The organism is Dictyobacter vulcani, from assembly GCF_008974265.1.
In the GTDB taxonomy this organism is placed as follows: domain Bacteria; phylum Chloroflexota; class Ktedonobacteria; order Ktedonobacterales; family Ktedonobacteraceae; genus Dictyobacter; species Dictyobacter vulcani.
Genome location: NZ_BKZW01000002.1, coordinates 1,153,432 through 1,211,102 on the forward strand (window position 1 = coordinate 1,153,432; position 57,671 = coordinate 1,211,102).

Sequence of the window (57,671 nt, forward strand, 5' to 3'; positions counted from 1 at the left end):
GCGCAGTCAAGAGGACTGCCGCTATGGCGGCGGGTATGGAGATATTGCAAGATGGCGTCTACTGCGGCATGGACGCCGCCTGTCTCTGCGATGGTGCGTTGCATCTGGCGCGTGCGCATGCGGATCTCTGGCTGGTGCGCGATAGTGTTCACGGCTTCCCGTAAACTTTCTGCGGTCACATTTTCTGGCTCTAGTTCCATTCCCAGTCCAAGTTCGACCACTCTTCTGGCTGTTAGCTCATGTTCTTGTATGCGCGGGATAATAATCAAAGGGACCCCATAGGAGAGGGCTTCCATGGTACTATTCATGCCGCCATGGCTGATAAAGATGCTGGTTCGGGATAGTATATCCAGTTGTGGTACGTAGGGCCGGATGATGAAGTTTTCGGGTATGGGCTCTAGTTCGGCCGGTGTCACATGTGTTCCGATGGACATCACAACCTGCCAGGGGGTATTCGCGAAGGCCTTGAGACATGTCTGATAGAAATCTGGTTGCTGATTAAACGAGGTGCCGAGCGAGATGTAGAGGATAGGATGATTGCCCAGTCGCTCTAGCGCAAAGCCACTATTGTCATGACGTGGGAGGATGCAAGGTCCGACAAATTTGAACCGATTATCAAAGGTATTCCCTGCATATTGAAAGGCACGTGGCATGGTAACAAGGGTAAGAGGCTCTGCATGTGAAAAGATATCAGTAAAATCAAAAGTGGGAATATGATATTCCCGACATAATGAGTGCAGCTGTCGATTCAGACTGTCCTGGCGTTGTTTCACTCGTTCTGCTTCCAGGGGATTAACCGCTGGCAGGAGTGGTGAGAACAGATGGAAATACTGGTTGGTCGCATAGCTGGACCGCACACTGATCGCGGGAACGTGTAAAATTTGTGCTAACATGCGCCCCCAGAGGGCTGATTGGCCATAAATGATGCCATCCGGGCGCCATCCTTGTAGATCATTGAGTATTTGTGGCAGTATGGCTCGACTCTCATGGAGCATACTTTCACTGAGCATGAGGAAGCGCTCGGTGCTGCTCTTTGAGCTCATCGCAGTGATTATAGCGCTAAAATCCAGATTGGAGGTATAGCTTCTGAATAGCGCTCCAGTGGCTTCAATTGGCCGCTGAAATTCTCGGGTCAAATAATAGGTGACATACTCGCCACGTGTGATGAGTCCCTGGACGATTGCCAGTGTCGGGTTGACATTTCCCGACTGTGGAATGTTAAAACACAGATATGTTGACATCGAAAGGACTCCTTCCGTCTGGTCAGCTCACTTGTGATTTTTGTTAAGTTGTCATACAAGGAGTATATCAACACATCATGTGTCCGCTCTTCACTGCTTGTTTCCTCTATCTTAGAGAAATAGCACATTATCTGAGTGCTGTCAATGTAACTGACTCAACTATATCTTTTTCAAGCTACATCTTTGCCTGGATGCCACGCCTGCTTTTCTCTATCTAGAAGAGCATGAAATTTGCACAAAAAAAGCAGGAAGCCAGGTAAACTTCCTGCCTGATAGACGTGTGCTGTTATTTTTGATTTACGGGCGTCCTTGGAGCTTCGCTCGCAACTGTCGGGGCGGGTTTGCGGCGCTGGCCAATGCCGACGCCAACTCCCAGGCCGACGAGCAGAGCGATCAAGCCTGTGACGATGGGAATCCAGTTCGCAGGGGCGTTGTCGGTGGCCTGCGCTGCCGGGGTTGGGGCAGGTTTGGGGACAGCCGTGGGCTGGGCCTGGGTTGTTGTACTGCTGCTGGTGCCTGTACCCACGGTAAAGACAAAAGCACCCTGGTCAGGATCATTATCAGCGGCTGAAGTTGTCGTCCAGCGCACAATATAGACGCCATTCTTTTCTGGTTGAATATCGACTGACATCTTCTCAGGATTATTCAGATCGACTTTGGCGTCGCCCTGGCTGATCAGTTCTCCGCTGGGTCCGTAGACCAGTAGATTGCTGTTGGCCGCTCCTGGCTTCATATTTTCTGCGGTGGTCACGGTGATTTTCTTTGGTGACACTTTGAGTGTGGAATTTGCTGCAGGATCTGATGAAACCACTTTCGCATGCATTGGTGCTGCCAATGCTGTCCCGATCAAGGTAAAAAATAATCCAATGCTTACCACTGATATGCACATCAGCCGTAGTTGTGAGGAGTGTAAACGCATAATTGCTTTGTAGACCTTCCTTTTTATGAGTAAAATGGATTGAAACAGCATCGTTAGAACTGCTCCGTTCAGCCATAAGTTATCTAATATGAGCATAAAACTTCTGGTATGATCTGTCCATAGGGAATTTTCCCTAAGCCATACCCTAAGAGTTCCTCTCTCTTTATACTATACCAAAGGAACAATGCTATTTTTTCACGAAGGAACTTAAAATATATCTATCAATTTTAGGAGTAATATTTTCTATGAAACGTATAAATGGTACCTGTTTTCGTAGCTTTTTTTGTCTTGTTCTGCTGCTGCTCCTCTCGGCCTGTGGTAGCACTTCTCAGCAGCAGGTGCATATGAATGAGACTAATTTTGTCCAGAAATCGATTACGATCCATAAGGGCGAAAGCGTGACGCTGATAAATGATAGCTCAGCAATTCATGTGATTGCCAATGGTAGCTGGCGGGATGGGATGCAACTTCCCAATACTGAGAAGGGCGCTCCCCAGGTCAATGTGGATGTTAATGGTAATGTCAGCCAGGATATTGGCCCATTCAACACTGTCGGTACCTTTCATCTGTATTGCACGATCCATCCTGATATGAATCTGACGGTCATTGTTCAATAAACAAAAAAAGTCAGCCGTGACCTCTATCGGCCTCGACTGACTTTCCCTTGTGGCTTCCTAATATAGAGAGGAGAAGAGCGCATGTGCTTCAATCGTGGTTTGGCTTCACTCATACGCTTGAGTGGCGTTCACGATTGTTGTGCATAGCATGCTATGTGTGGTTGCGGGTAAACGGTGTCCACGCTGAAAACAGAAAAGCTGCTAATAGAAGAGATTGTTTTTAAGCTGGCGCTTCCTTTCGCCAATTATTAATGGTAGAAGTGTAAAAGCATATATGGTAAGGCATTTGTTTAAGACTATAGCGCCATTGATTCTCTACTAGCAATGGCTCTAGTACTTTGTCAAACTTTGTGTGATGAGTTGTGCGCCCGCTACGCGGGCGGGAGGGGGTATTCCGGGGCACAGCCCCCGATCCCCCAGTCAAGGGGCTCGCCGCTTGATCATGCCCCCGGCATGCTCGCTTGCATCCCCGCCGCCCCATCACATGATGTCTGACAGACTACTAGTACTTTGTCAAACTTTGTGTGATGAGTTGTGCGCCCGCTATGCGGGCGGGCGGGGGAGGTGTCGGGGGCACAAGCCCCCGATCCCCCAGTCAAGGGGCTCGCCGCTTGATCATGCCCCCGGCATGCTCGCTTGCATCCCCGCCGCCCCATCACATGATGTCTGACAGACTACTAGCAGGAATGTAAGAGTATAGAAGAGCTTGTGTGACTTCTGCTTTACTATCTCTTACACTACTATACATCGCCATAAGTGTTGTGGAAGTTTAGCTGATTTTATAGGAAATGTTATCATTGGCTGGCTGCATTGAATAAAAAGTATCTACCGATCCTCTCCATTTAATACGGGTAGACAAATGGCGCTCTCTTTTATAGAGGAGGATAATAACAGAATAGAGGAAAAGTTACTACAGGAGTTTTTTCCTGGCAAGAAACGCTTTTCCTGTTTGGAACGTGTTGATGGAGTGGGTAGAAGCAGGCGCCAGATTCGTATGGACCACTTTACGAACGCATTAGCCGCTCGCTCGCGGCGTTCACGATGACTTTTTGCATGGTTTACACACCAGGAAGGATAAGTAGCTTTATGGCATTTGAACTTCCAGCACTTCCGTATGATTATCGTCAGTTCCGTGAGCGCTGAGCGGCTGTACACATTGCTTCTCCCTCAATCGTGTTTGCTACAGCACCGGATTGAGGTTTGAATCCCATCAAAGTAGAAATACTATCTCTCCTGTCATGCATGGGTGAAAATAGAAAGGACTGGTTGGTATGCAGAATAGTGAATCAGAGCAGCCTGAGATAAATGATGAGCAGGTTGATACCCGATGGAGGAGATTGAGCTGGATACAGTTGGAGAGCAGCTGGCGGTTGAGCAGAAAAAGTCGGCTGAATATCTGGACCTCTTGCAGCGGACACAGGCCGATTTTATTAACTTTAAACGTCGAGCACGACAAGAACAGACTGAGACGCGCAGCAGTGCACAGGCTGCTTTGCTTGAACAGTTGTTGCCTGTCTTAGATGATCTGGGACGTGTGTTGACCTCAGCTCCTCCTGAACTGTCTGATCACCCCTGGGCCCAGGGGGTAACATTATCCGCCCGCCAGTTAAGCAATACACTTGAACAATTGGGATTGCAAACGCTCGGTGTGCCTGGTGAGTCGTTTGATCCTTATAAGCATGAAGCCATGATGCAGATGGCAAGCAATGACTTCCCGCCGGGACAATTGCCCAGGTAGTGCGGCCAGGCTATGTCATGGGAGAGCGTGTAGTACGTCCGGCCCAGGTCATCGTATCTACTGGTCCAGAGCAGGTAGAAGAGTCCTGATCGTGTCCTGTGTCGATGTGTATAATGAGGCATAAGATCTATCATTCGCTGAGAAATATTCTAGCGCGTTGCTTGTATGGTGGTGATCATTTGTAGAACTGCGCCACGCATGTGGCTGCAGTTTCTCTGTGTGTGCGAAGGGAGCAAGATGTTATGGCAAAAGTGCTTGGTATAGATCTAGGAACAACCAACTCGGCCGCGGCGGTGATTGAGGGCGGCGAACCCACGATGCTTGAAAATAGCGAAGGATCTCGTTTGACTCCTTCGGTAGTCGCTATCACCAAGAGTGGCGAGCGTCTGGTTGGTCAGGTGGCTAAACGCCAGGCGGTGACGAATCCTGAAAATACCGTTTTCTCGGTAAAGCGTTTGATGGGTCGTAAATTTGATGATCCAGAGGTTCAGCGCTCACTGAAAGAGATGCCATATAAGATTACGCGGGCCTCGAACGGTGATGTGCGGATCATGCTGGCGGGTCGGGAATATAGTCCGCCTGAAATCTCGGCTATGATTCTACAGAAGCTGCGCACGGATGCAGAGAATAAGCTGGGTGAGAAGATTACTCAGGCCGTGATTACTGTTCCTGCCTACTTCAATGATACCCAGCGTCAGGCGACGAAAGATGCTGGCACGATTGCTGGACTTGAGGTGCTCCGTATTATCAATGAGCCGACTGCCGCTTCACTGGCGTATGGGCTGGATAAGAAGAAGGATGAAACGATCGCGGTCTATGATCTGGGTGGGGGGACCTTCGATATCTCTATCCTGCAACTGGGCGAAGGTGTCTTTGAGGTCAAGTCGACCAATGGTGATACCCATCTGGGCGGCGATGATTTTGACCAGCATATCATCAACTGGCTGGCCGATGAATTCAAGCGTGAGCAGGGGATCGATCTCCGCAATGATCGCATGGCTTTGCAACGTTTGAAAGAGGCGGCCGAGCGAGCCAAGATCGAGCTTTCTACTGTTCAGCAGACTGAGATTAATCTGCCTTTTATTACCGCCGATAGCAGTGGTCCCAAGCACCTCGTAATTACTTTGACACGTCCAAAGTTAGAGCAACTGGTCGGTGATCTGATTGAGCGTACCCGTGAGCCAGTGATGAAGGCATTGCAAGACGCAGGTGTTGAGGCCAACAAGATCGATGAAGTTGTGCTGGTGGGTGGACAGACGCGTATGCCAGCTGTGATAGAGCTGGTCAAGAAAATCTTCGGTAAGGATCCACATAAGGGTGTCAATCCAGATGAAGTTGTAGCAATTGGTGCCGCTATCCAGGCCGGTGTGTTGCAGGGGATGTCAAAGATGTCCTGCTCCTGGATGTCACGCCGTTGTCGCTGGGTGTTGAGACGCTTGGTGGGATGATGACGCCTTTGATCGAGCGCAATACGACAATTCCGGCCCGCAAGAGCGAGATGTTCAGTACGGCTGAAGACAGTCAGCCAGCCGTAGATATCCATGTCCTGCAGGGTGAGCGTAAGTTCGCCCGTGATAATAAGAGTCTGGGTCATTTCCGGCTGGAAGGGATTGCGCCCGCTCCACGTGGGTTACCGCAGATTGAAGTGATCTTTGATATCGACGCCAATGGTATTCTCAATGTCACGGCCCGTGATAAGGCGACGGGCAAAGAGCAAAAGATTACGATTACGGCCTCCAGTGGCCTCTCGAAAGGTGATGTCGAGCGCATGGTGCGTGAGGCACAGGAGCATGCGCAGGAAGATCAGCAGCGCAAAGAAGAGATTGAGCAGCGTAACCGCGCGGATACCGTGGCATATCAGGCCGAGCGAACGTTGCGCGATGTGGGCGATAAACTCTCTCCTGACTTGCGTAGCGAGATCGAGAACAAGGTGAAAAGTGTGCGCGACGCGCTTGCCAGCAATGATCAGGGGCGTATCGTGATGAATACCCAGGATCTAGAATTGACGTTACAGCGCGTTGGCCAGGAAGTTTATAGCCAGCCGGGCGCAACCAGCGCCGCTCCTGGACCCGATGGATCAACTCCTTCCGGCACATCATCCACCTCGGAGGGTGATTCCGGGACCATTGAAGGTGAGTTCCGTGAGGTGTAGGCAGAAAGTGATTATGTGATGGCCGTAGATTATAAGGATTATTACAAGATCTTAGGGGTTAGCAAGGATGCTGACCAGAAGGAGATCCAACGCGCCTTCCGCCGGCTGGCTCGCCAGCATCATCCGGATGTTAATCCGGGCAATAAAGATGCTGAAAACAAGTTCAAGGAGATCAATGAGGCGAACGAGGTTCTCTCGGATCCTGAGAAGCGTAAGAAGTATAATGAGATGAGCGATTACTATCAGCGCTATGGTGCCTGGCCTGGTGCCGGTCAACCTGCGGGCGCGGGGGCTGGTGGACGCGGAGCAGGCGGTTTTGCTGGTGGTAATTATCACTATCAGACCATGAGTGAGGAAGATCTGGGGGATTTGTTTGGGGGTGCCTCACCATTTTCAGATTTCTTTGAAACGTATTTTCATTCCGCCTCTTCAGGTCCTGGTACGCGGAGTACTCATGCGCGGGGGCCCCGCATCGCGCGCCTCGCAGTATGGCTGGACAGGATATTGAGGCTGATGTGGAGGTTTCTTTGCGTGAGGCCTATCAGGGGAGCCAGCGCGTGCTTGAACTGGCTGAGCCAGATGGAAGTACGCGTCGCCTTGAGGTGAAGATTCCTGCCGGCGTGGATGAGGGAGCTCGTATCCGTATCTCGGGACAAGGTATGGCAGGCAATCCACGCGGCAATCTCTATCTGCGCGTCCACCTGCTTGCTGATCCTCAGTTTACCCGTGACGGCACCACCCTGCGTACAACGGTCCACGCTCCCCTGACCACCGTCATGCTCGGTGGTGAGGTACCTGTCCCTTTGCCGGATGGTCGCCGCTTGATGCTACGTGTGCCCGCCGGAACCAACGATGGGCGCTCTCTGCGCCTGCGCGGCCAGGGAATGCCACAAACAGGCCATCCCGACACACGCGGCGATCTCTATGCCGAGATCCATGTAGATCTGCCGACGCACCTTACAGAAGAACAGCGCCGCCTGTTTGAAGCCTTTGCCCAATCGCTTGGTTCGACTGTTTAAATAGTAGAAGGGAGAGCAGCCCGATGTCTGAACCATCTTCAACCCGCATCACCAGGATTATCTTGCGAAGCCAGCAAGAATCCTATACATATAGCGAACAGGAGATCCTGGAATACAGTCATATGGAACAACCATTTGTGCTGCACTTATTTGAAGCTGGCCTGATTGGTCGTCATGATAGTGCAAGTCAGGAGCATCATTATAGTGAAAATGATCTGCTCCTGTTACGCCGTGCCCAACGACTACAGCGCGACCTGGATATCAATCCCGAAGGCATTGAAGTCATCCTGCGCCTGCTGGCCCACATCGAAGACCTGCAACGTACCCTCTCCCATTACACCGATGCGTAAAGCCAGTTTGCAACTCCACTCTACAGATAACGTTGTGCGGCTGTAGCTGCACGCCGCACATACTTTACACATTCCAATTTAGTTCCACATGCGCCAAAGGGCGAATGAAATGATCCTGTGCTTTTTGGCGTATAGCTATATATTTTCATGTATTTCTGCTAAAATGAGAAACTAAAATAAAATTGTTATTATATATTTATAAAGGAGTACCACGTGGCTGATTTTACTGACCAGCAGTTTGGCAACTATCGTTTGCTCCATTCGCTTGGAGTTGGAGGCGCAGGGGAGGTCTATCTAGGGGAACATGTGCGCCTGGGAGAGAAGGCGGCACTAAAGATTTTGTATATGCGTCTGGCGGCTGAGGATCATAATCTTTTCTTGCAGGAGGCCAGGACTGTAGCGGATCTGCGCCACCCGCATATTGTGCGTGTCCTGGATTTTGATATTCAGCGTGGCCAGCCATTTCTGGTGTTGGATTATATACCGCAGGGGTCGCTGGCACAACGATATCCAAGGGATAGCCAGGTGCGCTTGCCGTTGGCGCAGGTCGCAAACTATGTGACTCAGGTCGCCAGTGCCCTGCAATATGCTCATGATCGTCACATCATTCATCGTGATATCAAACCTGCTAATATATTAATTGGTGAACAGGATCAATTGTTGGTAAGCGATTTTAGTCTTGCTACGATTGCCCATGGTAGCGCCTCGACGCAGGAGCAGACCTCTCTGGGGACATTGGCCTATATGGCGCCTGAACAGCTTCAGGGTCTGCCTGGTCCCGCTAGCGATCAGTATTCTCTGGCCGTGACTGCATATCTATGGTTGACTGGTGGCTTGCCTTTTCAAGGCTCTCTGACTGAAATTATTGCCCAGCATCTATCGGCTCCGGTGCCCTTACTGCGCCCGCAGGTGCCTGAATTATCGGACGAGGCAGAGCGTGTGTTAATGACGGCGCTGGCGAAAAATCCTGCTGAGCGTTTTGATAGTGTGCAGGCGTTTGCCGCTGCTTTTGCGCAGGCGTGTCAGCTGGAACAAAAGCAGGCTCCCGCCTCCCAACCTGACATTATTGCTACACCTGCTCCAGGGCAGGCTCCCAATGCTAGCCAGAATAATCCTGTTCCGCAGGCTACTATGCAGAATAATCCTATGTCCGTACCATTGGCGCCATTGACTGCTGTACCGCAGGGACCAGCTCAAACAACTGGCAGGGGCCTGGTTACTCCCCTGTCTGCTCTTGGTAGCACACTGATCTGTGCTATTTTATTACTCGTGGGCCATGCTCTGATGGGTTATGTGACAACGGAGATATATTTTGTGTTCAATGTCTTCTATTGTCTCGTGCTTGGCTGGAGTGTTGCCAGAAGGGCGGCGAAATTCAGAATTTTCTTATTGCTCTGCTTGCTTGGTAATCTTTTCCTGTTTGCTGCTAATTTTTACGCCATAAAAGCTAATGGATATTGGTATACAAATAATGCTGATTATCTGTATAGAACACCATTCATCATGATTTGCATCGCGATAATCGCAGGTAGCCTCAGCTATCTGGCGATTTTGAAATATGTTGACTCCCTTCAACTGCAAAGAGTAGGGGTCACAGATAAGGTCAGTAAACTGGCCACCCAACAACAAATGGGGCGCTTTATTAACAGTTTTGGCACCAGCAAAAGGTTGAAAATAGAGACTTCTGGTATTAGTGTTAGCCTATTTATTGGTCTGGGTCTGCTACTAGTTGTGTTTTTGTCGCGTTTTTTGATCAACTATCTATTTATTCTGCTGGTGCTGGCATGTATATATATATTCAGGGATATGCTTAGCAAGCGACCAACAGAAAAAATCTATCTTTATGCTGATGGGTTAATAATTCCAACTACGGGAGGCCTGCTGGCGGTGCACTGGCATGAAATCTCTCATCTAGCGTTTCCGAATATCCTGATCAGTCGTACGGGAACGCAGATCACGTTGCCTGAGGTCACTGAAGACTTCCAGCAATTACATACCACTATCCAGCAGCATGTGATGCGTCCGCAGGTGCCGTCCCAGCCTTAGTATTCGTGCAATACGATTATAGTTTGGACTAAATAAATTTAAGCTGTGTAGAAATACATTTAATATGTTACAATATTAAATGTATTTCTATGGATGAATGGAAGGTAAGATTTATTATCCTGGGATTTTTTACCTACCCTTGTTTGTATGCTGCTGGCCTGGATTACTGTGGCATATCTTAATATAGAGGGTCGCCAGCTGATGAGAAGAGCCAGCAATTAATTCAAGCGACCACGCTAATAAATAATCCAGATGGACCATGACAGTTTGCCGTTGAGCAAACTGTCATGCTGTGGTTAGATGATAAATTATCCTATATATGGGGAAGGCGTTCACCTCTCACTTTTGACCAATCACACAATGAATACGCCATTTTTCGTGATAGCCATCGGGCTGTTGGAGTTCTTTTATGCGTTCTAGCACTTCGGGTCGGAATTGTTTGAGCATCTCGGCTGGCATGTTTTCCAGTGGATAGCGCTCACCATGGGTCCATTTGGCTTTCCACCACTCTTCTTCATCGGCGTAGATAAATTCGGCCTCTTCTATTGTACTGTGGATATCGCTGAAGCCTGCTTGTTTTAGCAAGTCTGTGAATGCAGCCACATCCAGAAGCGGCTGTGCGCCGGTGGCGAGCGGAGGGAGGGGAAGTTGATACTGCTCATAATATGTCCCGATCAGTTCATTGTACCAGCGCCATCTGGCATCTCCACTAGCTGGTAATGTAACTGTGAGGGTTCCCTGTGGCTTTAATACTCTACAGAAGCCGTTGAGTGTTTGCTGGAGCTGAGGGAAAAAGAAGATGGCAAAGTTGCAGAGAACATGATCGAAACTGTTATCAGCAAACGTCAACTGCTCAGCATCCATCAGCTGCATTGAGACATTTAGTAAGCCACGTTGCTCAATCAGCGTTTGAGTCTCCTGAACCATGGCCGGCGCTATATCGATGCCGACCACCTCTCCTGTGGATCCTACTTTGTCTGCGGCTGCAAACAGATTTGCACCCCTTCCAGCCGCTACATCCAGTACTCTTGAACCTGGCAAAATAGCAGTTCGCTCAACGATGCGTTGGCCAAATGTTGTAAAGACGGTTGGTCCAATCTGATCGTACGTAGTGGCGATCCGACTATAAAATGCCGCTACCCTTGCCTTGGGATCATTTTCGTCTGCATTCATTTCGGTGACTTTCCTCGCGCAACGCTTGAAGTTTTCATGGCTGCACAATAAGTAGAACATGGCTGGTTGCGTTCAATGAGTAGGAACCTGTTCAGTATACGTTCTAGCCTGGAAAACGGTTTTGCTTGTGTCTCAGGAAAAAGAATCTGTGGCTGCTCTAAATGGATAGGTAGAAGCATTTATGTGTGAAATAATTGCATCCAGGTTGGTTTCGAAAGGGATTATCGTGGTAGAATCCCTTTCGATCAGCTTTTTTTAGAGGACTGTGTGCTCTAATCTGTCAAATTCGGCCTGGAATTCAGTTAACAGTGCTTGCTTGTGCTCGGGAGGCAGGAAGCTATGGCGAATGCCGTTTAATAGCAGTTCGTTGATGCTGGTCAGATCAAGCTGGAAGGCACTATGGAGCAGGCCGATCTCGTTATTCAGCGTGGTATTGAAGAGGGGAGGATCGTCGGTGTTGATGGTCAGTGGAATACCGGCCGCCAGCAGTTTGGGCAAGGGATGATGTTGATAATCAGGATACACGCCCAGGCAGATATTGCTGGTCGGACTGACCTCCAGGGGAATCTGATGCTCGGCGAGATAGGCAATCAGGGCGGGATCTTCAATTGAGCGTACGCCATGGCCAATGCGCTCGGCTCCCAGGGCTCGGATTGCTCCCCAGACGCTTTCAGGTCCGACTACTTCACCGGCGTGCGGCACACTATGCAGGCCAGCGGCTCGGGCCTGATCAAACCAGGGCTCAAACCATTCCGGTGGAAATCCGACCTCGGTACCACCTAAGCCAAGTCCAACAACGCCATCTTGCATGCCCTCTAGCGCGACTTTGAGCGTATGGTCCGCCCGTTTGGAGATGCCATAGCCCTCGGCGGCATCGCGCACGATATCAAAAATCCAATTGATCTCAACGCCAAAATCCTGGCGGGCACGCTCACGACCCTGGAGCAGGCCACCGAAATGGGTATCGAAAGGAATGCCTTTGCGCAAGCTGTGAAAGCATTCTGAGTAGGTCACTTCAGCGTAGCGCACATGCTGCTGGGCCATGGCTTCAGCAAATTCATAGACAATCAACTCATAGTCTTCTCGTGTTTTTAAGCAGTGCGAGACAAGGGTAAAGATATCAACAAAGTGAGGAAAGTCCCGATAGGCAAACCAGCGCTGTGCCTCCTCCATGGTCTGGACCGGAAGCTCTACCTTGTTCCGGCGGGCCAATGTTAATAGTGTTTCTGGACGAATGGTTCCTTCCAGATGCACATGTAGTTCAGCCTTGGGGGCAGCCTGTAGATATTGTTCAATAGACATCAGTATTTTTGCATGCTCCTGTCAATCTTTGCTTATCAGTATAGCAGCAGTTGAGTTTGTATGGCTATGGATTATATTAGCCTGATAGTCACATAATATTTATCAGGTAGACAACCAAAATATACTAAATGGTCCCGCTCCCTTGACAAGTATTGTTAAGCAAATGTAAAACATTAGTAAGAGTATTTCTCCTCAGTATGAATTCTGAACAAGTCACTGATGACCTCACAGCTCTTCATTCATAATTCCTTGGTTTAGCACTAAACTTATAATTTCAATCATGTGAACGTAGTTACTTTTGAAAAAGCTATGTTTAAGCATGGCTTTTGGCGGTAGGTGGTGGGGGATAAAATCTGCATGTCTGCGCAACGGGAAAAGCTCGTTGCCGCGCTAAAAAACCTTTAAAAGGGAATAATTGCACATATCAATATGTTATCAAAATTATAGATAGGAGTGGTGAGAATGCGACCGTTAATTGGTGTACCGTGTCGAACAGGGGTGCGTGGAGAAAATGCTGAAAAGCCTGTCTACTACAGTAATAAATCTTATATTCATGCGGTTGAGAGTGCAGGTGGGGTACCAGTTATTATTCCAATTTTGAATGATCATGAAATCCTCCGTTCTTTACTTGGCCGTTTAGATGGTTTACTGCTTTCAGGTGGCATTGACGTACACCCCAATATGTATAAAGAAGAAGCAGCCGTTGATCTGGGTGAGACCGATCCAGAGCTGGATAAATTAGAGTTGTACCTGGCTCGTTGGGCCTGGCAAGAAGATATGCCCACGCTGGGTATTTGCCGTGGTATGCAACTGATGAATATCTCGCTGGGTGGAAACCTCTACCAGGACCTGGATACAGGTTATGAGGGTGATTTACTCAAACATGCGAACTGGCATTTGCCGCGCAACGAGATTATCCATAGCGTTACTATTGCGCCAGATAGCCGCATGCGGCAGATACTGGGCGTAGATAAGATCCTCGTCAATAGTTTGCACCATCAGGCGATCAAGCAGCCTGGTAAAGGTGTGGTGACCAGTGGTCTGGCTGAAGATGGGATTGTGGAGTTGATAGAGATTCCTGAGCGCAGCTTTATGCTGGGTACACAATGTCATCCAGAAGAGCTCTACGCCGACAATCCAGTCTGGTCCCGCCTGTTCCGCTCGTTTGTTGACGCCAGCGCCAACAAGACGCAGCAGCAACCAGCGATCCGACCATCCGCGATGCCTGTCAGCGCTTAATACTACTGCTATGCAGATGGTAATAGAGAAAGGCTCTATTTTCTCTCCTTGAAAATCAAGCGGGGAAAGTAGAGCCTTTAGTATTGTGGTTTCCTGTATAACAAAGATGGCCGTGGATACTTTCACTTGAAAGTCCACGGCCATCTTTGTATCAATCTTGATCGCTACTACTGCCATAAGTTGTTAGGGGGACAATAGCTTTGTGAATACAGTGGAGCAGGCATAGTGGCTTTAACGTAACCTTTGTCAAAGATTTCGTTATACATCTTCCAGATGTTGGGGCCAACGGCGTAAGCACCTTCACCGCCGTTTTCGCGCATGGCCACAATCGTCAAAGCAGGCATCTGATCCGCATTATGCAAGGTAAATGGTGCCTGTGTGATCATCCAGCCATGAGGGTCTTTGCCACCACCAAGTTCAGCGGTTCCGGTTTTTCCGGCAACCGATGACTGATAGCCAAAATTCTGACTGACATGCCAGCCACTACCACAGGTCGTTACGGCGGCCATTGCCTGCCGTACCTGATAGGCTGTATCCTTACTGACGACTGTGTTTAGCTCCTCGGGGCAATCGTCTGCAAGGGATTTTTGTCTTTATCAGTAATTTTGGAGACTACCATTGGACGCATCAACACGCCATTATTGGCGACCGTGTTATCGACCATCGACATTTGTAGTGGTGTCATATCGTCCACACCCTGTCCAAAGGCGTTAGTGGCCAGTTGGAGCTGGCTTAGTGGCGTTCCATCGGCATTCTCTACTTTACTTACGGTTGTTGGCAAGTCAAAACGATCATCCTGACCAATGTAGAGCTTTTTGGCGTATTCAAGCCATTTGTCCAGGCCAGTTTGAACACCTAACTGAGCAAACACAATATTGTCGGAATTAGCATAGGCATATTCTGTAGTAATGGGGAAGTGCTTTGTATACCCTTGCTCTATTCCTAGATTATTTCCAATAATTTCACGGCCCTGATAGAAAAGTGGACCAGCAGCACTTTTTTTATCCCAGGGATGATCCAGGGTTGTTGTCCCGGAATCAAGGGCGGCCATTAAGGTCATCGTCTTAAAGGTTGAACCTGGTGAGTAACGTGATTTTAATGGTCGGACCAGTAGTGGATAGTTGGGATCTTTATCTAACTGGTTAAAGTAGGTATAATCCCCGGCTCCCAGGGTCTGCACCAGTTTATTGGGATCATAACCTGGAGAGCTGACCATGGCCAGCAATGCTCCTGTATGCGGATCGGTGATGATGACCGAACCCTTATTTGATGGTTTGGCGAGTCCGGCTGAAAAGAACTGCTGGTAGAAGGAATCTGTCTCTGGATTATACTCGTTAAACTTTTCGACGGCGATCTTCTGGATGCGTTCATCAATGGTCAGGTAGATGTCATTGCCGACCGGTGATTTATGCAGCGCTTTGTTGACTTCGTTATCCAGTGCCGTGCGACCGCTGTTGCCGGTCAGTTCAGCATTATATTCACCTTCGATACCCGGGATAAACACACCAGGCGCGTAGTAGCCAATGACAGCGGCCAGAGAGGGATCAGTATAGCGACGGATATATCCTCCGCAGGCGTTGTTATCTGGAACTGATTCTGCCAGCAGGATTCCGTTACGATCGAAGATACGTCCACGCATGGGCGAGTTTTCGCGCAGGCAACGCCGTGGATTGTGGATGGTTGCTGAGACATTATCCGCTTTTACTACTTGCCAATACACCAATCCACCACTTAAACCCACGAATAATATCACAAATATATAAGTTAATTTTCGTATGCTGTTACTAATATTCATGAAGGCACCCTTTTTTTGTCCTGATACCTGCAGTACGTGCAATATATAGATGATCTTTATCAGTTTACCATCCACACACTGTCTCTGCAAGCATAGAGCTGAATAGCCGCCCAGTTTTCCTATTTTTCCATACAATCATCCCTCGCTAAGAATAATACGCGAGAACCAGTAATAATTGGGATACTATTAGCGTCTACAAATAGGTGTACGTTTAACATTTGCCAGAAGTTATCTTTTACGCTCCTGGTACCAGAACATAAGTATTTTTATGATGCTGTAAACACTCAATTGAGTTCAAGAAAGGTAGATAGGTCAGCATGACCGTTACCCAATTACCCTCCAGTTTCGATATTCTTTTGTTGGAAGTAGATTTTCCCGCGAGTCTTCCTCAACTCGTCTTTGATTATTGGACGCAACCAGCCTTACTTCAGCAGTGGTGGCCGCAAGCAGCCGAACTTGTGAGAAAAGTCGGAAGCGCTTACCACCTGAGTTGGCCACAAATGAACTGGCATCTACGCGGACACTACACTACTTTTGAACTTGCAAAGCAGCTTGTTTTTACCTGGCGCTGGGATCATGAAGAGCCCGAGGAAGTCGGGCGCGAAGTCAAACTTGTCTTTGAGCCCCTGGAAACCATCGGAACGCGCCTCCACCTCTCTCATGGACCCTATAATGATACTCCTGAGGATCAAGAGCTACGCATTGAACACCATCTCGCTGGCTGGCAACACTTCCTTCCGCGTCTCCAACAACTGCTGGCACTATCTGTGTAAAAGGAGCAAGCAACCCAGCGTAGCGAGGGATGTCGTGTGTGGCGTTGCTTGCTCGTACGCCGAGAGGTTGCAGTGCTCGTCGCCAATACGTTTCGTTGAAGGAGAGAACCTCAACGGTATGGCGTGGCGTCGTGTACGTGGAGAGGGCGCCACACGCGGAGGCCGCACTGCTGCGTTTGCGCAGGCCAGCGTGCACGAACGACGCGCAGTGCTGTGGCGCCTACAGGGATCGTGGGTGCCGTGGCCTGCTCACACAGCAACGTGGTGGGTGAGCGCGTGGATCCTCCCCGTACCTTCTCGAAGAGGATCACGAAACAGGATCCGTCTCGGTGTAGGCGCCACAGGCATGCGATGCTCGTTGAGCCCCTCGCTCCATGATCACGCCGCATGCTGGCCTCCGCGTGTGGCGCCCTCTCCACGTATGATTCGCTGCTTTTCTCCACCATGGTTTTTAAGGTCACAAAAGCGCTTCAACGAAACGTATTGGCGACCAGCGCTGCCGGTACGGCAGAATGTTTGCTCTGATCATTTGAGGTTGGGTAGGCGCAGGCGGTATAGCCAATCCTGTTCGCCCTGGTGATATGCATACAGGTAACTGGTATGTTGAGCTGTGCTCATTAGCTGTGTGTTCCAGCATAGGGCGGCGCAACTTTCGTCGGTGGTATGCTCTAATGGCTTTGAGAGCACACTCCAGCGTGCGGTGCCGGGATTCCAGATCCAGAGCCATACATTTTTTGTTGATTGTCGGGTTCCGGTTGGAACTGGCAAGCCAACGTTCGGATCAACGCCAAAGGCGAGCATCTGACCTGTGTCGGTGACGCCCAATACCTGAAGTAAACCCGATTTTTTCTGATTGGTGCCTGCTACTGGTAGCCCTGGGATGCCTGACCATTGTTGTCCATTGGCACTTTGTACGATCTGTAGCTGGTAGAGGTTGGATGGTAGTTGTTCATAGGCCAGGGCATAGAAAGGCGTGGCGGTGGATGGCCAGGATGGGCTTTGTTGCAGATACGCCTGGACCTGCGGGGGTACTGTTTTTCCTTGTTGCCAGGAGTGACCACTATCGTTACTGGTCCATAAGGTTGATGACGCATGCTTGTTAGTAGAAACAGGCTGGACTAAGATTGCCAGGTTTTCACCCTGACCAATTATGGGTGCGAAAAACATGCTACTTGTGCCAAATGCTGTATCGGCGCGCGTCCATGATTGCCCATTGTCGTCCGAGCGTTCCAGCATGGCACGTTGCGGCGAGTTTTGGCCACCACCATAGCTGTACCATAAATAGATATGTTGCATATGGAGGCTGACGCTGGCTTCTTGCTGATTGATCACGCTGGCTGGCACGCTATGGGTTATATGTTGCCAGCTTGTGCCGCCATTATTGCTGAGATAGAGGTGAAGCTGGTTATTGCCAGTGGTCTGTACTGCCAGGGCGATCCGTTGTGGTTGTGCCCGATCAATTGAAAGCGAGCAGGTGGTACCGCTTAATCCTCCTGGCAATACTACCTGTGCCCAATGCTGTCCATTATCGTGGGTCTGCCAGAATTCAAGCTGGCTTGATTGTGAAGATAGACAGATAAAAATAGTCTGAGGATTAGCCGGTGAAACCGCATAAGCCTCTAAGTGAGCCCCTTTGACTGGGAGGGCTAGCGCTTCCCAGGTGTTGGTCATGGCAATCCGGGCCGGGTGGCTGACAGGTTGGGCCTGCTGGCTCGGTGTCTCTGCATCAGCCTTAGATGCGCTACAGCCAACCAGGAGGATTGCCATCAGCAGCACCAGTGCACCCGTGAGCCGACCAGGCTGTTGCTTTAGCATCGTATACACGTGAGAACTCCATTCTTGCCGAGTGTTTCATCCGTGAATTCGCATCATTGCATTAACTTGTTTTATTGAGGTCTTCATATTAATTATAATGAAAAAGCGGTAACCGAGTAAATAGTGGGAAGGTGATCAGCGATGAGTTGCCAGTGCGTGGCGTTATCGGATGACGCAAAGAGCTGTCCACTCCTGGTGCCAACATAGACGCCGCAAGGATCCGTGTTGTCGGTGCACATGCCATGGCGCAGGACTTTCAAGCGACCTGCAGGTCCTGCAGGTAGGCCTGCGGTGCAGGCCTGCCAGTTGTCGCCAGCGTTTTCACTGCGGTAGACGGTGAATTGTTCACCGTTCGGATAACGGTCTTCTGCATTGACCACGATGGTGAAAAGTGTGTCTGGATGATTGGTATCCATGGCGAGCGGAAAGCCAAAGGTAGTGGGTAGCCCATTGTTGATACTCTTCCAGCTATTACCAGCATCCAGGCTACGAAAGAGGCCACAGCGGCTCTGTTGATAGAGTGTCTCTGGTTGTCGGGTATGTTGTAGCAAGCGGTGGGTACTGGTGCATACTTCTGTCCAACCAGCGGGATCCGGCTGGGAGAGCTGGTTGATGGTCTGCCAGGAGCTGCCATAATCTTCGCTGCGTACGGTGCCCGCGCCCGAGATACCCAGCCACATCCGTTCGGGGCGCGTTGGATCGGCAACGATGCTATGGATGCAGGTCCCGACCGAGCCATTTTCCCAGTGATCCCGTTGTCCCTGTTGCCATAGCTGCGTATTCAACTCCCAGCTCTGGCCGCGATCGTGGGTGGTCCAGAGATTGGCTGGACCTGTTCCTGCATAGAGCGTCTGGCGATCATTACTACGTCCTGGTTGAATATGCCAGATCTCTTTGTAGATGCTTTTGTCTTCAGGTGAAAATTGTGGACCGTGTTTCGGCTCCTGCCAGCTCTCGCCAAAGTCATCACTATAACGCAGGCAACCCTCCTGGTTGGCACGATTATCGGCTGCAAAGAGGCGGTGGTGGTTGCGTGGATCACAGACGGCGTAGAAAACGTGTGTATCAGGACCGTGCAGGCTGGTTTTTTCTACTGTCCAGTGTTCACGATCGCGGGATGTAACGCGGAATAGACCCTGACTGGTGCCTACCAGTAGTAGAATGGTGCCTGAAGGATAGTGAACCGTATTCATATGCCAACTTGCCTCCTATATGCAGTTTTCACAGCTCTGTCTGGTGCTTATTCGCCGTGTGGAAGTTTTTGTGGGCGTGCAAAACGCCGGTAGAGAAAATAGCCGGTCGGGACTATGAGCATCACGGCCAGTAGTCCATAAGATATGATCGTTGCGAGTATGCCTGAAAACGTGGCTTCCTGTGGATGAATTGGCGCCAGCGGCGGATATAGTCCTGTAATAATAAAATGCGGACTGCCGCCAACGTGTATGCTGGTGACTTGTTGTTTGCCAGGAATATCGAGCATCACGACCTGACCATTGTTCAGCGCTACAAAGCCAAGCTGTCCATCGTTGGTGATAGCGACCGAGTTTGGGACGGCATCAAAATGCAACGTACGCTGTGGCTCATGGATCCGAGAGTATCCTACCGCTACTGGTGCCAGGACGGTGAGTTGTTGATGCCTGCTATCGGGTACATAGATTTCTCCGGTCGCTTCATCAAAGTCCATTGGACCATAGTTGCCGCCAGAGAGCAGGTGCATGGTCTGGTATGTATGCAAGTCGATGGCCGAGATTGCTCCTCCTTTCGTGGTCACATAGGCTGTCTTGCCTGGTGGAATGGCAATGGTCTGTGCTTGATCAGCTGGCAGCGTGACCACCTTGCTTGTCTTGCCCGTATGTGTATTAAAGATCGCGATCCCTCTGGACGTGGTGGCCCAGAGCTGTGTTTCCTGTCCATCGGCGAGATTGGTCTGCGCAAAGGCCAGAGCCAGACCATTCACTGGCGCTGGAGCTTGAAACGTACGTTTGAGCTGGCAATTGGTCGTCTCTAGCGCGGTAATTCGCTTGTCCATGTTGCCAGCGGTATAAAGTGTTGCCGTGATGACATCCAGGGCCAGAAATTCAGGCCGCCCGGGCAGGTCCAGCATACAGATTGTGTTGCCAGTGCTGGCTGCCAGCATCGCGATCTGTCCCGCTTGTGGTCTGGTAACATAGAGATAACGACCATCTGGACTCAGCAAGACTGCGTGTGGATCACCTGTGATCGCGAAATTTTTACTGACATTCTTCTGAAAGACATCAATCACGCTGATGCCTCCGGCAGAGCCCGCAACATAAGCCAGATTGGGAGCACCGCCATCAGCCTGTGTTGTTCTGCTTAACTGAAAAGACAGCAGGAAAATAATCAGCATCCACGCGCCTACCCATGCCAGTCCTTTTCCTTTCATCTTTTCAGATAAGCAGAGCCAGAATCCTTTATTGTCATGTAATTTCATACAGTAATCTCTTCCATATACTAAGCAGAATGAGCATAAAAGCACATTTTTCTTTAGTATAGGCCGAGATCCCAACTGTTCTACATGTATACATATATTTGTTTTTAAGCTAGCGTGCCGGCGTGCTACCAGTTTACTTTATGCTCAGTGAGCATCCTGGTAGCTAGCAGACAGGCTATTAATCCAGTTCGAGGGCGGCGTAGCTGGCGGCTACGATATCCTCAACGCTGATGCCGACTTGTTGATAGAGATCATTGAGACTGCCTGATTGTCCAAACTCATCTACTCCCAGTGGGATACAGGGAGTTCCATAGATGCTACTGATAAAGGCCAGGCTATGGGCCGAGGCATCCTGGATGGTTATCAGAGGGATATGGCGTTCAGCTTTGGGAAACAGGGTGTGCAGATGCGCGGTTTCCGTTGGCGCTGGTTGTCCCCGACGTTGAGCGTTGCGCAATGCGGTCAGCATGGAAAACACACGTTTGGGACTGGTCAGGTGGATGACGTTGGCGGCGATGCCTTCGCGGGCCAGCCGTTGTGCGGCTAGCAGGGCTTCGGGGACCATCGCCCCCGTGGCAATGACCTGGACCATTTCGTTGTCCTGCGCGTCAGGTACCAGTTCGTGTCCTTCCAGTAAGCGATATCCTCCATCCAATACCTGCTGACGCAGGGTCTCTTTGCCTAGTCTGGCCAGAGCGGGTTCGAGCAGTTTTTGCTCAATTTTCTTGGTGGATAGCCGCAGGTACGTAGAGCGTCCCTCGCTACGATCGCAGCACTCACGCAATGCCGCCAGCAGGATCCATTCGACCTCGCAGGCGAAGGCGGGCTCATAATAATGCAGCTCCGGTAACTCGATGCCCAGTGAGGCCGTGACCGTGGATTGATGGGCGCCCCCTTCGCTACTGAGGCTCACACCCGCTGGAGTGCCGGCGAAGATCATCTTCGAGTGATTGTAGAGTCCATAGATTAATGCATCCAGGCCACGACACACAAACGGATCATAGACGGTTCCGATAGGGAAGAGGAGCTGGCCTGAATGTTCGTAGCTCAGACCCAACTGACCGAGCAGCATAAACAGGTTCATCTCTGAGATACCGAGTTCAATATGCTGGCCAGATGGATTGGGCTGCCAGCGCAGGGCACGTTGCATATCTTCCTGATAGTCAGGATGTTGTGTGGGTGAGAACACGCCAGTTTTATTGACCCAGGCGCTCAGGTGGGTTGAGATTGCTACATCCGGTGCGGTGGTGACAATCCGTTCGCCAACACCAGCCAGTCCCACCAGTTGGGGCAAGACACGTCCCAGCGCTTCCTGCGTTGAAGTTTTACCCGGGAAAGAGAGATCCAGGCTGGTTGGAATGGCATCGGGAGTGATCAGCGGGGCAGCCTGCAATTGGTCGCGGCGCAATAGCTCTGACCTCTGACGGCACCAGCGACCTTCTGCTGTCTGGGGCGCAAATGCCTCCCACTCCTGTCCAGATGCAATCCCTAAATCTTCCTGGAACTGTCGCACCTGTTCGCTACTCAAGTGCATCGAGTGGTTCATAGAATCACCCGCGAAGGGGAGTCCCCAGCCTTTAATGGTATAGGCAAAGAGGACGGTTGGTGCATCCTGACACTGGTCCGCTTGCTCAAAGGCCTGAAGCAGCGTATTCAAATCATGTCCGCCCAGATTAGCCAGCAGGCCATGCAAATTCTCATCTGGCGTGTCGTTCAAAGCCTTCGCAATCTCAGGGTTTTCTGGACCATTGAGGCCGGTAGGATGCGTCAGGCGGACACGAATGTCCGCTCCCGGGCGGCGCAGCAGGCTTTGATATTCTTCGTTGCTCATCTCATCGATGCGCTGGCGCAGGGCTTCTCCACCTGGTTGGGCAAAGACTTTTTGTAGCTGCCGTCCATATTTTGCCTCCAGCGTTTGCCAGCCTGCGGCCGCGAAGAGCTGTTTAATCTGCGTGGTATGGACGCCTGATACGATGCGATCCAGGCTCTGACGATTCAGATCCACAATCAGCAGGACATTACCTGCGCCCTGGATTGTTTCATCAATGATGGCTTCCCAGATACTTCCTTCATCTAACTCGGCATCTCCGATGATGGCCACAAAGCGCTGTGGTGTAACGTTCTGGAAATGCTTCTGAGCGTAGCGCTGGGCTACGGCCGCGAATGCCGGCGCAACTGCCCCCAGGCCGACTGAACCTGTACTGAAGTCAACTGGATCAGGGTCTTTAGTGCGACTTGGATAGGCTTGTAAGCCCTTGTAGGCGCGTAAGGTCGGTAAATAGCTTTTGTCCAGATTCCCCAGTAAGTATTGGATTGCATGATAAGCTGGCGAAGCGTGTGGTTTGACACTGACCTGATCCTCCGCATTTAAATAATGAAAGTAGAGGGCCGTCAAAATGGTCACCATTGATGCTGATGAAGCCTGATGCCCACCAACTTTCAAGTCATCTGGATTGGGACGAATTGCATTGGCATGATGAATCATCCAGGTTGAGAGCCAGAGCACGCGTTGTTGAATTGTGTCCAACACGTGATATTCATCAGCTTGAAGGATCGCTCGCTGTTGCTCCATTGCAGCAGTTGTTGCAACTGTTGGGGCTAGCGGCTTATGTTTTTTTTTCGTGCTGCCATTCGTTGCAGCGTTAGAGACCTCTCTCTGCATATAAGCCATCCTTGTATCTATCTATTAAATTAACACTACTCGTAACAACATGCTTACTAAAGTGCAGTTTACCATTTCGTATCCATCTCGTCACCATGGTATTCCCGGTTTCCTCCTGGTATATGCCGCCGCTGGCAGTCTGGTGGGTTTTGTTTAACACATTGATTATACCAAATTCGCCGATAGTTGTTGTGAGGTTCTTGTGAGGAAATGGGGATGAATCAGTTTTTTGGGTTTCCTCTGCCAGAGGGGGTGTGTATAGTAATGGTGGTTTTGCGCATCACTTACGCCTGCTTGAAGCTGGTGCAGGGAGCGCAGGACTGGTAAACGACCGGCCTGGCTGGTTGACCGGTCTCAGCAACTGGCGGAACTTTGAAGTGGGTTGGTGTGAGCCAGAAACGGAGACCGAGCAACTCGCGCAGGTCCGGGCGTCGTCAATTTGCTTAAGTCACTAGCATCTAAGCGTTTTCTTCGGGACTGGCAGGCGTCTCAAGCGCTTGCTTTTCCGGAGTGAAGGCAAAAGTTTCTTGCTGCCGTCGTTCCGCTCGACCCCAGAGATAAAAAATGATCGTCAGCAGGATAATTGCTCCCAGGGCGATTAACTGGGTGCTCTCATAGGTCAGGCGTGATACGCCCGCGCTTTTAATGGCGTCATCGGTGGGAAAGAGGAGGAAGTAGCTGACGATGATGGTATAAAACATCGCGAGTATGCTGACGATCCAGGCACCAGGCATTCCTCCGGGCACACGATAGGGCCTGACTGCCTCTGGCTGCTTGTAGCGCAGAAACAGCAGATTGGGGAAGATGAATAGGTAGGCCATAGTGTTGACCGAGACGGTGAAGCCGAGCACCAGTGTAAAGAGTGATTGCAGGGTGCCAGCACCAAAGTTGTTGATCAGTACCGCCAGGACCATGGCGCAGGTGGCGATGATGCCGCTGACAATGATCGCGGTGTTGGGTGTGTTTGTGCGTGGATTGAAGCGAGCCAGACTCTGGGGAGCCACATGGTCCTTCGCGGCAACGGCATAGGCCCGGTTGGCGCTGACCATCCAGGTTGAGCCGCTGGCACCCAGGGCGACAATCAAGAGTGGAACCAGTAACCAGCGCAAGAGCATGGCCACAGGACCGGGCAGGATAATCGTCACGTTAGCAATCGCTTCGAGCAGGCCGCTACTGCCCGTGATCTGAGCTTTATTGAGGGCAAAAATTGTGACGACAATCGGAATTACATAGGCCAGAAAAGCCAGGCCACCCGTCAGGAACATTGAGCGCGGCACGGTGCGTTGGGGATCATCCACCTCGTCGCCCACATTGACCTGGACCTCGAAACCTTGCCATTTAAAAATCATAACCGGGATAATTCCGCTGACAATAATACCCAGCGAGCTTGATGGTAGCAGGTCGTGTACACTCATATGGACGCCATTGGCGTGGCCGGCCGAAAAAAAGATCAGCGCCAGTACGACAAAGAGTCCAATCAACAGGAGCTTGGCGGCCGCTCCAGTGGTCGAGATGCGCTTGCTGAGTGAGATAGGGAGTAACGCGGATCCCATAATACTCCAGATGAAGACTGCGGCAATCGCGATCGTGATCCAGACATCGGCGGTTTTGTTGCCGCCAAACAGATAGTCGGTTCGTCCAAACCAGAGTACTTTGATGGAGGTAATAATCGTGACAAACATCGTGCCACCAATCCAGAGTGGATTAGCAATCCAATAAAGCATGGCGGCAATGGCGGCATAGAAACGGCCGGCACTCATTTTTCCCCATTCATAGACGCCACCGGCGCGAGGGAAGGTGCTTCCGAGTTCTGCCATCAATAATTGATAAGGAATAAAAAAAGTCAGACCTACCAGGAGAATCCAGAATAAGGCCTGTCCTCCATAGGAGGCGGCTGCGCCCAGTGTATCGAGGCCCAGTGCGCCAGCGATAGTATAGAAAACCAGGTCTCGTACATTCAAACGAGAGCGTGTCGGTTTGCGTTTGTTGGGGGTTGAGAATGATGCCGAATCATTCATGGGTAGATAATGCTCTCTTTCATGGGTATGGTAAAAATTGGTGCTATATATGGTACAGATTGTTATGTTGTCTTTAACAGCAAGGAGGCAGAGAATATTCCGTCGTCCTCTGGCGGCTCTGAACAAAAAAAAGTAGCGACAGGAGTTCTCCCGCCGCTACGATGTTCTATAGATGATCAGGCGCCGTCTGGATTGCCGAATATCACATCATCAACAAAAAAGGACGTTGGTAGATACTGATCGGTTGTTCCTACAAAGAAGAGTGTAACTTGTTGTCCCCGGTAGTTAGCCAGAGTACTGGTTACATCGAAGTTATATTGTACCCAACCGTCTGCATTGATATTGCATTTGGTTGAAAGGACTTTAATCACAGTACCACTCTTCGTACGTAGTGAGGCCGAGAAATTGTCGTAGCAACGTCTGCTATCATGCTGACTGGTTATGATCCTTAACCAGTAGCTTAGCACGAGGCTTGAGCTATTATTAGGTATCGTAACAGTTTGATAGATGGCATCGGCACAATTATTATGCCCACAGAGAAACGCGCCCAGGCGACCAGTATGTGGAAGTGTGCCATCTACAATCTCATAGCCAGCTTTCGAGCTTTCAGTCCACCCTGTACTTCCCTGCTCAAAGTTCCCATTAATGAGCAGATTGTTCCCAGGTGTTGGTGTAACTGGCGTCGCTGTAGGTACAGCGGTCGGTGTAGGTGTAATGGTTGGAGTTCTGGTAGGAGTCGGAGTGGCGGTTGGAACAGGTGTTGGGGTTGTGGTTGGTTGAGGCGTTGGCGTGCCTGATGTGCCTCCGGCCAGAGCCTGAGCAAGGACTGTGGCATTGGGTGAGCCGATGCCAGTGGCCAGATCATAGTTAGCACTGGCCTGGTAATACAGGTTATTGCCGGTGGTAACATCATGGAATGGGCTATATGGCTGTGCACCGTTGTAGACATTATACAAAGGCACGTGAGCGTTGCCTAACACTGGCTTGCCCTGAGCTGCCAGGGATTGGTTGATATCGGTCGCAATGCCTGCCCAGAGGGGAGCTGCCGCGCTGGTTCCGCCGACTGATAACCAGCCTCCACAGTTGGCGGCACTGGTAGTACAATAGATGGAATAGCCTGTAGCTGGATCTGCATCAGCTGAGACATCTGGCACCATGCGATGGGCATTGGTCAAATTAGTACCTGTCTGGTAACTCGGTTTGGTGAAGTATGAACTGACACCACCACCACCGCCAGATCCATTGCTAGAATTACCCCAGGCAGCTTCACTAGAGTAGACGCCACCTGTATTGATCGTCAAATGCGTACCACCAACGCCGACCACATACGGATCACCTGCTGGTGAGTCGACGGCCAGGGAATTGCTATTACCGGAACAATCATAAGCCCCTGAATCACCAGTAGCGGCAAAAGTGGCCTGACCCTGTGCGGCACCTTGCGTAAAGATATTATTGAGGGCACCCAATTCCGCGTTACCCGAAGCCGCTTCGCAGAGGCCCCAACTGGTCGAGGTGACTTTGGCGATATTATCGGTCACAATCTTATTATATGCATCATTGACGCCCTGCGTGGAATTGGGAGCGATATAAATCTTCTGGTTAGCATTTGGTGCAAGCGCTGAGACGACTTCCATATCTAATACAACCTCAATCGCGCCAGCACCGGGTGTATTTGTCGCGCCATCAACCAGCACATTCGAGTATTTAGGCGCTCCCAGATTGTAGTTATTGAGATATGTATTGACATCTGAGGGAGTATACCCATCCAGTTCAAAAATGGCCACCGTCTGACCGGTGCCATTGTAGCCGGCGTTGATTAGTCCAGACACGCCATAGGCGGTACGGAGCTCGTTTGGATTGTATCCACCTCCAGGACCTACGAGTGGCCTGGCGTTTTTGTTGATGTGATGGTGAGGCTCAATCGGAATATCGTCCAGCCCACCGATATTTTGGATAAAAGGACTGACATTAGCGGGTACTGCTGGCTCATTGACAGGGGCGTAGACTGTATTATTTTTGTAGTTATAGTCATAGATCACCGTATTAAAGGCCAGGTTTACCTGTCCGACGTTACCAGCCGCATTAATGAATAATCGGTTGGGAGTGACTGATTCAACTGTGAGTCTCTGACTCTTCAGAAAATTCTCTACCTCTGTCACCATCTCTGGAGTGGGACCAAAACGGGCGGCGAATTCCTGTGGTGTCAGGAAATGTTGATATTGTGGAGAGTGGGGATTATTTTGCTGCTCAATCAGCTGTGTCAGGGCATCTTTGTTGTGGAGTTTGAGGCCAATTGAAAGCTGGAGTACGTTGTTGGCAGCGGTTGCATGTAAAGGAATCGCATGGGCCAGAGCTGGAATCACATGGCCTGGTACAAGGTTAGTCGCCTGCACATGTTTGCTAGCAGCAAGGGAGGGGGTGGTTCTGCTAAGCGCGGTCGATGTCATGAGTGCAAAAATGATCATTACGATCGTTAGAGCGAATTGAAGACTCCATCTCTGATGTAGTGTTTTTTTCAAAGGTACCTCCAAGAGAATCAATGGATGAAAAAGTAAGAAACAGCGCAGTAGCGCTTAAGATCCTTGCTACATCCCTGTAATTTGAAGGTCAATGGGTCTTCTAGTACTTTGTCAAACTTCGTGTGATGGGTTGTGCGCCCGCGTAGCGGGCGGGATGGGGAGATGCCGGGGGCACAGCCCCCGATCCCCCAGTCAAGGGGATCGCCGCTTGATCATGCCCCCGGCATGCTCGCTTGCAATCCCCGCCTCCCTATCGAATGATGTCTGACAGACTTCTAGTGATCGTCCCTGGACGCTATAAGCGCAATTGCGTTTTTTTGAGGATCACTATGTCTTTTGCCGTAAAATAATACTGCAATTGTTATAGTGACATTGTCCTGATTCAATTTTACAGCAGCTAAAAATACTTTAAATCAATAATACTCTGATATAACTACTTTAAAACTTTTACGAATTTTAACAGTTAAATGACGTTATATACGTATATATTGCCTATGCTTGTGTTTATACTACTTGCTTATTTCATACAGAGATAGTATCGAGTGCGATTGATACTGTGAAATCTGGACATAAAAATGCTGTGCATGGTGTTATCTAAATATTCAGATAACACCATGCACAGCATTTTGCGCTGATATTTATACCTGTAGGTAGAGGACTTTAGGTTAAGTATGTGATGAGGTGTAACCTTACCACATACTTAACCTAAAGTCCAAAAAAATCAGTCGTTACGCTATTTATAAAGCATGTACGGGCTGGCGTACTTTATGGAGTTCAGCAAATTCTCTGGCCAGTTGCAGATACAATCGTTCCCATTGATCAAGGACTTTGTTGCGATCATGAGCGGCAACAATATTCAAACTTTCCGCGCCCATGCTTGCTTGCAGGTTTTTATCTTGTAAAATGAGATCCATCTGGAATGCCATCTCTTCGCTGTTGCCTGGCTGGAAGAGGAAGCCATTCTGCTGATGATGGACAAGTTCGGGTAGTGCATAGGCATTCGCAGCGACGATGGGGAGTCCACAGGCCATGGCCTCCATCATCGCCAGACTTTGGAGATCGGCTTCTGAAGGTATTACAAAGAGCTGTGCTGAATGTCGTAATGAAAGCAGATCACTGTCGCGTACAAAGCCCAGGAAGCTCACGCGATCCTGAATCTGAAGCCGCTCAACCTGAGCGCGCAGGGCGGCTTCAGCGGGTCCGGAGCTAATCAGGGCCAGATGTGCAGGTGTATGCATCCTGGCCATTGCATCTAACAGGACATCAATGCGCTTCTCGTCGCTTAAGCGATTGACATGGATAATCAGTGGACGATCCTCAGGCAGCCCCAGACGGCGGACAACCTCTGGTTCCGCTGGTCTCTGCGCATAGTAGCTCAGGTCGATGCCATTTGAGATCACTCCCGATGGCACGTGCAGCCCATGATCCGTAAGTAGATTTAAAGCGGTCTGCGTTGGTGACGTCACATATTTGCAGCGATTATAGAAATAGACCAGATATGAGTAGGTAAGTGAGCTAAGCGTCTTGCCAAGCACAGGATCGGTTAAGAGCGAGCGGCTAAGCATATTGCTGGGGAGATAATGGTTGGTAGCCACCAGCGGTTTATGCAAACTGGGGCGAGAATCTGTGCAATGTTGCCTAAAACAATTGGTGAATGGATGTGGATAATGTCTGGATCGCTTTGCCTCACTAATTTATGGATCGGTGCAAATGGAAGCAGGGGAATACGCAGATCCTTATAGGTTGGCCATTCAAACGAAGAAAAGCGGGACACATGGACACCATCTTCCATACGCTGTGTGTCGCGGGTACTATAGCTGGGTGCGACTACCCACACCTGATGGCCGCGGTTCACAAAATCGACAGCCAGACCATGGGTCACATTCGGCACTCCGCCTACCATGGGAGGATATTGATCGGTGACGATCATGATGCGCATATTTTTTTGCTCACTTTCCGTGGCTTATCTGTTCATTGTTATCCAGTATTCATAGCGTTTCAAAGCAAGTGGTAGTTATTATAGAACGGGTCAAGAGGTTAAACAAAACTCATTTATTGCGATGAAATTAAGGTCGCTTTGCCGGTTTGAAGTACTTTATGGCAGGTGCTGGTACATTTGTTCCTGATCGTGTTATACTCGTTTCAGCTGATTTGAAAGGTAGCGGGTGGTAAGAACATCCTTGCAGATAGGGCAGGGGAACGCTTCAGCAACACATGTGTTATACTCAGATAACCAAAAGCGTTGAACCCTGGATCGTGTGAAAAGGAAGAGCATATGTCTGAGTCAGGACAAGAGCAGAAGATGGGTAGTAAATTTTTTCTGAGCATGCAGAATCCCAGACAGCGAAAAATCTTCTACTGGATCTGGCATGGCTTGATTGCCTGTGGCATTCTGTTGCTGATTCTATGCTGGCAGTCAGCGTTACCGGTAATTGGCTGTTCTGGTGATTTTGCGCTGATGATGGAAAAAATCGAGATTCTGCTTTTTATCCTGCTCCTGACCAGCCCACTTACCCGTACGTTACGCCAGCGCCTGTTCCCGAAAACCTCTCCCCCCGGGATGTAGCGGTCTATAGATAAACGAATTTTTTTGCTGACTTTATAAAGCTAAAGGCTTGCTTCAGGTCAATCAATGCCAGCAAAAAGCAGGTTAAGATTTTCCAAAGCGTAAGAGCGAAGCAATTTTTTGTCCTACCCAGCGAGCAGCGCCAGTTGGTGCACCTATCCGTTCACCAGAGAATGTCGACGGTACGAAAGAATGATGTTGTGACAGTTCCTGCTGACGATTTTTTTTGTGTTTCTGCTGACGTTTGTTATTTTTGCGTGCTGTTTTTCTGCTACTCGATTTAGACATCGGTGTGTCCTTTCTATGCTCGCGAACGGCTTTGTATACGTTGAGGTAGGAGAAAACCTGTGACAAAGGTGCAACCTGCCAGCAACAAGATCCAGGGCTGGCTACCAAGTGTAGGGAGGATACGGCTCAGCAAGAGGATCGCGCCAATAAGGATGGCACCTACTACTATGAGCAAGCCGCTGGTGGTGATTGTTTCCTTGAGGGATTCACCCGGCAGCTTGTTGGCGATTATTCTGCTTAAAGTATTCAGGGTCGCTACTTTCGCTGGATAGTTGAGTGCGTTGATGTTATCGAGTAAGCGTGCCCGCTCGGCTGCTGAGCGTGTCTTGCCCACAAACTGGGCCAGGGATTGAAAAAAGGCGAAGACCGCGAAGGCAAAGAAACCTACCAGGTAGCTGATAATCCCAAACATGACGGGTATGACCGCCTGGGAATTGACCTGTCCTACAAACAACAATAAGAGCAGCATGAGCACCACCCCTACCATCGCGAGTATCCACCAGATGGTTCCAGCTATGACATGTTTCAAGAAGACATGCACAAAGATTGAGAGAAATCGATCCTTAAAGAAGTGTAATCCTGCCTTGCCAAGCACCTCGGCTTTATCGCGATGGGACAAGGTGCGGGACGCGCGGAGCAGCAGTCCTATCTGCTCGCGGGCTGAAAGGGTCATCAGTGTCTGTGTGAGTTGTTGCTGATCCTGTATTTCGGGATATGGTTCTTGCCTCATGCCTGTTCCACCTCTCTACAGTATACGTGCCAGCAGCCTCAAGTAGCACACATGCTCTTGCATATGACGTAACGTCATGGTTTACACTTGCGTTGTTGAATATGTTTAACAGGCAAATGAAAGGGAATTCGGATGGAAATTACCATTTTTGATACACTCTCTGCTATGCGCGCCATTATTGCAGCACCGATATCTGAACGGCGTGGCGTTTACCGCGAGCGCTTGATTGAGCCATTACGCGACCACTGGAGGACGATAGTGAGCCGGTTTTCATCACAGATGACTGATGATGAAACGATGGCCATGAAGGTGCTCTGGGATGTGGATCTGGAAGCTGATCTCTCGGAGTACACCCAGGCTCTTGACCGCCTGGAGCAGTTTGATGCCTGGACAAAGGCTGCCACTGCTCTGCGCCTGGCTGCGGATACCTTTGAGGCTACCGGCCGCTCATGTAGCGAGTCGCATATTACTGGTGTGATAGTGCTGGGCAATCCACGCGAGCGCATCTTCATGGAATTGAATCGAGGGTATGCAGGCGGCCAGACTCCAGGCTATGTGATACTTCCTATCTGGCCGACCGACTATAATCTACCACGTATTCCTTCTGCCCTTGTGCATGAATTTAACCATCGTGTGCGCCTTACGCACGAACCCTGGCATGCTGGAACAACGGTAGGACAGTATATCGTGTTAGAAGGGCTGGCGGAATCCTTCGCCACCGAACTCTATGGCCCAGAGTATGCTGGTCCATGGGTGAGTGGTCTGAGCGCTGAAGAGGTTACCCGCTCCAAAAAGATTATTGGTGAAGCTCTGGATGTGGATGGCTTTAATCAGCTTCGTCGCTACATCTTTGGTGACGAAACTATGAATGCGTGGGGTGTTCCTGGTCTGGGCCTGCCGCATTGTGCTGGTTATGCCATTGGCTATCAGGTAGTACAGGCCTACATGCAACGCACCGGCCAGACCGCCACCGAGGCCACCTTTATCCCTTATCGTGAGATTATCGAGAAGTCAGAGTTTTTTGCATAAATAGCGTTGCTGGCAGTTGTGTATACTTCTCAACTGCCAGCATATTGCATTGTTTTTCAGTAGCATGTTACATTGGCAAGTCTGGCTGCTTTGAAACATCTTGAAGATGAGCGGCAAAAGCCATTACCCATTCTTGCTGCTCCTGCGTCTCAGGCACGGGATAGCCTCTGGCCTGACTTAATTGCTCAACTGCCTGCTGTGGTGAAAACCCATTGAGTATCAGCAGACTAGCGGCCACTATCACCCACTCCATTCCTTTGCTGCTGATCCAGGTCGAGCAGGGGGAGGTTGGTGCGTTCGACGATGTAGCCAGCATAGGCATAAAAAAAGCCGTGGTAGTATTTACCACGGCTTCGTTGATCAGGCTTCAATCAACCAGTATTGGGAACCATCGGGTTTGCGGTTCATAAAGCGGTATTCATATAAGCCACGCCGCAGGGCGGCTGGATCTTTAAAGGCCGTATGTTTGAGCAGCAGATCATTGACCTCTTTTTCACTATACATGTGACCGTTCTGGAAGAAACTGGCCAGGTGTTCCAGGATTAATAGCTTGTCTTCTTGCTTGGCCGGTGGCCACGTATTGAGCCGACCATCACGATCCATGAAGCGTTTGAGCCCCTGGTTATAACTATCTTCTGGCTCTATATACAGTGCCGCATCGCTTTGCACCAGTTGTTGAATGGCCCGGGCGGTACGAGCAAAGTAATAAGAACTGAGTCGATAGGTTTTGTTGGCTCCTTCGCCACGACGCTCGTAAAGATACTTCATCGAGACGAGTTGTTTCAGGTGACGAGAGACGCTGGACTGGCTCAGGTCCAGGGCCGCAATGATCTCCTGTGACTGTAACTCACTACGTTGCGTCAGCAACTCGATGATTCTCAAGCGTGTCTCATCAGCCAGCGAACCGAGGCGGGCCTGCAGTTCTGCGCGCTTGATTGGTGTGTGACGCATCTGTGCTACGTCATAGGTGGGTGGCTCACTGAAGAAGATGCGCATCACCTCCTTACCACCCCATTCATCGCCATCCCACTCCGCAGCCGTCCAGACGGAGACATGGCGTCCGGTATGCCAGGAAGGCAGGAGCAGGATCTCTGTGCTGTCCCTGATCTTTTCTAAGATCTCGTGGGAAAGCGGGCGTCCGGTGAATTCCTGAAATGTTTCTGCCAGCGAAGTGTCTGGCAGCAGGCTATTGGCAAACATGTCTGACTGCCAGCGCAGCATGCCCTGAACACGCCTCCACTCATTCACGAAAGTAGTTTCCCAGAGCAGTTTCAGATGAGCAATGATGGTGCTCTTGAGCTCTTCTGGATGTTGCAAGAGCGCATGAACCTGCTGCTGAAGCTCTTTATCAAATGGCTGCTCACCATGTGCCTGCTTTACGGTATCCAGATAGGTTGGCAGGTCTGTGATCAGGTATTTTGTATGCGGTGGTGCCGCTTTGGTCCGATGTGAAAAGCGGCGTCGGAGCGGCTCCAGGACGCGTTTGCGCAGTACATACGCATTTAACTCTTCCAGATTATGCAGGTAGGATGGAAAGTTTGGCTCATTGCGCTGCGGCGTCAAAGTATCCTGCAAACCTGCAAAGATCAGGTGATTGGTTGCCCGCTGTTCTGCTGTCAGTCTGGCCGCGGTCTGCATTACCCAGGGACTCAGGTCGCTACGCTGCTCGGCTTCGTTGAGGAGCGCGAAGCTGTTGAGCGCATTACTGACCGGATCAAAGACAACCTGGATGATCTTTTCTGCTGACTTTCCGGAATCGAAGTCCATTTCAATGTGTCCTTTCGCAGGTTTCGTTCCTGTATGATAGGGTATTTGCAATTATGCGTATATGTGCATAATCATAAAATCAAGTATAATAGGAAAAAAATAGAAAGTCAAGAGGGCAGGGAACTGGTTGCCAGAGCTTGTCAGGTAGGATAAAGGAGAGAAATTATCTGTGCTAGAAAGTCTCAGTTGACGATCATTGGTCTTAGGAAGTAAACAATGAGTCAACTGTTTGCGTCAACAGATATGCGGGTGGTAAAAAAATGGGAATATGACCAGTCCTCTCTGTGTTTATACTATTGTAGCTATCATCCCTTCATTATCCACCACGGTTAACACACATAGTATCAATGTTGCGGATCTGTTTTTGCTGCTATTCTTTGTTACTCCATGAGTGTTTCGTTCGCAATGTGGGATTCCCTATTCAGTCCAATGAATTGTACCCATAGTGCGCCCTCATTTTCTTCTATAAGAGACACGCTTCACTGAAAGGAGAAAGGTATCGGCCCATCTCCCGGGACCGCTACTATCTGACCCTATGAAAGATACTTACTCGGTTATGAATAATACAAGCAGTGCCTTGCCTGATCGCGATGATCAACGGCATGCGCTTCATTCATTTGTGCATGCAAATGCAGACACATTTGATCCCATCAAGAAGGAATCGTCATCAGCACATGTGCGTTCATCGGCTCCGTTGTCAGACCAGGATCTGGCGGTGCCGGGTTCCGGTGTGCTGGATATTGTGGAAGATGGTTATGGTTTCTTGCGTTCAGAGCGCTATCTGCCCAGTCCTCAGGACATCTACGTCTCGCATTCGCAAATTCGGCGCTTTGGCTTACGCCAGGCGGATTTTGTGGCGGGACAGGTACGTCCTCCTAAAGATCGTGAGCAGTATGGTGGCTTGCTACGAGTAGAACAGGTTAATGGACGTAGTGCAGAATTATCTCATCCACGCCCTCGATTTGATGCCCTTACTCCTGTTTTTCCTCATCAGATGTTTGATCTGGAGAGTGATCCCGGCAATGTTGCAGGTCGCTTGATGAATCTGGTTTCTCCCATGGGCCGTGGCCAGCGCGGACTGATTGTAGCTCCTCCAAAAGCAGGTAAGACGATCCTGCTCAAGTCGATTGCCAGTGCGATTTCCCACAACTATCCTGATGTCTATCTCATCATGACCTTGATTGGTGAGCGGCCGGAAGAGGTGACTGATCTCAAGCGAGCGATTAATGGTGAGGTGATTAGCTCTACTTTTGACGAGCCAGCGTATGCGCATACACACCTGGCTGAGATGGTGTTGGAGCGAGCCAAGCGGCTGGTTGAAGAGGGTAAGGATGTCGTTGTGTTGCTGGATAGCCTGACGCGTCTGTCACGTGCCTATAACCTGACCGTTGAGGCCAGCGGACGTAGCCTGTCAGGTGGGCTGGATCCAAGCGCGATGACGATGCCAAAGCGCTTCTTTGGCGCGGCCCGCAAATTGGAAGAGGGTGGCAGCCTGACAGTGATTGCAACTGCCTTGATTGAAACTGGTAGCCGCATGGACGATGTGATCTACGAGGAACTTAAAGGTACCGGCAATATGGAATTAGTCCTGAGCCGTAAACTGGCTGAGCGCCGACTCTTCCCGGCCATCGATATCGCGCTTTCCGGTACGCGCCGTGAAGAACTGCTCTATGATCAGCCAACCTATCAAGCCGTGGTGACGATGCGCCGTATGTTTGCTCAACTCTCGGATCAACAGGGAGTTGATGCCATGGAGGCCTTTATCCAGCAATTGGCCAAATCAAAAAGTAATCAAGAGTTTCTGGCAACCTTGAGCAAACGCAGTATGTAGGTACACGTTATAGCTATGGTTAAAAAAGGCTGGCCGTGATCGTTTTAAGCAGCGATCGCGGCCAGACTTGCTTATGCAGGAAAACCTTCCGAGATGGTCTGAAATTCCTGGTCAGTGAGTTGGATTTCGGCGGCGCTGGTGTTTTCTTCCAGATGCTTAATGGAGGCGGTGCCTGGAATGGGAAGCATGACGCAGGCGCGCTTGAGCAGCCAGGCGAGCGCGATCTGACTGGGAGTGGCGTGCCGCTGTCTGGCAATCTCCGCCAGGTGTCCTTGATCACGACTCAGGTCGCCAGTTGCCAGTGGAAACCAGGGAATGAAGCCGATATTTTCTCGCTGGCAGTAGTCAAGTATGTCCTCAGAGGACCTATCGGTCAGGTTATAACGATTCTGGACGGTGACGATGCTGGTCAGTTTGCGTGCCTGTTCCAGTTGTGGAATGCTGACATTGGAGAGGCCGATATGGCGGATCTTGCCTTCAGTCTGAAGCCTGACCAGGGCTCCTAACGAGTCCTCAAAAGGAATTTTTGGATCCGGGGTGTGTAACTGGTAGAGGTCGATACGCTCAAGGCGCAGTCGTTGCAGGCTGCCAAGGAAGGCTTCGCGTAGATGGCCAGGGTGTCCATCGGGATGCCATTGATCGGGTCCGCTGCGGGTAAAACCACCTTTGGTCGCGATGACCAGATGACTGGGATACGGGTAGAGGGCGGCTGCGATCAGGCTTTCGCTGATTTCAGGTCCATAAGAGTTGGCGGTATCAATAAAGTTGATACCCAGTTCCAGGGTTCGTCGAAGCAGGGCCAGCGCTTCTTGCTTATTGGGCGGTGGCCCCCAGATTCCTTTGCCGGTGATGCGCATAGCACCAAAACCCAGTCGATACACACGCAGGTCGCCGCCGATCATAAATGAGCCGCTGGCACTGGCCGGAAGTTGGTTTGTTTGTTGCATTGAAACTACTCCCTTATTGTCTACTATTCAGGCGATGCCACATCCTTTCACTTCATGATCACGCTCTGACTGCGTACTACGTTTCTTTGAGCATCAAAAGCTTTCGAGCAATGAGAGGCGCAGGATCTTATGATTTTCAAGCATCAGCAGAGTCAATAGGGCCTTAACCTTCTCATCATCGATTGGCAGTAAGTGTTGTAAACGATCGATGTCCTGCACATCTCCTCTTGTCCGGGTGTCATCTTGCTGGTTTATGGATACGTTGCTGTCAATATAGGTGTTCTTCCTGGATTGCATAATGATATTCCCCCTGTCCTGGCTAAAAAGTCTCTCATTATATATATCTATCTTTCGTGCCAAAGTGTTACGCGTTTACGACACCAATTTTGAATTATTTACAGTTAATATAATAATGAGTTTATTTATGTGGTAAAAATTCGTTTTGTTGGATAAGGAAGAACGTTGACACAGAGTTGTGGGAGAGATGGACAGAGGTTGTGGTTGAGGAAGGTGCTGAGAGAAGGGATTGTGATGGCTGCGCTCGTGGAGGAAGGTTTAGCTGCCACAAGGGCTAATACTTTTCGGTTAAGCGCATTCTGGTTGAGATGGGGAGACCTGTTGTACCGGCAGCCCCCGGTCGCCAATATTTTTCGTTGAAGCGCTTTTGTGGCCATAAAAATAGTACGTGGAGAGGGCGCCACACGCGAGACGCTCTCTGTCAAGGGGGGCCAAAAAAGACCTTTTCAGCTCATATCCCGAAGGCTTTTTGAGCACAGACTGACCCAGTGCCCTGATGCTGGGTGTGCAACCAGCACACCCAGATGATGAGACAGGGTACGGTCGTTCAATGGGTGAGGCTCGTTTCGCTTTTGACTCGCCGTGGTCTCAAGCCCGCTGCTCTTCCCCCTTGACTCCACGGGCGCCAGAGGCCTCCCATTGAAGCAAAGAGTTGCTGTATCGGTTCCAATCGCGGATCTCTAGGTGCTCCGCTGTCGCGTGCTGCCGTGATCTGCACGGCATGCCGTGCAGATCACGGCAGCACGCACCGCTCAGGCGGCCGCTGGCGCATGGCGAGCCTGGGCTTGTACAAACGTGTCCTCCTGATAGGTCTCTTTCTTGCGCCGCATCGCCCAGATAATCCGAAGCCATGTATTGGCCAGCCCCCGAAAAATGGTCGCACTCTTTTTGCCTTGCTTCTTTTTCTGGTCATGATACGCTCGCGCCCAACTGATGTTCTTGCAACTCTCTGCCGCCAACAGATACACTGTAGCGCGAAGCGTTTTGCTACACGCTTGGCGTTGCACTACATAGCGACTGTTGCCGCTTTGTTTGGTGACTGGAGCGGTGCCTGCGAGTTGTTGCGCGACGGCGACAGTGGCTTCATGAGGGTCAATGACCGCCAACTCCGCCAGCAACCGCGGGCCCAATCGCTTGCCAGAATTGGGGAGGCTCGCGAAGACCTCATATTCATCTTGCTGCTGATAGAGCTCCTCAATGGCCAGATCATAGTCATGGATCTGCGCCATGAGGGTGTGCAGTTGGGCGACCAGCGTTTGCGCCAGTCGGGATTTGGCATGCACCACCGCCGCGCTCGCCTCCAGGTGCGGTTGTTGAAGCAGTGGCCAGACCCGTTGCGCACACGGTAGGGGATGAGGATGGCGTGCCTGTTTGAAGATCTGGGTCAGCTCCTCTACGCTTGCCTGATGTGCCTGCTCAGGAGTCGGATAGGCGACGATGAAAGCGAGCAAACTTTTCTGCAACGTGGTCCCTTTGTCAAAGGCGTCGAGGACCACCGGGTAGTACGCTTTCAAGCACGCGCGGAGTTGATTCGCCAGACGCGTCTGCGCTCCAATCAATCCCTGCTGATCACGCACCAACAGTTGCAGTTCCTGCAACCCCTGCTCTGGCAGATGCAGGGGCCTCAAATCACGCCAATCACTGCGGGCGATTTTGGCCAGGGTGTAGGCATCAAGCAGGTCGGATTTGGCGCCGGAGACGGGACGCCAGCGATCAACCGTTTTAGGATTGATAGGATACGGGACAAAATTGGCCTTCAGCAAAGCGGTCACGAGTAAATTGGTCTTGGTTTCCAGCACACAGATCATCTCATCTTGATGATCGGGGCCAGTAAGTGCGCGTAAGCGCGTAATCAAGGAGGCAACTCCTGCGGCAGTATGGTCAATCCGTAGGCGCAGGCACAGCGCTCCTTCATGGTCGAGGACGACCACATCATGATGGGTGTCAGCCCAATCGATACCAGTAAACCACATAGCAATGCTCCTTTGAAATGAAAGGGAACGCTCCAAGGCGGATCGAGCCTTCTACTGGCGCTCGAAGCGCAACGCTCTCGTGTGATTACGACCTTGGAAAGCACCTGGAAATACAGGTCTCGCGTTGGCAGTCTCTTCGCGAAGAAGAGCCGCGGGCCGGCAGGGTATTTTCCAGGTGGAGTCCCGTTGCTTCACTCTATCGCATCATCCTTTCTGCTGTCCAAGTGAAGCATTCAGTACTCATGCCAAAAGTATAACGTAGAAGGCCGGCATGCGGCGTGATGGTGGAGCGAGGGCTCAACGAGCATCGCATGCCTGTGGCGCCTACACCGAGACGGATCCTGTTTCGTGATCCTTCGCACCGGTACGGGTAGGATCCACGCGATCTCCACCACGTTGCTGCGCGAGCAGGCGACGGCACCCACGATCCCTGTAGGCGCCACAGCACTGCGAGTCGTTCTTGCACGCTGGCCTGCGCAAACGCAGCAGTGCGGCCTCCGCGTGTGGCGCCCTCTCACGTACACCTTGCTTGCTGGTCACGTCCAACCATCTCTCAACGTCTCGCTAAGTGAAAAGTATTAGCCACAAGGGCTGCCGGGACGGGTGCTGGCGCCGATCCATGGATCGGCGCGTTTGGGCGTTATGCGTCGGCGGGATTGGGTTTGTTGATAGCGTAGAGGCGAAAATGTTGACCCCATTGATCAACATCGCGTTCATACTGCATACCAATCTTCTCAGCGATGTGGATCGAGACAGCGTTCTCAGGCGGAATCAAAGAGACCAGGCGCGTGAAGCCAAGTTGCTTCAAGCCATATTCCTTCAGGGCTTCGGTACCTTCCAGGGCCAGATTATTCTGCCAGTAAGGCCGGGCCAGTACATATGCCAGTTCGATCTCTTCTTGTCCCTGGACTTCTTGTTTCAGGAGCCCGCAATGTCCGACAAAGCTTTGATCGCTTTTGCGGATCGTGGCAAAAAATGAGTGCCCATAAATCTGGTATTCCCGGATGTAGCCGTTCAAGACGCGCCTGACTTCGTCCCGACTGCGGGGACCACCCAGGAAACGCGTAACTTCTGGATCGGTATAGAGGGCAGTCATAGCGTCTAGATCGTCCAGCGTTAACGGCCGGAAAAGCAACTGCTCCGTCTCTAAAATAATCATGTACAATCCTTACTTCTACTAGCATGAAAAATAACGTCCCTGTCCAACCCTGTCCGCTTTACCTGTTCATTATATGCCTCTCTGCTGGTTGTGACAAACCTGATAGGCAGATGGATATGACTATAGTTTGACAGGTACCTGTTTTTGAGGGTATAAAAGGCATAATGATGGATATTATTTATGGAAGGTTATCGTGATATAGTATGAAAATTGATCTTATTTGTTGTTTCAGTGATAAAGATGTGCAATCGGCTTTACAGAACTTTGTTGAACTTTATGAAACTATTTTTCCCGCTCAGATAGCGGCTATTATGTGGAAGGAAGTTATGCTGATGAGACGGCGGTCCAGACCAGCGATGTGGATATCGTGGTCATTTTTAAGGATCAATATGCGTCGCCGTCTGTGTGCGAACAGGCTGAGCTTCTCTGGCAACGGCTCTCGCTGCCTGCAAACATTGACTTTGATCTAACGATTATCGCCGAGGAGAGCTTACGCGCAGGTGTATTGCCGTATCTGAAGTTGGCCAGTCGCTTGATCTATGGTGAGGATGTCTGCCAGCGCTATCCGCTGCTGTCCCTGGCAGAGTGGACCTCTGATCGCATGCATGCCGCGTACTGGCTCTGCCTAAATGTCTATCAGCGACCGCTACCATTTCAACTGCCACTGGATTTTCCGGATCCAACAGATGCATTTTTTGGCTATACCAGGCGCGCAATTACACTATCTGATGGGACTGAAGTGCCCTGTACACGCAATATTATCCGCACAACTGGCTGGGCAGCTACTGGTTTGCTGGCACTCCAGGCGGGCCAGTATGTGGCTCGTAAGCGGGATTGCCATCGTTTGTATCGCCAGTATATTGGGGATGAATGGTCTGCACTATTAGAAGAGATCTATGTGTATTGTCGTGGCGAGTGGCAGTATTTACTACCTGATGATCCTGGAGCGCGTGCACGCTTGCACTCTATCTGTGAACGTATGCTGCAATTTGAGCGTCATTTTCTTATACAGTATCGAGTATATCTACTGGCGCAATTGCAGCAAGCAGAAGGCAAGCTGCTTGAACACACACTCTGGGTACAAGAACAGGTCCCCTGGAATGATGTGGAGATCCAGGATGCTGTACAGACAGCCAGACAAAGACAACAAACTTCCTGTCATTGAATGGTGTGTATTTGAACACGAGCAGTGTCGGTTCCGCAACGTATCCCAAAAGATGTGTCAAAATGTCCACCTCCCTATAGTTTAAATAACAGGTTTTAACTCCTGATAAGGCTTTGTGACCAGATTCAGACAGGTGGAGCGTGGCAACTGTGTTATACTTGAGTCCTATTGGGATCTTTTTGAGGACCGTGTAGTAAAATGAAAAGAAGCATAGCGAATTCCATCAGCGAGGATGCGAGTATTTTTGCTTAAGAAAAGACGCCCATAGGGGAGTTATGACACGTTCAGGTTTGCTTCTTCAGAGCATTCAATTCAACTGTCAGGTGGGAATGAATCCCTGCCTGCTGTAAGGAGGCGCCATGCGTTCAGATCAGATTAAGCTCGGCTTCGAGCGCGCTCCTCACCGTGGTTTGCTGCGTGCAACCGGTGTCGTAGGTGAGAATGATTTTAAAAAGCCATTTATCGCGGTCTGCAATTCTTACATTGATATTGTGCCTGGTCATGTGCATTTGCAGGCTTTTGGCAAGCTGGTGAAGGATGCTATTCGAGCCGCGGGCGGCGTGCCGTTTGAGTTTAATACCATTGGTGTCGATGATGGCATTGCTATGGGCCATATCGGTATGAAGTATTCTCTGCCCAGCCGTGAATTGATTGCTGACTGTGTTGAGACGGTGATTGAGGCGCACCGCTTTGATGGAATGGTGTGTATTCCTAACTGCGATAAGATTGTGCCGGGGATGCTGATGGCGGCGATGCGTCTGGATGTGCCGACTATTTTTGTGAGTGGTGGTCCCATGGCGGCTGGTAAACTGGCGGATGGTCGTAGCGTTGATCTGATCAGTATTTTCGAGGGTGTAGGCGCGTACCAGGCTGGCACAATTAATGATGAGCAGTTGCTGGAACTGGAACAGCAGAGCTGTCCTTCCTGCGGTTCGTGTTCGGGTATGTTTACGGCGAACTCGATGAACTGTTTGATGGAGGCGATGGGTCTGGCGCTCCCAGGCAACGGGTCGCGGCTGGCTACCTCTGAAGCGCGGCGTGAGCTGGCGCGTGCCGCTGGTCGGCAGATTCTTGAGCTGGTGCAGGCCAATCTCACCCCTCGCCAGATCGTGAATGAAGAGACCATCGACAACGCGTTTGCCCTGGATATGGCCATGGGCGGCTCAACCAATACCGTCCTGCATACGCTGGCGCTGGCCCGTGAGGCCGGTGTTGAGTATTCGCTGGAGCGCATCAATCAGGTAGCGGCCCGTACACCCCATCTCTGTAAGGTCAGTCCGGCTGGTAAGTGGCACATGGAGGATGTTGATCGCGCTGGCGGCATCGGGGCTATCCTTAAAGAGCTTTCGCGCAAAGAAGGAATCCTCAATCTGGATCGACCGACCGTGACGCTGCGCACTCTGGGTGAAAATATTGCTGAAGCCGAGGTTGAGGATCGTGAAGTGATTCACGCTATTGATGATCCTTATAGTGAGCAGGGTGGTCTGGCCATACTCTTTGGTAATCTGGCCCCGAAGGTGCGGTGGTGAAAATAGCGGCCGTCGCACCTGCGATGCTCAAGCACACGGGCCCGGCGCGCATCTATAACTCGCAAGAGGAAGCCTGTGCCGGCATCCTTAATGGGCAGGTCAAAGAAGGGGATGTCGTCGTGATCCGTTATGAGGGTCCTCGTGGGGGGCCGGGTATGCAAGAGATGCTGGCGCCGACCGCCAATATTATGGGTATGGGCCTGGGAGAAAAAGTCGCGCTGATCACCGATGGCCGCTTCTCTGGTGGTACGCGTGGAGCCTGTATTGGCCACGTTTCTCCTGAAGCCGCCGCTGATGGACCAATTGCGGCCCTGCTAGATGGTGACATGATCCATCTGGATCTGCAGGAGCGGCGCCTGGATGTGCAACTGACACCCGAGCAGATCACCGAGCGCTTGAGTCAGGTCACGCACGTCAAAGGACGCGTCAAAAGTTCCTGGCTACGTCGCTACGCATCGATGGTCACCTCCGCCCACACTGGAGCGGTCCTGGCGGTACCAGAAATCTAATATACTTAGTAGCTATCCAATCCGTGAAGCGTTCCTGATGCAGGGACGCTTCTTTGCTGTGTATTGTGTATAAATGGACTATAGCGGTGCAAAGAAATACAGACATGTGTTATACTCAAGCTATATTTCTCTTCTCGTTTCCTTTCATCTCACACGTAATGGATAACAGCATTTCTGAAAGGGACCTTTATGCAACAATCGTATTATCGATCTGCTCGCGTACACCGCAGAAGTAATATTGCTTTAATCAGCGGACTCACGCTGGCGATGATTGCCGGGCTTATCATCTTTGGTATTGGCTTCTGGACCGATTTTCATAACTTTCCAGCCACCAATATGCTTCCAGGTCTGGCCTTCCTCTTTGCCATCTTTGGCACCCCTTTTCTGGCTGGACTGCTTGGGACGCTTGGATCGGGACGTGTCGATACAGGCTCGGGAGCGGGTGGTTGGACTGGTTTTATTATTGGTCTCTTTCTGAGCGTCTATATCTATATCTTCTCGTTATTCAATCCGCCGATCACTGTTTCCCCGCAGATACTACAGCAGATTCATGATCAATTGGCGCAACATGGTATCTTGATCTCACTTCAATCTGTCCAGATCAATATTGGTTCCCAGTTGCCCATCACGACTATTCTCCTGGTTGCTGCTGTCCTGATCGTTATCTGGATTGGCCTTGGCACGCTGATTGGCACGCTTGGGGCGTTGATTGGAAAAATCTTCTCACCACGGCCAAAGGATGATATACGACCCGGGGTGAGAAGATAAGGTTCTTGAAATTGCTTAAGGGAGAACGACCACAGTCATACCATCGGGATCCTGGATGGTGGTGGGTTCCATCCCTGGTCGCCTGATTTCATAGAAATCGATGCCGTACATATCGGGTTCGACCGGTTTGACGTTGCGGCCAGCCCACAGGTTGGTGCCTAGATGGTGATGGTAGCCATCCCAGGACAGGAAGTAGGCCTGTTGTTCAATGCCAATCATGCGTTGCAGGCCAAAGGTGCGCTGATAAAAATCATAGGTGCGGTCAAGATCGCCAACATTGAGATGCATATGACCGAGACGCAGGCCGTTGGAGAAGCCGGTAAAGTCATGGGACTGCTTCAGCAATTGAGGCGCATCGAGGGGCACTGTATCCATCGCGACAACACCATCGCGGATTGGCCACTCTTCGCGTGGACGATCCACATAAACTTCGATCCCGTTGCCTTCTGGATCGGTCAGATAGAGTGCCTGGCTGACCAGATGGTCTGAGGCACCTCCCAGCGGGACGTTATGGTTGCGTTCCAGCACGTACTGTAAAAAGGATCCCAACTCGGCTCATCCGGAACCAGCAGGGCGAAGTGGAACAGGCCAGCAGTATGGCGTGGCCGTGGCCGTCCACCTGGTAGGGTACGTAGTTGTAGTAGTTCGTTTGTGCCAGCCCCAAGGCCAACGCTGCCATTGCCATCCACGTCGCGCTCATCGCGTACGACTGTTAGTCCTAAACGCTGATAATAATCAAGGCTACGCTGCATATTCTGGACGCGCAGGCCCACCCGGCGCAATGGCCAGTTCTTCACGGTTTCCTGCTGCTCTGTATGTGGATCTATTGCCATGAGTTGGAATCTCCAGGTCTATTATTGTTTGCTTACTTACTTATTGTCAGTTCGTGACAATAGTATAGCACATACTGCCGGAAATAGATACCGCTAATACCTCTGAGCAGAGCTTTCCTTCTTTAATTAACAGAGAGATAGCCGGACTGAATGCTACTTTCCGGTCCGACCATCTCTCTGTTGAAAGCTTTTGAAAGCTTTATTGGGGGTCGTAACAAGTTGTTGCGTATGTTGTTTCTGGCTGTTGGAATCCCTGGGGGAGTTGTAATTGAACGGTTAGTGGGCCGTCTGGCATCGCATAATGGTTGGATTTGCCAGTTGGAACATTGATGGTTACGAGCCTCTCTTGTATAGAAGGGATGGCTGGAATAGCTACATGCATACTAACCGATGCCTTGCTAGCGTTTAATGATGGGAATGAGATCTGCATACTGGCGCTATGCAGGTCGGTGGTATTGCGATTTTCCATGCGCATAAATAATAGGCCAACCGCGTCTTCCCGATGACATGCAACTAAAATAAGACCCTGTTGGCCAGGATCTGAGGCCAGTTCATCACTACAGCCGCTTAATGTGGCTACCAGGAGGCAACAGCATATAAAAAAGAATGAGATTTGACGGACCATTGTTTTGCTCCTCAGTATCTATGATCAGTTAAGCAATGTGTGTGTGTTCTTGATTTTTACTCATGAACATGTTGATACGTAGTTTTCTCGCCGTTTGCCAGCTTTGTCGCTTGAATAAAAGCAACACTGCCTGGATTAATGTGCCCCAGACGACTATGAATAAAAGTGGATCAATTAATATATACAGGCGCATGTAATCATAAGTACGGTAGCCGCCAGTTATAGTAAGTATGATGCCATACATACAGATTATGATCAGGAGTACCATGAGTTGTACTATTGATTTTTTGCGCCTCTTTTTAAAGCAGAATAAACAGAGCCATAAAGCAGCGCAGAATGGAAATATTACATTCACTGGATAAATAAGCATCGATGTTTGCTGCAGGTAATATAGCGGATCACCAAATAGGCCTGTGCTATTGACGCGTGATTCCTGATAACATGCTGTAAGCGATGGAAAGAAGAGTGGGAAAGTTTTAAGAGCGAAAGTCTTGGGTGATGTATGATAATGGACTGAGAATATTTCCCTATTTCGGCAGCATGATTGTCAAAAAGTTTGGGATCACGCGCCATCATCACGTAAGGATCGTGCAGATGTTTCTTGAGATGACTGTCTATCTGGTGGCTGATAGCTACAGCACGTTGATCCGTAGGCTCTACATTATCCTGCATATTATATTGGAGGATTTTTCCTAGCATATTAATATTGGTAATCCAGGTTGTACCAGAAAAGTTGTTCTGGGTAGCATTAATATAGATATATCCACCAGCTATGCTATAAAGAATTATCAATCCAGCGATTGCATGGGGGAGAAAACGGCGTAGTAACTGTTTCCAATGTGACATCTAGAGGACATATGCCAGGATAAATGGTGGTAAATAGAGCCATTCAGGTCGGGTCATAAAGAGGAGTAACATCCAGCCCATGCTGAGCCAGAGCAGGCGGCGTTGAAAGGTTTTGAGGAAAAGCACGGTTGTCAATGTTAAGGAAACCAGTAACCAGAGCCCGATCCCTTCAGTCATCAAGGGTTTAACATAAGAGAGCAGCGTGAGATTTGCACCTACGAGCAGACCCATGATGAGCGCGAGCCAGGCGCGCTTAAATACCAGAGCCGCTATTACATAAACTTCTAGTGTTGCAACAACAAAGAGAATCGCTTGAGCAATGCTGACCGCCTCAATGTTACCCTGTCCCATTACTGCGTAGATTGCGCTAATGAAGAGAGGATAAAATGGCAGACGCCAGAAGTTGACAAGTTGGCCTGTGTTGCTAATCAGGTTGACTACATACAGGTAGCTCCATGAATCGGGCAGGACCTCAGCTCGTGGATGATTGAGATAGAAACCTGTCACAATCAGGCTACTTAGTAGCGTGAGTAGTAATGCCAGGAACACATAACGCGAGAATAGACGTTTCTGCATAAAGTATAGACTTTCCATATGAATTATAACAAAGATGCGTTTTGTGAAAAAGCATAAACCATCTTTCATTATAAAAACTAATCGATAAGGATTCTGTAAATAAATAGGCTATGCACTTATATTGTTTTTTACAGATCGATTGATTGATTTAAATGAATTTGATGTATCTTTCCCATTTATTGGTACGATTTTCTTGCTGAGAAGTCACATGAATAAGAAATCTGGCTGTTGATATTAATCTAAGCCAGATTTCTTTGTAGTTGTATGAGTCATTTAGTCCGCATTCTCCAGTCAAATTATCAGGGTGTATTTCATTGGCTTAATTGCTGACAACGTGAAAGGTACCTTTTTCATTTTTCAGGAGTATTTGTGCGTTTTGAATATGTATCAGCATGTCTGGATGATGGGTATGGTTCGGATCGACGAATTCAATGGTTACGGGAACGTTGCCTGCATCTGCACCTGATAGTTGTGTGACCTGGAAGCGTTGGACTTTTGTCTGGTCGCCGCCGGGCAGTTCAATGACTTGAATGGTGCCATTGAGATTGACGGCGATAAAATGGCTGGGGATGGTCGCTACACTTTCATGGCCCACAAAGGCGTCCGTCTGAAACGTGCGTGGATGGCCATATTGCCAGTCTTCATACAGACCGGAGGCGCGTTGGGCTAGAAACTGCCAGCAAAACACCAGTACCAGCATTACTACCATGCCGAGTCCCAGTGAGACCAGCCAGTGCCTTTTGCGTCGTAGTTGTCCAGGCTGCTGTGCCTTATGTGTCTCTGTTATCGGGGGGGGATTGCCTTTCGTACGCCCGGGCTGTAATCTCGTTGTGCGCTCGGGTTGAGCTCCAGTTGTGCGTTTTGGTGGTAGCTGCCGTGAGGCCCGAGGAATGTGCGGCATCTGCATTGCAGCCAGGACAGCTTTAAGTGAACGCTGTCCTGCAGGTACAAAACTTGCTGACATTGAGCATCCTCCTGAAATCAACGCTGCTTGATTGGCAATAATGAATGTACTGTGACGTGACTAAGGAGGATTTATCCACAGCTATACTACAAAATGTCTTTACACTGAGAACAGGAGAGCGGTGAACTGTGTTTTTGCTGAAGCACACAGCATAACTGCTATATAGTCATGCATTATATCTATTGCTTGTGTTGTAAAGATAAGTATAGCAGAGAAAACATGATCTGGCTAGTATTTAGGGCAGTTGAGCGGTAATAAATTGTAAGAGTATACCTGAAGTTCACACCTCTCTGGATCAGAGGCTTCAACCACACTCTGGCACTAAAGTGCCCATGTTTCTTTTCTGTTGTCATGATGGATAATACGCTATTGACGTATTATCCATCATGACAACAGAAAGTTTTTTGCTACTTATTACCCTTTGAGGCCACCACTAATTCCTTTGACGAAGAAGCGGGAGACGAGGGTATAGAGCGCTACGGCGGGTAGGGCATAGAGCATGGCGTAGGCTGCCAGTTGTCCATAATTGACCTGGCCGTAACTACCAAAGAAGGTATAGATGTTGACCGAGGCCGGCTCCAGTTCCTGGCTTTGCAGGAGGATCAGGGGTACAAAGAAGTTGGTCCAGGCACCGAGGAAGCTCCAGACGGCGACGACGGAGATGCCAGGGGCACAGATCGGGAGCACGACGCGTATCAGCGCGGTAAAGGTTGAGGCACCATCAATCCAGGCGGCTTCCTCAAGCTCGTAGGGCACTGAATCCAGAAAGTTCTTCATGAGCCAGATGCTGAAGGGGAGTCCACTGGCGACGAAAAAGAGGATGACGCCCTGCAGGGTATCAACCAGATTAAGGCTGACATACATAGCATAGAGCGGGGTGACCAGGGCCAGGATCGGCAAGGCACTGGCAAACAAGACGCCCAGCATCAAGGCATTCTTGAAGCGAAACTGGAAGCGCGAGAGTGGATAGGCGGCCAGTCCCGATAGGATGACGACCAGTAGCATGGTGCTGATTGCCATAATTGCACTATTAGTAAAAGGTGGAATGACGACCCCATTTGTCAGGATGGTCGTATAGTTAGCCAGGCTGGGATGATCCGGCCATTTCACTGCCAGTGTGGCTGAAGGATTGATACTTGCCAGGACTGGCCAGAGTAGCGGCACCAGGAAGAAGAGTCCCAGCACAGTCAGAAAGATATACATCAGTGTAGAAATAAGCGCTCGACGAACCATACTATAACCTCACCTGTCACTATAAATCGACGCGCAAAATGCGTGTATAAATCAAGGACAAGATTGCGCCTGCTGCGATGATCAGGAGTGCAATGGCGCTACCGTAGCCAATCTGATAGAACTGGAAGGCCTGACGGTATTGATAGATCGTCATCAATTCTGTGTTGACATTGCTCCCAGCCGTTAAGACATACACCAGAGTAAAGTCGGAAAGGGTGGCCAGCGTAATCAGGAGCAGATCAGTCCCGATGGCTCCTCTGATCAGTGGCAGGATAATATAGCGTAAGCTGGCCCAGATATTTGCACCATCAATCGAGGAAGCTTCCAGTAGTTCTTGTGGAATACTTTCCAGTGCTGAGGCATACAGCAACATCGAAAAAGCCGTACCGCGCCAGATGTTGGCGATTACAACCATGGTCATCGGCGCTTCCTGCAGCCAGGCATGCCTGGGAAGACCAAATGTGGAAAAGATCGTATTCAGCAGTCCAGGATCCAGCACACTCTGTGGACCCCCGGCCAGGAAGGCGCTCCAGACAAAGCCTGCCACAACATCAGGAATCACCCAGGCCGCCACAATAATCGCGCCCAGAATCGATTTAAAAACTATATTGCGGCGCCGCATTAATAATGCCAGCAATAGGCCCAGTCCTGCCTGTCCGATCAAAGCTGAAAACACCAGATATGTCAGCGAGACACGCAATGAATTCAGGAACTCGCCATCGCGAAAGATGTGAACGAAATTGTCAAACCCAACAAACTGCGGAGTGTCAGCTCCCACCCCGGTTAATGCCATATTGGTAAACGAAACATAGATCGACCAGATGGCAGGACCCAGCATAAAAACTGCAATCACCAAAAAATGCTGGCGCCATAAATAGTAGACTGATGCGCAACTGTTTATTGCGCTTTCTCTTCACCGTACGCGTCGATAGCTCCACGGCCTGCGTACGTGTCTGGGTATCCACCTGCATGCACCTTCTCCTGCGCGAAACTTAAAGCTTTGAACTATGGGGAAACGATGAGCCATGATCAGCATGGCCCATCGTTTCTCCCTTCAAGAATTCAGGATTACCGTCACGGATGCTTCTCTGTTTTGTCCGAGCCGGCAATCGATTCCACCGATTGTGAGAAGGCCGACATCGCATCATCCGCCGATTTGCCATTCATGACCTGCTGCATCGCCGAGTCAATCTGGACAGAAATCTTTGGATACGCTGGAAAACCGGGCCGGAACTGGGTGAAGTCCACCAGCTGGGTGAAGAATGGGAAATTCGGCAGCGCGCTGTATTCAGGCAGGCTGACGATATCTTTACGTGGAGCGATACCGTTGGTCTGAATATCATATTTGCCTAGCAGATCTTTCGCGAAGGCGTTTTTGATCACCTCAAATGCCTGATCCTTGTGGGGAGAGCGGGCAGCGATCGAGTAGGCCCAACCACCGGAAAGGGTGACATACTTGGGATCCTCACCATTCTGGGTTGGCATCTTTGCCAGTCCCATGGTGTCCTTCCACTGTGGCCATGGTGTTGAGCCATTCGGCTCCCAGGTGCCGCCCATCCATGAACCATCGATATCAATGGCCAGTTTACCCTGTGGTATGAGCTGCTGAGAGACTGTATTACCAGCGGTCGTGCTCAGCGCGATATCGTTGGTTGGTCCAAGGAGTGCGGATGGATTATAGACCTCTTTGACAAAATTCAAGGCATCCTTGAAGCCTTTGCTGGAAGAGACCCATTTGCTATTCTGATAATTGTAGAGGGTGTCTTTGGTTCCGTAGAGCAGCATCTCGAAGCCCTGCATCGTCGAAGCCTCGTCCATCGGGACACCAGAATACAGGTTCATCGGGATAACGCCTGGCACCTTGTTCTTGATGGTGTGAGCGGCACTCAAGATCTCGGCCCAGGACTTAGGTTGCCAATCGGTGGGCAGGCCAGCTTTTTTGAAGATATCCTTGTTGAACCAGATCGCGCGCACGTCTGTGCCATCCATGACACCATAGTTTTTGCTATTAAACGTGGTGATCTTCTGCATGCTATCAAACCACTGCGCCTTATAATCCGGCCATTTGTCCAGATAGGAGTCCATAGGTGCCAGGTAGCCGGCTGTGACGTCCGAACCAACCAGGAAACTGTCCTCACGCACCACATCAGGTGGATTATTTGAGCGCAGCATCAGATCGAGTTTAGTATAATAGCTGCCTTCGTCGGCAATAATCGGCATCAATTTAACTTTAATATTGGGGTTGGCAGCTTCGATCTTGGTTTTGGCGCTCTTCCACCACTCTTCTTCGTGGTAGGGCGGGGGGCCAAATTGCTGATAGGCGACCGTGATGGTCACGGGTCCTTTGCCATTCGTGGAGGTATCGCCGCAGGCCTGGAGTAGAGGTACCAGGCAGAAGAGCAGGGCGATAAATGAAAATAAGCGTGTGGATCGCGTTGGTTTTTTCACGAGGCACTCCTTTGCTTCGGGATAAATGATCAAGTACGACAATGTTCCTGATAAGTACGCGAATAAATGCATGGAGACGCACCGCCGCAAATTCTAGCAGTGCTGAATAGCTATGTGTGTGAGGATGGCGGCTCCTTTCGTGTTGACAACTTAACTTTCGACGATGATCAAGATATCAAATTGACCATCAGTGAGAGCGACAGGCTGTCGCGATCTATTCAGATGTCCGGCAGGGAGTGACGGACAGGAAAAATTTCCACGCATATGATCGACACCAGGAGTGGTGGTTGGCTCGTCCGATTGGATGATCAGCGAGCAGGAGAGGGTCGCAAGCAGTGAGAGATCCCAGTACTGGTTGCCTGCAGTAATTCTCACATCCCCCCATTCGATCGATTGGTGAGCGTATAGCTTCCGGGTCCGCTATAGCCATAGAAGACAATGATTAAAGAGCGTGTTGTATCCACAATATTGATTGTGAACTCTTTATGTCCATGGCGCAGTTTAGAAATAGTCGCCGTCGACTGTAACTGATAATGTTGCTGTAGCGCCCCCGTCAGAGAAAAGTCTGTCATGGATGCCTGGTTATGCCTTACTGCCATCGCGGTCGGTGAAATTGGATGGCTCGCTGCCTGACTATCCATACTCTGTGAGCAGGACGTGAGCAGAAGTGTAAGTAAGATCAGACCAAAGCAGAGATAGCATCTTTTCAGCATCCGGGCTGCTCCATTCAATAGACATCGCTGTCGATTGATATACATTAGCTTATAGATGAGATAGTACACTAGTGTATATCGATATGTCAAGGATAAAAAGGAGCAAATTCTGATACATTACTTAATCATAGCATGAAGCATGCTTTCTCCAGCTTAAAAGCCTGCCCCTCATCAGCACATACCCCTGGTAATCACATAGCTGATCGGTAATATCTCTATATTGACTCTTCTACACACTATAGTATATACTCTGAACAATAGCAGTAAGGAAGAGCTAGATTTTCATTATTGGCAAGGAAAAACTCTTTGAGTACAGCGCAAGATCAAGAGCCACTACTACCCTTGTATCGCCGAATTGCTCAAAGTATCCAGCAGGATATCGTGCAACGGAAGCTTGTTGCGCATACCAAAATATCCTCTGAAGTAGAGCTGGCCAGGCAGTTTGGCGTCAGTCATGGGACCATCACCAAGGCGTTAGAGTCGCTTGTCCATGCAGGCGTGCTGTATCGCCAGCGACCGAGGGGCACCTTTGTGGCTGAGGCCTCTGAAGCATACACTCCAACCTCTGTCAGTAGCCAACCTGACATTGATAAAAAAGAACCTGAGTCGCCAGCCCCGGCATTTTACATGCCCAGACATACCTCGTTTGTGGGTATCGTCATCCCCCATCTCGGTACAGATTTTCTGGATGGTATCGTCCTGGGTGTAGAATCCATGACACGCTCCTTTGGCTATGGTCTGAGTTTTGCTTATTCAGAGGACGATGGAGGATTGGAACGCTATCAGATCGAGCAATTTTTGCGCCAGGGTGTGGCTGGTATGATTATTTATCCATGTGATCATTATGTGCAGAAACGTGATGGACGCTATGTGTCAGTGCCCCCGGATCAAGAGCGGATCGCCCTGCTGCGCAGTATCCAGCAACAGGGCATTCCCTTCGTGCTGCAGGATCGTTATGTTCCTGAGATCGAGTCCAGTTATGTGATCTCAGACGATTTTACCGCTGGCTATGCCGCAACTCAACACTTAATCAAGCTGGGACATCAAAGAATTGGCTTTGTGATGATTGATTATTTGTTGACCAGCAGTGGAGAGCGCTACGAGGGCTATCTTCAATGTTTGCGGGACCACCACTTGCCTGTAGATGAAGCGCTGATGATATCCACATTGAAGCACGCCTATCCATCTGTGTATAATCAATATGCCATGGTCGAGCCATGTTGTCCGGCTGACATACAGCGCCTGCTAACCTATCTGCAGCAGCCTGAGCGGCCGACTGCCGTGGTAACGATGAATGATTATCTGGCTGTGCAGGTATTGTATGCCGCCGAGCAACTTGCTATACGTATTCCTGAGGATCTGGCGCTGGTATGTAGCGGTGGCAGTAGTCGGATTGGTGGCATGTTGCGTGTTCCCCTGACAACAATCGTGCAACCTGTCAACGAAGTTGGTCAGCAGAGTGCCTATATCTTGCACAACCTGATCTCACGGCGCTTCACCACTCAGCGGCAAATCAAACTTCCCATCAGCCTGCTCATCCGAAAAAGCTGTGGAGCGACCACGACCACAACATCGATCGCCAAAACCTTGCCATATTCCCTGGACCATTAAGCTGCCTGGATGGTCTCCTGGAGCAGTCTGGTAAAGCTATCGAGCGTGCTGCGACCAACCGGGCGTCCCAGGCGTTCTCCCTGATAGAGGGCCTGGACCTGCTGGATCAAGCCACGATATTCTTCAGGGAGCTGGGTGAGTCCCCAGATGGCTGCGTCGCGTTTAGAGAGTTGGCTACCACTGCGCAGATAGGCCAGTGCGCGGCAGCCGTTCAAGACAAAGGCGATGGGGTCGCGCAGGCTATTCTGCAGCGCAACGTGCATTTCCTGTATCAAGGCGGTCCGGTAGGTGCTGGCGGTTGGTTGTGGAATGGCCTCGGCAATCGGTTGCCCATAGAGGCAGATGCCATAGTCATGCAGGGCTTGAAATATGAGAACCTGTTGTGAAGTGCTGAGACTGGCGGAGCTATCCAGGAGCTGCCAGTTGTTGCTGCGCCGGGCCAGCTGATACTCCTCGCGGACTTTTTCATGATAGTGAAGATCAATCGGCCATGGTGCCTGCGTGTCCTGTTTAATGGCAAAGATACAATCAAGCGGTGCTGGCACACGTGACATACGCAGGAGCAACTCGACCAGCTTGTGTCTGACATCATCCTCCAGTTGATGGGCCGTCACAATCAGTAGATTGATATTGCTGCGCTCAGGATTAAAGCCACCGGCGGCCAATGAGCCATGCAGATAGATGCCGAGCAGATTATCGCCCAGCAGGCGTGGAAATTCGGTCAGAAGCGTATTCACTTCAGCTTTTATAACTTTGGAACAATTTGTCCAATTATAATCCATTTTCTCTCCCTGGTTATTCTTCTATTAATCTCCTCATTGTATGTGATGAAGTGAACCAGGGCAAGTCTCATGTCTGGCCTCAGTCAGTGGAAACGAGCGCTTGCCTGGATGCCTGAGCAGGCGTCTCCTCCAGGTCTAATGCATAGGTTTTGGCAAAAAAAGTCCCTTTCCAGATGCGTGCACATGCAAGGGTACAGCCAACCTGACGAGCCAGTTCCTGTGGATCGAGCTCGGGATTTTCACGGAGGAGCGCATGCAGGCGTTGTTTGGCGTTCAACCTGGTTGGTTGCCAGCGTGTGGGATACCTGTTTTGTAGCATGTAATATTCTCCTGAAGCGATATTGCCTGTATATTGGCATATTCGCATGAAAATAGCAAGAGGAGAAGCATGGGCATAGCTGCTAACAGATGCATCCATACTAAAGTACAAGCTTTTTGAGGATTTGACTGACGCTTGAGTACAGGGGGACATTGAAAAAGAGCAGGTTCCCAGTGTCCCTGTGGCGGCAGGTACACGGCCGAACTTGCTCGCCGCGTACCTGCACAAGCCATGGTCTCGCCTGGGTTTTAGATTGAGGGACCTGACGATGAATCTGACGAGGATGAGTATAGTGATATATGTGAGATTGCCACTTTAGCATCTGTGCTGGTGTCGGCTCCATTCTGGAACATCAGATTAACCGCACCTGTGGTATAGGGAGGTGTAGAGGTGTTATCATCGCAGCTTGTTACCTGAGCATCATTGACATACAAGGTCATGGTGTTGCCTTTGACGATCAAGCTTACTCTGGTTGGCTGACCCGGGGCGCTTTTTGTGTCTAACAGACCAGAAGCCAGACTAATGGTCGCACTTGTCACATCTGGTGCATGGTTTGCTGGTGGCGCAACCACTTTCTTAATCATATATTGGCCGGTTGTAGCGGAAATCTTCAATTCATAGCTACGCAGACCGTCTGCACCGGGAACATTCTGACGGCGGAATATGATACCAGTGTAGCTTGGATGATCTGTTTGCAAGCTTGTATAGGTCATATCTAGCTGGAAGTCACCCAGCTGTTCAGCGCCAGGGACATGTTCCAGAAAGGTTTTACCGTTCATTTCAGACAGGATCAATTGATGTTTTTGGATCTCGGCTCCATAACCGTCGGAATGAAACAGTTCCCATTTATTCGTATTATCCGCAAAATTATCCACCAGGACGGGTTTGCCAGCCGGGGTTGGTAGAGGTGTGGACTGTGCCTGATTGTTTGCAGTGGATGGTGTGGTCAGCTCCAGATGCTTATTCAGTGTAGTGCTTATGATAGCCAGAGCGCCACAGAGTATGACGAGTAGGGCCAGGCTCACGCCGAGCACCACAAAAAGGGTGGTATGCTTCTTTTTTTGAAGCGGAGGGTAACCAACCGGGATTGGCTGGCCATAGTTTTGCGGAGCCATATACGTTTGTGCGCCGCTTTGGGCAGGATTCATGGGAGAATAGGGGGAGCCCATATTCTGGCCAGGACCCATGGGTTGATAGGGCCGGGCTCCGGCAGGATAAAAGACCTGGTTACTGACAGCTTGCCTTTCGCCTCGTAGTGGAGGTGTGACCGGGATACCATCTGCAGCAGGACGCATTTCTGGTCTTTGTTGCCAGGCTTCTTCCTGCGTCATGGTGGACGTGGACACATCTGGCCGTGGCACAAACGCTGAGGCTGCCGACGGTCTGGCAGGCTGAACCATATGTGGTGAGGCTGCTTGAACGGATGGTGTCCCACAGTGGCCACAGAACTTTTGTCCCGGCTGAACCGATGTACCACATTGAGGACAAAGCTGCTCGTTCGTACTCAAATGAAATAACTCCTGCATATTTTCTGAGGGTATTATAAAAGCGTATTTTATAATTCCTTATGGATGGATATAATTCTACTAAAAAGAAATAGAGAACCCATGATGATTGTACCAGAGAAAGCTTAAAATTGGTAGGAAAAGTACTTTTCGTATATATGACAGGCGGCCTTTTTGTGCGTTTTTTCTCCATATATTCTGGCGGAAATAGATATTTTTTCTGGTTTCTGGTATTCTTTGGGCAATCATTTGAATGTTTTCTGTCTAGCTGATTGAGTGTGAAGGAAGGTAAGGATGGCTATGAGTGGACGCAAACCAAGCACAGATGCTGTTCAACAAGATGTTTTACGTAAACTTATGCAAACATTTGAGCGCTTACAGTCTTTGAAGGAGCATCCTGAGGGCGAACAGGCGCAGAAGAAGGTGCTGGACAATGTACTTCTGAATACCTTGATTGCTGTACACGACGTGTTGCCACCAGCGGTTAAGGCGCAGGTCGAACAAATTCTGGCGCTCCAGACCGAACTGAGCAGTCCGTATCTTGGTCGTGCGAATACGATGACGCAACTTCATCAGCGCAATGGACAGCATTCAGATCTTCCCAGTTGGGCGCAACCAGAATAAGGTTGCCAGGGTGTCGATGTGCATTGTCTTATGAGGATTGTTGCCAGCGATAGAGCACGCTGAGGAAGGTAACGGGGAGCATGCCGCTTGCTCCCGCCCTGGCATTTTGAGCCATATTCTGCTTATTTTTATATACATATTCTACCACATATACTACGCTCTTTATGGATATCTTTTGCATCTAGTAAAAAAGTAATTATGTAT

52 protein-coding genes and 4 pseudogenes (1 of these 56 running past the window's edge) are annotated in these 57,671 nt (G+C 50.1%); 18 read left to right on the plus strand and 38 right to left on the minus strand.

Going from position 1 to position 57,671, the window contains the following annotated elements:
* Window positions 1-1,241 carry the 5' portion of a macrolide family glycosyltransferase gene (locus tag KDW_RS22270; RefSeq protein WP_151758139.1) on the minus strand. 28 nt of this gene lie to the left of the window's left edge, so the window shows 1,241 of its 1,269 coding nt (coding positions 1-1,241); it begins with the start codon at window positions 1,239-1,241; its stop codon lies off the left edge, out of view.
* Between the two features lie 286 nt (window positions 1,242-1,527).
* Complete coding sequence (locus KDW_RS22275; protein ID WP_151758140.1) at window positions 1,528-2,256, minus strand: copper resistance CopC family protein; 729 nt, start codon at window positions 2,254-2,256, stop codon at window positions 1,528-1,530.
* A 149-nt stretch (window positions 2,257-2,405) separates the two neighbouring features.
* Here KDW_RS22275 and KDW_RS22280 point away from each other — a divergent pair, with 149 nt between their 5' ends.
* The 7 genes and pseudogenes from KDW_RS22280 (at window position 2,406) to KDW_RS22315 (ending at window position 10,082) form a co-directional block, all read left to right on the plus strand.
* The gene (locus tag KDW_RS22280; protein WP_151758141.1) at window positions 2,406-2,777 is read left to right on the plus strand and encodes a cupredoxin domain-containing protein; all 372 of its coding nucleotides are present in this window, start codon (window positions 2,406-2,408) and stop codon (window positions 2,775-2,777) included.
* Between the two features lie 1,327 nt (window positions 2,778-4,104).
* Window positions 4,105-4,604 (plus strand): annotated as a pseudogene (locus KDW_RS22285) (nucleotide exchange factor GrpE).
* 153 nt (window positions 4,605-4,757) lie between these two features.
* Window positions 4,758-6,667 (plus strand): annotated as a pseudogene (dnaK, locus tag KDW_RS22295) (molecular chaperone DnaK).
* An 18-nt stretch (window positions 6,668-6,685) separates the two neighbouring features.
* Window positions 6,686-7,273 (plus strand): DnaJ domain-containing protein, encoded by a 588-nt coding sequence (locus tag KDW_RS35245; RefSeq protein WP_151758143.1) that lies wholly within the window; start codon window positions 6,686-6,688, stop codon window positions 7,271-7,273.
* Window positions 7,225-7,686 (plus strand): DnaJ C-terminal domain-containing protein, encoded by a 462-nt coding sequence (locus tag KDW_RS22305; RefSeq protein ID WP_233097850.1) that lies wholly within the window; start codon window positions 7,225-7,227, stop codon window positions 7,684-7,686. The genes KDW_RS35245 and KDW_RS22305 overlap by 49 nt, the downstream gene beginning before the upstream one ends.
* A gap of 23 nt (window positions 7,687-7,709) precedes the next feature.
* Window positions 7,710-8,036: a chaperone modulator CbpM gene (locus KDW_RS22310; protein WP_151758145.1), complete on the plus strand. Its 327-nt coding sequence runs from the start codon at window positions 7,710-7,712 to the stop codon at window positions 8,034-8,036.
* A 213-nt stretch (window positions 8,037-8,249) separates the two neighbouring features.
* Window positions 8,250-10,082, plus strand: coding sequence for a serine/threonine protein kinase (locus KDW_RS22315; protein WP_162005508.1), 1,833 nt, complete (start codon window positions 8,250-8,252; stop codon window positions 10,080-10,082).
* A gap of 339 nt (window positions 10,083-10,421) precedes the next feature.
* Here KDW_RS22315 and KDW_RS22320 read toward each other — a convergent pair whose 3' ends face one another.
* Both KDW_RS22320 and add read right to left on the minus strand, forming a co-directional pair.
* Window positions 10,422-11,255 carry a class I SAM-dependent methyltransferase gene (locus tag KDW_RS22320; protein ID WP_162005509.1) on the minus strand — a complete coding sequence of 278 codons (834 nt, stop codon included), beginning with the start codon at window positions 11,253-11,255 and terminating at the stop codon, window positions 10,422-10,424.
* A 255-nt stretch (window positions 11,256-11,510) separates the two neighbouring features.
* A complete protein-coding gene (add, locus tag KDW_RS22325; protein ID WP_151758148.1) occupies window positions 11,511-12,557 on the minus strand; it encodes an adenosine deaminase in 1,047 nt (348 codons plus the stop codon).
* A gap of 462 nt (window positions 12,558-13,019) precedes the next feature.
* Between add and KDW_RS22330 the strand changes: the two genes are divergently transcribed.
* Entirely contained in the window at window positions 13,020-13,796 is a 777-nt protein-coding gene (locus KDW_RS22330; protein ID WP_151758149.1) for a gamma-glutamyl-gamma-aminobutyrate hydrolase family protein, read from the plus strand.
* Between the two features lie 167 nt (window positions 13,797-13,963).
* Here KDW_RS22330 and KDW_RS35250 read toward each other — a convergent pair whose 3' ends face one another.
* Both KDW_RS35250 and KDW_RS35255 read right to left on the minus strand, forming a co-directional pair.
* Entirely contained in the window at window positions 13,964-14,305 is a 342-nt protein-coding gene (locus KDW_RS35250; RefSeq protein ID WP_269822499.1) for a hypothetical protein, read from the minus strand.
* A 44-nt stretch (window positions 14,306-14,349) separates the two neighbouring features.
* Window positions 14,350-15,591, minus strand: coding sequence for a penicillin-binding transpeptidase domain-containing protein (locus KDW_RS35255; RefSeq protein WP_151758150.1), 1,242 nt, complete (start codon window positions 15,589-15,591; stop codon window positions 14,350-14,352).
* A gap of 317 nt (window positions 15,592-15,908) precedes the next feature.
* Between KDW_RS35255 and KDW_RS22345 the strand changes: the two genes are divergently transcribed.
* Complete coding sequence (locus KDW_RS22345; RefSeq protein WP_151758151.1) at window positions 15,909-16,364, plus strand: SRPBCC family protein; 456 nt, start codon at window positions 15,909-15,911, stop codon at window positions 16,362-16,364.
* 110 nt (window positions 16,365-16,474) lie between these two features.
* Here KDW_RS22345 and KDW_RS22350 read toward each other — a convergent pair whose 3' ends face one another.
* The 5 genes from KDW_RS22350 to KDW_RS22370 all read right to left on the minus strand — a co-directional run bounded on the left by KDW_RS22350 (window position 16,475) and on the right by KDW_RS22370 (window position 23,203).
* On the minus strand, window positions 16,475-16,675 hold the full coding sequence (locus tag KDW_RS22350) for a hypothetical protein (protein ID WP_162005510.1): 201 nt from the start codon (window positions 16,673-16,675) through the stop codon (window positions 16,475-16,477).
* Window positions 16,676-16,889: 214 nt separating this feature from the next.
* Window positions 16,890-18,188 (minus strand): WD40/YVTN/BNR-like repeat-containing protein, encoded by a 1,299-nt coding sequence (locus KDW_RS22355; RefSeq protein ID WP_151758153.1) that lies wholly within the window; start codon window positions 18,186-18,188, stop codon window positions 16,890-16,892.
* 83 nt (window positions 18,189-18,271) lie between these two features.
* On the minus strand, window positions 18,272-19,372 hold the full coding sequence (locus KDW_RS22360; protein WP_151758154.1) for a beta propeller repeat protein: 1,101 nt from the start codon (window positions 19,370-19,372) through the stop codon (window positions 18,272-18,274).
* Between the two features lie 47 nt (window positions 19,373-19,419).
* Window positions 19,420-20,631 carry a YncE family protein gene (locus KDW_RS22365; protein ID WP_151758155.1) on the minus strand — a complete coding sequence of 404 codons (1,212 nt, stop codon included), beginning with the start codon at window positions 20,629-20,631 and terminating at the stop codon, window positions 19,420-19,422.
* Between the two features lie 178 nt (window positions 20,632-20,809).
* Window positions 20,810-23,203, minus strand: a complete 2,394-nt coding sequence (locus KDW_RS22370; RefSeq protein ID WP_151758507.1) for a thiamine pyrophosphate-binding protein — start codon at window positions 23,201-23,203, stop codon at window positions 20,810-20,812.
* Between the two features lie 344 nt (window positions 23,204-23,547).
* On the opposite strand from KDW_RS22370, the gene KDW_RS22375 reads away from it, so the two are divergent.
* A complete protein-coding gene (locus KDW_RS22375; protein ID WP_151758156.1) occupies window positions 23,548-23,748 on the plus strand; it encodes a hypothetical protein in 201 nt (66 codons plus the stop codon).
* A gap of 3 nt (window positions 23,749-23,751) precedes the next feature.
* Here KDW_RS22375 and KDW_RS22380 read toward each other — a convergent pair whose 3' ends face one another.
* From KDW_RS22380 to KDW_RS22395, 4 genes are all read right to left on the minus strand, one after another.
* Window positions 23,752-25,311, minus strand: a complete 1,560-nt coding sequence (locus KDW_RS22380; protein ID WP_151758157.1) for an APC family permease — start codon at window positions 25,309-25,311, stop codon at window positions 23,752-23,754.
* 176 nt (window positions 25,312-25,487) lie between these two features.
* A complete protein-coding gene (locus KDW_RS22385; RefSeq protein WP_233097851.1) occupies window positions 25,488-27,758 on the minus strand; it encodes a protease pro-enzyme activation domain-containing protein in 2,271 nt (756 codons plus the stop codon).
* An 809-nt stretch (window positions 27,759-28,567) separates the two neighbouring features.
* Complete coding sequence (locus KDW_RS22390; RefSeq protein WP_162005511.1) at window positions 28,568-29,440, minus strand: glycosyltransferase; 873 nt, start codon at window positions 29,438-29,440, stop codon at window positions 28,568-28,570.
* Window positions 29,374-29,769 (minus strand): glycosyltransferase, encoded by a 396-nt coding sequence (locus KDW_RS22395; protein WP_151758159.1) that lies wholly within the window; start codon window positions 29,767-29,769, stop codon window positions 29,374-29,376. The genes KDW_RS22390 and KDW_RS22395 overlap by 67 nt, the downstream gene beginning before the upstream one ends.
* 336 nt (window positions 29,770-30,105) lie before the next feature.
* On the opposite strand from KDW_RS22395, the gene KDW_RS22400 reads away from it, so the two are divergent.
* The gene (locus tag KDW_RS22400) at window positions 30,106-30,396 is read left to right on the plus strand and encodes a hypothetical protein (protein ID WP_151758160.1); all 291 of its coding nucleotides are present in this window, start codon (window positions 30,106-30,108) and stop codon (window positions 30,394-30,396) included.
* Between the two features lie 84 nt (window positions 30,397-30,480).
* On the opposite strand, the gene KDW_RS22405 is transcribed toward KDW_RS22400, so the two are convergent.
* Together KDW_RS22405 and KDW_RS22410 are read right to left on the minus strand one after the other, a co-directional pair.
* The gene (locus KDW_RS22405) at window positions 30,481-30,684 is read right to left on the minus strand and encodes a hypothetical protein (protein ID WP_151758161.1); all 204 of its coding nucleotides are present in this window, start codon (window positions 30,682-30,684) and stop codon (window positions 30,481-30,483) included.
* A 13-nt stretch (window positions 30,685-30,697) separates the two neighbouring features.
* Entirely contained in the window at window positions 30,698-31,414 is a 717-nt protein-coding gene (locus KDW_RS22410) for a hypothetical protein (RefSeq protein WP_151758162.1), read from the minus strand.
* 132 nt (window positions 31,415-31,546) lie between these two features.
* Here KDW_RS22410 and KDW_RS22415 point away from each other — a divergent pair, with 132 nt between their 5' ends.
* The gene (locus KDW_RS22415; protein WP_151758163.1) at window positions 31,547-32,443 is read left to right on the plus strand and encodes a DUF2268 domain-containing putative Zn-dependent protease; all 897 of its coding nucleotides are present in this window, start codon (window positions 31,547-31,549) and stop codon (window positions 32,441-32,443) included.
* A gap of 67 nt (window positions 32,444-32,510) precedes the next feature.
* Here KDW_RS22415 and KDW_RS31940 read toward each other — a convergent pair whose 3' ends face one another.
* Together KDW_RS31940 and KDW_RS22425 are read right to left on the minus strand one after the other, a co-directional pair.
* Window positions 32,511-32,687, minus strand: a complete 177-nt coding sequence (locus KDW_RS31940; RefSeq protein WP_162005512.1) for a hypothetical protein — start codon at window positions 32,685-32,687, stop codon at window positions 32,511-32,513.
* 116 nt (window positions 32,688-32,803) lie between these two features.
* Window positions 32,804-34,210 (minus strand): DUF2087 domain-containing protein, encoded by a 1,407-nt coding sequence (locus tag KDW_RS22425; protein ID WP_151758165.1) that lies wholly within the window; start codon window positions 34,208-34,210, stop codon window positions 32,804-32,806.
* 556 nt (window positions 34,211-34,766) lie between these two features.
* On the opposite strand from KDW_RS22425, the gene rho reads away from it, so the two are divergent.
* The gene (gene rho, locus KDW_RS22430) at window positions 34,767-36,041 is read left to right on the plus strand and encodes a transcription termination factor Rho (RefSeq protein WP_151758166.1); all 1,275 of its coding nucleotides are present in this window, start codon (window positions 34,767-34,769) and stop codon (window positions 36,039-36,041) included.
* Between the two features lie 71 nt (window positions 36,042-36,112).
* Here rho and KDW_RS22435 read toward each other — a convergent pair whose 3' ends face one another.
* From KDW_RS22435 to KDW_RS22455, 5 genes are all read right to left on the minus strand, one after another.
* A complete protein-coding gene (locus tag KDW_RS22435) occupies window positions 36,113-36,988 on the minus strand; it encodes an aldo/keto reductase (protein WP_151758167.1) in 876 nt (291 codons plus the stop codon).
* Between the two features lie 93 nt (window positions 36,989-37,081).
* Window positions 37,082-37,285 carry a hypothetical protein gene (locus KDW_RS22440; protein ID WP_151758168.1) on the minus strand — a complete coding sequence of 68 codons (204 nt, stop codon included), beginning with the start codon at window positions 37,283-37,285 and terminating at the stop codon, window positions 37,082-37,084.
* A gap of 752 nt (window positions 37,286-38,037) precedes the next feature.
* Window positions 38,038-39,258, minus strand: a complete 1,221-nt coding sequence (locus KDW_RS22445; protein WP_151758169.1) for an IS110 family RNA-guided transposase — start codon at window positions 39,256-39,258, stop codon at window positions 38,038-38,040.
* Between the two features lie 324 nt (window positions 39,259-39,582).
* A complete protein-coding gene (locus KDW_RS31945; RefSeq protein WP_162005514.1) occupies window positions 39,583-39,798 on the minus strand; it encodes a hypothetical protein in 216 nt (71 codons plus the stop codon).
* A 100-nt stretch (window positions 39,799-39,898) separates the two neighbouring features.
* Window positions 39,899-40,417: a GNAT family N-acetyltransferase gene (locus KDW_RS22455; protein ID WP_151758171.1), complete on the minus strand. Its 519-nt coding sequence runs from the start codon at window positions 40,415-40,417 to the stop codon at window positions 39,899-39,901.
* A gap of 310 nt (window positions 40,418-40,727) precedes the next feature.
* Here KDW_RS22455 and KDW_RS22460 point away from each other — a divergent pair.
* From KDW_RS22460 to KDW_RS22470, 3 genes and pseudogenes are all read left to right on the plus strand, one after another.
* Window positions 40,728-41,582, plus strand: a pseudogene (locus tag KDW_RS22460) (nucleotidyltransferase domain-containing protein); the annotation flags it as partial.
* Between the two features lie 359 nt (window positions 41,583-41,941).
* Window positions 41,942-43,620 (plus strand): annotated as a pseudogene (gene ilvD / locus KDW_RS22465) (dihydroxy-acid dehydratase).
* Between the two features lie 189 nt (window positions 43,621-43,809).
* On the plus strand, window positions 43,810-44,388 hold the full coding sequence (locus tag KDW_RS22470; RefSeq protein WP_151758173.1) for a hypothetical protein: 579 nt from the start codon (window positions 43,810-43,812) through the stop codon (window positions 44,386-44,388).
* 15 nt (window positions 44,389-44,403) lie between these two features.
* On the opposite strand, the gene KDW_RS22475 is transcribed toward KDW_RS22470, so the two are convergent.
* From KDW_RS22475 to KDW_RS22525, 11 genes are all read right to left on the minus strand, one after another.
* Window positions 44,404-44,916, minus strand: a complete 513-nt coding sequence (locus tag KDW_RS22475; RefSeq protein WP_151758174.1) for a VOC family protein — start codon at window positions 44,914-44,916, stop codon at window positions 44,404-44,406.
* Window positions 44,844-45,221 (minus strand): VOC family protein, encoded by a 378-nt coding sequence (locus KDW_RS22480; protein WP_151758175.1) that lies wholly within the window; start codon window positions 45,219-45,221, stop codon window positions 44,844-44,846. The genes KDW_RS22475 and KDW_RS22480 overlap by 73 nt, the downstream gene beginning before the upstream one ends.
* 199 nt (window positions 45,222-45,420) lie before the next feature.
* Entirely contained in the window at window positions 45,421-45,846 is a 426-nt protein-coding gene (locus tag KDW_RS22485; protein WP_151758176.1) for a hypothetical protein, read from the minus strand.
* A gap of 351 nt (window positions 45,847-46,197) precedes the next feature.
* The gene (locus KDW_RS22490; RefSeq protein WP_151758177.1) at window positions 46,198-46,692 is read right to left on the minus strand and encodes a hypothetical protein; all 495 of its coding nucleotides are present in this window, start codon (window positions 46,690-46,692) and stop codon (window positions 46,198-46,200) included.
* Complete coding sequence (locus KDW_RS22495) at window positions 46,693-47,268, minus strand: hypothetical protein (protein ID WP_151758178.1); 576 nt, start codon at window positions 47,266-47,268, stop codon at window positions 46,693-46,695.
* A gap of 319 nt (window positions 47,269-47,587) precedes the next feature.
* On the minus strand, window positions 47,588-48,232 hold the full coding sequence (locus KDW_RS22500; RefSeq protein ID WP_151758179.1) for a hypothetical protein: 645 nt from the start codon (window positions 48,230-48,232) through the stop codon (window positions 47,588-47,590).
* A gap of 414 nt (window positions 48,233-48,646) precedes the next feature.
* On the minus strand, window positions 48,647-49,465 hold the full coding sequence (locus KDW_RS22505) for a carbohydrate ABC transporter permease (RefSeq protein WP_151758180.1): 819 nt from the start codon (window positions 49,463-49,465) through the stop codon (window positions 48,647-48,649).
* A gap of 19 nt (window positions 49,466-49,484) precedes the next feature.
* A complete protein-coding gene (locus KDW_RS22510) occupies window positions 49,485-50,318 on the minus strand; it encodes a carbohydrate ABC transporter permease (RefSeq protein WP_151758181.1) in 834 nt (277 codons plus the stop codon).
* Between the two features lie 221 nt (window positions 50,319-50,539).
* A complete protein-coding gene (locus KDW_RS22515; protein ID WP_162005516.1) occupies window positions 50,540-51,913 on the minus strand; it encodes an extracellular solute-binding protein in 1,374 nt (457 codons plus the stop codon).
* Window positions 51,914-52,063: 150 nt separating this feature from the next.
* On the minus strand, window positions 52,064-52,288 hold the full coding sequence (locus tag KDW_RS22520; RefSeq protein WP_151758183.1) for a hypothetical protein: 225 nt from the start codon (window positions 52,286-52,288) through the stop codon (window positions 52,064-52,066).
* Window positions 52,285-52,626 (minus strand): hypothetical protein, encoded by a 342-nt coding sequence (locus tag KDW_RS22525; RefSeq protein WP_151758184.1) that lies wholly within the window; start codon window positions 52,624-52,626, stop codon window positions 52,285-52,287. Before KDW_RS22525 ends, KDW_RS22520 begins: the two co-directional genes overlap by 4 nt.
* 306 nt (window positions 52,627-52,932) lie before the next feature.
* Between KDW_RS22525 and KDW_RS22530 the strand changes: the two genes are divergently transcribed.
* The gene (locus tag KDW_RS22530) at window positions 52,933-54,237 is read left to right on the plus strand and encodes a GntR family transcriptional regulator (RefSeq protein WP_162005517.1); all 1,305 of its coding nucleotides are present in this window, start codon (window positions 52,933-52,935) and stop codon (window positions 54,235-54,237) included.
* Here KDW_RS22530 and KDW_RS22535 read toward each other — a convergent pair.
* From KDW_RS22535 to KDW_RS22545, 3 genes are all read right to left on the minus strand, one after another.
* Window positions 54,234-55,019 carry an aminoglycoside adenylyltransferase domain-containing protein gene (locus tag KDW_RS22535; RefSeq protein ID WP_151758186.1) on the minus strand — a complete coding sequence of 262 codons (786 nt, stop codon included), beginning with the start codon at window positions 55,017-55,019 and terminating at the stop codon, window positions 54,234-54,236. The two genes, KDW_RS22530 and KDW_RS22535, sit on opposite strands and share 4 nt — an antisense overlap.
* A 79-nt stretch (window positions 55,020-55,098) precedes the next feature.
* On the minus strand, window positions 55,099-55,338 hold the full coding sequence (locus tag KDW_RS22540) for a hypothetical protein (protein WP_151758187.1): 240 nt from the start codon (window positions 55,336-55,338) through the stop codon (window positions 55,099-55,101).
* Between the two features lie 248 nt (window positions 55,339-55,586).
* A complete protein-coding gene (locus KDW_RS22545; protein WP_162005518.1) occupies window positions 55,587-56,846 on the minus strand; it encodes a zinc ribbon domain-containing protein in 1,260 nt (419 codons plus the stop codon).
* Between the two features lie 297 nt (window positions 56,847-57,143).
* Here KDW_RS22545 and KDW_RS22550 point away from each other — a divergent pair, with 297 nt between their 5' ends.
* Window positions 57,144-57,467 (plus strand): hypothetical protein, encoded by a 324-nt coding sequence (locus KDW_RS22550; protein WP_151758189.1) that lies wholly within the window; start codon window positions 57,144-57,146, stop codon window positions 57,465-57,467.
* Window positions 57,468-57,671: the final 204 nt, after the last annotated feature.

Excerpts from the sequence above, each read along its gene's own strand:
- KDW_RS22275 (WP_151758140.1), bottom strand. The coding sequence starts at position 2,256 with ATGCTCATATTAGATAACTTATGGCTGAACGGAGCAGTTCTAACGATG.
- KDW_RS22280 (WP_151758141.1), top strand. The coding sequence starts at position 2,406 with ATGAAACGTATAAATGGTACCTGTTTTCGTAGCTTTTTTTGTCTTGTT.
- KDW_RS35245 (WP_151758143.1), top strand. The coding sequence starts at position 6,686 with ATGGCCGTAGATTATAAGGATTATTACAAGATCTTAGGGGTTAGCAAG.
- KDW_RS22310 (WP_151758145.1), top strand. The coding sequence starts at position 7,710 with ATGTCTGAACCATCTTCAACCCGCATCACCAGGATTATCTTGCGAAGC.
- KDW_RS22320 (WP_162005509.1), bottom strand. The coding sequence starts at position 11,255 with ATGAATGCAGACGAAAATGATCCCAAGGCAAGGGTAGCGGCATTTTAT.
- add (WP_151758148.1), bottom strand. The coding sequence starts at position 12,557 with ATGTCTATTGAACAATATCTACAGGCTGCCCCCAAGGCTGAACTACAT.
- KDW_RS22330 (WP_151758149.1), top strand. The coding sequence starts at position 13,020 with ATGCGACCGTTAATTGGTGTACCGTGTCGAACAGGGGTGCGTGGAGAA.
- KDW_RS35250 (WP_269822499.1), bottom strand. The coding sequence starts at position 14,305 with ATGGCCGCCGTAACGACCTGTGGTAGTGGCTGGCATGTCAGTCAGAAT.
- KDW_RS35255 (WP_151758150.1), bottom strand. The coding sequence starts at position 15,591 with ATGAATATTAGTAACAGCATACGAAAATTAACTTATATATTTGTGATA.
- KDW_RS22345 (WP_151758151.1), top strand. The coding sequence starts at position 15,909 with ATGACCGTTACCCAATTACCCTCCAGTTTCGATATTCTTTTGTTGGAA.
- KDW_RS22360 (WP_151758154.1), bottom strand. The coding sequence starts at position 19,372 with ATGAATACGGTTCACTATCCTTCAGGCACCATTCTACTACTGGTAGGC.
- KDW_RS22365 (WP_151758155.1), bottom strand. The coding sequence starts at position 20,631 with ATGAAATTACATGACAATAAAGGATTCTGGCTCTGCTTATCTGAAAAG.
- KDW_RS22370 (WP_151758507.1), bottom strand. The coding sequence starts at position 23,203 with ATGGAGCAACAGCGAGCGATCCTTCAAGCTGATGAATATCACGTGTTG.
- KDW_RS22380 (WP_151758157.1), bottom strand. The coding sequence starts at position 25,311 with ATGAATGATTCGGCATCATTCTCAACCCCCAACAAACGCAAACCGACA.
- KDW_RS22385 (WP_233097851.1), bottom strand. The coding sequence starts at position 27,758 with ATGACATCGACCGCGCTTAGCAGAACCACCCCCTCCCTTGCTGCTAGC.
- KDW_RS22395 (WP_151758159.1), bottom strand. The coding sequence starts at position 29,769 with ATGCGCATCATGATCGTCACCGATCAATATCCTCCCATGGTAGGCGGA.
- KDW_RS22400 (WP_151758160.1), top strand. The coding sequence starts at position 30,106 with ATGTCTGAGTCAGGACAAGAGCAGAAGATGGGTAGTAAATTTTTTCTG.
- KDW_RS22405 (WP_151758161.1), bottom strand. The coding sequence starts at position 30,684 with ATGTCTAAATCGAGTAGCAGAAAAACAGCACGCAAAAATAACAAACGT.
- KDW_RS22410 (WP_151758162.1), bottom strand. The coding sequence starts at position 31,414 with ATGAGGCAAGAACCATATCCCGAAATACAGGATCAGCAACAACTCACA.
- KDW_RS22415 (WP_151758163.1), top strand. The coding sequence starts at position 31,547 with ATGGAAATTACCATTTTTGATACACTCTCTGCTATGCGCGCCATTATT.
- KDW_RS22425 (WP_151758165.1), bottom strand. The coding sequence starts at position 34,210 with ATGGACTTCGATTCCGGAAAGTCAGCAGAAAAGATCATCCAGGTTGTC.
- rho (WP_151758166.1), top strand. The coding sequence starts at position 34,767 with ATGAATAATACAAGCAGTGCCTTGCCTGATCGCGATGATCAACGGCAT.
- KDW_RS22435 (WP_151758167.1), bottom strand. The coding sequence starts at position 36,988 with ATGCAACAAACAAACCAACTTCCGGCCAGTGCCAGCGGCTCATTTATG.
- KDW_RS22440 (WP_151758168.1), bottom strand. The coding sequence starts at position 37,285 with ATGCAATCCAGGAAGAACACCTATATTGACAGCAACGTATCCATAAAC.
- KDW_RS22445 (WP_151758169.1), bottom strand. The coding sequence starts at position 39,258 with ATGTGGTTTACTGGTATCGATTGGGCTGACACCCATCATGATGTGGTC.
- KDW_RS22455 (WP_151758171.1), bottom strand. The coding sequence starts at position 40,417 with ATGATTATTTTAGAGACGGAGCAGTTGCTTTTCCGGCCGTTAACGCTG.
- KDW_RS22470 (WP_151758173.1), top strand. The coding sequence starts at position 43,810 with ATGCAACAATCGTATTATCGATCTGCTCGCGTACACCGCAGAAGTAAT.
- KDW_RS22480 (WP_151758175.1), bottom strand. The coding sequence starts at position 45,221 with ATGGCAATAGATCCACATACAGAGCAGCAGGAAACCGTGAAGAACTGG.
- KDW_RS22485 (WP_151758176.1), bottom strand. The coding sequence starts at position 45,846 with ATGGTCCGTCAAATCTCATTCTTTTTTATATGCTGTTGCCTCCTGGTA.
- KDW_RS22490 (WP_151758177.1), bottom strand. The coding sequence starts at position 46,692 with ATGTCACATTGGAAACAGTTACTACGCCGTTTTCTCCCCCATGCAATC.
- KDW_RS22495 (WP_151758178.1), bottom strand. The coding sequence starts at position 47,268 with ATGCAGAAACGTCTATTCTCGCGTTATGTGTTCCTGGCATTACTACTC.
- KDW_RS22500 (WP_151758179.1), bottom strand. The coding sequence starts at position 48,232 with ATGTCAGCAAGTTTTGTACCTGCAGGACAGCGTTCACTTAAAGCTGTC.
- KDW_RS22505 (WP_151758180.1), bottom strand. The coding sequence starts at position 49,465 with ATGGTTCGTCGAGCGCTTATTTCTACACTGATGTATATCTTTCTGACT.
- KDW_RS22525 (WP_151758184.1), bottom strand. The coding sequence starts at position 52,626 with ATGCTGAAAAGATGCTATCTCTGCTTTGGTCTGATCTTACTTACACTT.
- KDW_RS22535 (WP_151758186.1), bottom strand. The coding sequence starts at position 55,019 with ATGGATTATAATTGGACAAATTGTTCCAAAGTTATAAAAGCTGAAGTG.
- KDW_RS22540 (WP_151758187.1), bottom strand. The coding sequence starts at position 55,338 with ATGCTACAAAACAGGTATCCCACACGCTGGCAACCAACCAGGTTGAAC.
- KDW_RS22550 (WP_151758189.1), top strand. The coding sequence starts at position 57,144 with ATGAGTGGACGCAAACCAAGCACAGATGCTGTTCAACAAGATGTTTTA.